This is a genomic window from Neorhizobium galegae bv. orientalis str. HAMBI 540, assembly GCF_000731315.1.
In the GTDB taxonomy this organism is placed as follows: domain Bacteria; phylum Pseudomonadota; class Alphaproteobacteria; order Rhizobiales; family Rhizobiaceae; genus Neorhizobium; species Neorhizobium galegae.
In genome coordinates this window covers 2753301-2810138 of sequence record NZ_HG938353.1, presented here as the reverse complement: position 1 = coordinate 2810138, position 56838 = coordinate 2753301, and the positions used below count along the sequence as shown (strand labels likewise).

56 protein-coding genes and 1 pseudogene (2 of these 57 running past the window's edge) are annotated in these 56838 nt (G+C 61.9%); 33 read left to right on the top strand and 24 right to left on the bottom strand.

Annotated elements, in window-relative coordinates; all coding sequences use genetic code 11:
- Nucleotides 1–896, bottom strand: partial view of a DUF2793 domain-containing protein gene (locus RG540_RS13945; RefSeq protein WP_038588961.1) — the 5' portion only. It extends 136 nt beyond the left edge of the window; only the first 896 of its 1032 coding nucleotides appear in the window; its start codon is at nt 894–896; its stop codon lies off the left edge, out of view.
- Between the two features lie 238 nt (nt 897–1134).
- Between RG540_RS13945 and RG540_RS13940 the strand changes: the two genes are divergently transcribed.
- The 11 genes from RG540_RS13940 (at nt 1135) to RG540_RS13890 (ending at nt 12672) form a co-directional block, all read left to right on the top strand.
- Nucleotides 1135–2385, top strand: coding sequence for a sarcosine oxidase subunit beta family protein (locus tag RG540_RS13940; protein ID WP_038588959.1), 1251 nt, complete (start codon nt 1135–1137; stop codon nt 2383–2385).
- A 12-nt stretch (nt 2386–2397) separates the two neighbouring features.
- Nucleotides 2398–2679: a sarcosine oxidase subunit delta gene (locus RG540_RS13935; RefSeq protein ID WP_038588957.1), complete on the top strand. Its 282-nt coding sequence runs from the start codon at nt 2398–2400 to the stop codon at nt 2677–2679.
- The gene (locus tag RG540_RS13930; protein WP_038588955.1) at nt 2676–5633 is read left to right on the top strand and encodes a sarcosine oxidase subunit alpha family protein; all 2958 of its coding nucleotides are present in this window, start codon (nt 2676–2678) and stop codon (nt 5631–5633) included. Before RG540_RS13935 ends, RG540_RS13930 begins: the two co-directional genes overlap by 4 nt.
- Nucleotides 5634–5643: 10 nt before the next feature.
- Nucleotides 5644–6192, top strand: coding sequence for a sarcosine oxidase subunit gamma (locus RG540_RS13925; RefSeq protein WP_038588953.1), 549 nt, complete (start codon nt 5644–5646; stop codon nt 6190–6192).
- A 297-nt stretch (nt 6193–6489) separates the two neighbouring features.
- Nucleotides 6490–7392 (top strand): branched-chain amino acid ABC transporter permease, encoded by a 903-nt coding sequence (locus tag RG540_RS13920; RefSeq protein ID WP_038544603.1) that lies wholly within the window; start codon nt 6490–6492, stop codon nt 7390–7392.
- 1 nt (nt 7393) lies between these two features.
- A complete protein-coding gene (gene livM, locus RG540_RS13915) occupies nt 7394–8782 on the top strand; it encodes a high-affinity branched-chain amino acid ABC transporter permease LivM (protein WP_038588951.1) in 1389 nt (462 codons plus the stop codon).
- Entirely contained in the window at nt 8782–9648 is an 867-nt protein-coding gene (locus RG540_RS13910; RefSeq protein ID WP_038588949.1) for an ABC transporter ATP-binding protein, read from the top strand. Before livM ends, RG540_RS13910 begins: the two co-directional genes overlap by 1 nt.
- Entirely contained in the window at nt 9648–10376 is a 729-nt protein-coding gene (locus RG540_RS13905) for an ABC transporter ATP-binding protein (protein ID WP_038588946.1), read from the top strand. Before RG540_RS13910 ends, RG540_RS13905 begins: the two co-directional genes overlap by 1 nt.
- 39 nt (nt 10377–10415) lie before the next feature.
- Nucleotides 10416–10769, top strand: a complete 354-nt coding sequence (locus RG540_RS13900) for a DUF6867 family protein (RefSeq protein WP_038588942.1) — start codon at nt 10416–10418, stop codon at nt 10767–10769.
- 139 nt (nt 10770–10908) lie between these two features.
- Complete coding sequence (locus RG540_RS13895; protein WP_038588940.1) at nt 10909–12033, top strand: branched-chain amino acid ABC transporter substrate-binding protein; 1125 nt, start codon at nt 10909–10911, stop codon at nt 12031–12033.
- Nucleotides 12034–12378: 345 nt separating this feature from the next.
- Nucleotides 12379–12672, top strand: a complete 294-nt coding sequence (locus RG540_RS13890; protein WP_038588937.1) for a hypothetical protein — start codon at nt 12379–12381, stop codon at nt 12670–12672.
- A gap of 76 nt (nt 12673–12748) precedes the next feature.
- Here the strand turns inward: RG540_RS13890 and RG540_RS13885 are convergent, their stop codons facing one another.
- From RG540_RS13885 to RG540_RS13865, 5 genes and pseudogenes are all read right to left on the bottom strand, one after another.
- Complete coding sequence (locus tag RG540_RS13885) at nt 12749–13684, bottom strand: response regulator transcription factor (RefSeq protein ID WP_038588934.1); 936 nt, start codon at nt 13682–13684, stop codon at nt 12749–12751.
- A pseudogene (locus tag RG540_RS13880) lies at nt 13677–17062 on the bottom strand (hybrid sensor histidine kinase/response regulator). Before RG540_RS13880 ends, RG540_RS13885 begins: the two are co-directional and overlap by 8 nt.
- A gap of 121 nt (nt 17063–17183) precedes the next feature.
- Nucleotides 17184–17915: an SDR family oxidoreductase gene (locus tag RG540_RS13875; protein WP_038588931.1), complete on the bottom strand. Its 732-nt coding sequence runs from the start codon at nt 17913–17915 to the stop codon at nt 17184–17186.
- 131 nt (nt 17916–18046) lie between these two features.
- Nucleotides 18047–18643: a LysE family translocator gene (locus tag RG540_RS13870; protein WP_038588928.1), complete on the bottom strand. Its 597-nt coding sequence runs from the start codon at nt 18641–18643 to the stop codon at nt 18047–18049.
- Nucleotides 18644–18713: 70 nt separating this feature from the next.
- Nucleotides 18714–19157 (bottom strand): DUF488 domain-containing protein, encoded by a 444-nt coding sequence (locus RG540_RS13865; protein ID WP_456093828.1) that lies wholly within the window; start codon nt 19155–19157, stop codon nt 18714–18716.
- A gap of 115 nt (nt 19158–19272) precedes the next feature.
- Here RG540_RS13865 and RG540_RS13860 point away from each other — a divergent pair, with 115 nt between their 5' ends.
- Nucleotides 19273–20235, top strand: coding sequence for a GlxA family transcriptional regulator (locus RG540_RS13860; RefSeq protein ID WP_038588924.1), 963 nt, complete (start codon nt 19273–19275; stop codon nt 20233–20235).
- Nucleotide 20236: 1 nt separating this feature from the next.
- Here RG540_RS13860 and RG540_RS13855 read toward each other — a convergent pair whose 3' ends face one another.
- The 4 genes from RG540_RS13855 to RG540_RS33030 all read right to left on the bottom strand — a co-directional run bounded on the left by RG540_RS13855 (nt 20237) and on the right by RG540_RS33030 (nt 24567).
- A complete protein-coding gene (locus tag RG540_RS13855; protein ID WP_038593801.1) occupies nt 20237–21898 on the bottom strand; it encodes an alpha-amylase family protein in 1662 nt (553 codons plus the stop codon).
- Between the two features lie 170 nt (nt 21899–22068).
- Nucleotides 22069–22725, bottom strand: coding sequence for a phytochelatin synthase family protein (locus tag RG540_RS13850; RefSeq protein ID WP_038593798.1), 657 nt, complete (start codon nt 22723–22725; stop codon nt 22069–22071).
- A gap of 88 nt (nt 22726–22813) precedes the next feature.
- The gene (locus tag RG540_RS13845; protein WP_038588921.1) at nt 22814–23134 is read right to left on the bottom strand and encodes a putative quinol monooxygenase; all 321 of its coding nucleotides are present in this window, start codon (nt 23132–23134) and stop codon (nt 22814–22816) included.
- 125 nt (nt 23135–23259) lie between these two features.
- Nucleotides 23260–24567: a flagellin N-terminal helical domain-containing protein gene (locus RG540_RS33030; RefSeq protein ID WP_038588918.1), complete on the bottom strand. Its 1308-nt coding sequence runs from the start codon at nt 24565–24567 to the stop codon at nt 23260–23262.
- Between the two features lie 284 nt (nt 24568–24851).
- Here RG540_RS33030 and urtA point away from each other — a divergent pair, with 284 nt between their 5' ends.
- The 18 genes from urtA (at nt 24852) to ureG (ending at nt 38951) form a co-directional block, all read left to right on the top strand.
- The gene (urtA, locus tag RG540_RS13835; protein ID WP_038588915.1) at nt 24852–26156 is read left to right on the top strand and encodes an urea ABC transporter substrate-binding protein; all 1305 of its coding nucleotides are present in this window, start codon (nt 24852–24854) and stop codon (nt 26154–26156) included.
- A 77-nt stretch (nt 26157–26233) separates the two neighbouring features.
- Nucleotides 26234–27865 (top strand): urea ABC transporter permease subunit UrtB, encoded by a 1632-nt coding sequence (gene urtB / locus RG540_RS13830; RefSeq protein ID WP_051909419.1) that lies wholly within the window; start codon nt 26234–26236, stop codon nt 27863–27865.
- Entirely contained in the window at nt 27862–29037 is a 1176-nt protein-coding gene (gene urtC / locus RG540_RS13825; protein ID WP_038588912.1) for an urea ABC transporter permease subunit UrtC, read from the top strand. The genes urtB and urtC overlap by 4 nt, the downstream gene beginning before the upstream one ends.
- 22 nt (nt 29038–29059) lie before the next feature.
- Nucleotides 29060–29815, top strand: a complete 756-nt coding sequence (gene urtD / locus RG540_RS13820; protein WP_038593792.1) for an urea ABC transporter ATP-binding protein UrtD — start codon at nt 29060–29062, stop codon at nt 29813–29815.
- 1 nt (nt 29816) lies between these two features.
- A complete protein-coding gene (gene urtE, locus RG540_RS13815) occupies nt 29817–30512 on the top strand; it encodes an urea ABC transporter ATP-binding subunit UrtE (protein ID WP_038588910.1) in 696 nt (231 codons plus the stop codon).
- A 220-nt stretch (nt 30513–30732) separates the two neighbouring features.
- A complete protein-coding gene (locus RG540_RS13810) occupies nt 30733–31890 on the top strand; it encodes an alpha/beta hydrolase family esterase (protein WP_157884620.1) in 1158 nt (385 codons plus the stop codon).
- The gene (locus RG540_RS13805; RefSeq protein WP_038588907.1) at nt 31827–32672 is read left to right on the top strand and encodes an urease accessory protein UreD; all 846 of its coding nucleotides are present in this window, start codon (nt 31827–31829) and stop codon (nt 32670–32672) included. The genes RG540_RS13810 and RG540_RS13805 overlap by 64 nt, the downstream gene beginning before the upstream one ends.
- Nucleotides 32673–32690: 18 nt before the next feature.
- Entirely contained in the window at nt 32691–32993 is a 303-nt protein-coding gene (locus RG540_RS13800) for an urease subunit gamma (RefSeq protein ID WP_038588904.1), read from the top strand.
- 11 nt (nt 32994–33004) lie between these two features.
- A complete protein-coding gene (locus RG540_RS13795) occupies nt 33005–33256 on the top strand; it encodes a DUF1272 domain-containing protein (protein WP_038588901.1) in 252 nt (83 codons plus the stop codon).
- A gap of 11 nt (nt 33257–33267) precedes the next feature.
- Complete coding sequence (locus tag RG540_RS13790) at nt 33268–33573, top strand: urease subunit beta (protein WP_038588898.1); 306 nt, start codon at nt 33268–33270, stop codon at nt 33571–33573.
- Nucleotides 33574–33602: 29 nt separating this feature from the next.
- Nucleotides 33603–33983, top strand: coding sequence for a lysozyme inhibitor LprI family protein (locus RG540_RS13785; RefSeq protein WP_038593786.1), 381 nt, complete (start codon nt 33603–33605; stop codon nt 33981–33983).
- A gap of 102 nt (nt 33984–34085) precedes the next feature.
- Complete coding sequence (locus tag RG540_RS13780; protein WP_052754704.1) at nt 34086–34325, top strand: AbrB/MazE/SpoVT family DNA-binding domain-containing protein; 240 nt, start codon at nt 34086–34088, stop codon at nt 34323–34325.
- Entirely contained in the window at nt 34322–34729 is a 408-nt protein-coding gene (locus tag RG540_RS13775) for a PIN domain-containing protein (RefSeq protein WP_038588892.1), read from the top strand. Before RG540_RS13780 ends, RG540_RS13775 begins: the two co-directional genes overlap by 4 nt.
- A gap of 3 nt (nt 34730–34732) precedes the next feature.
- A complete protein-coding gene (gene ureC / locus RG540_RS13770) occupies nt 34733–36442 on the top strand; it encodes an urease subunit alpha (RefSeq protein ID WP_038588889.1) in 1710 nt (569 codons plus the stop codon).
- A 25-nt stretch (nt 36443–36467) separates the two neighbouring features.
- On the top strand, nt 36468–37139 hold the full coding sequence (locus RG540_RS13765; protein ID WP_038588886.1) for a TIGR02117 family protein: 672 nt from the start codon (nt 36468–36470) through the stop codon (nt 37137–37139).
- Nucleotides 37140–37153: 14 nt separating this feature from the next.
- Complete coding sequence (gene ureE, locus RG540_RS13760) at nt 37154–37618, top strand: urease accessory protein UreE (protein ID WP_038588883.1); 465 nt, start codon at nt 37154–37156, stop codon at nt 37616–37618.
- 6 nt (nt 37619–37624) lie between these two features.
- Nucleotides 37625–38296 carry an urease accessory protein UreF gene (locus RG540_RS13755; RefSeq protein WP_038588880.1) on the top strand — a complete coding sequence of 224 codons (672 nt, stop codon included), beginning with the start codon at nt 37625–37627 and terminating at the stop codon, nt 38294–38296.
- A 43-nt stretch (nt 38297–38339) separates the two neighbouring features.
- The gene (gene ureG / locus RG540_RS13750) at nt 38340–38951 is read left to right on the top strand and encodes an urease accessory protein UreG (RefSeq protein WP_038588877.1); all 612 of its coding nucleotides are present in this window, start codon (nt 38340–38342) and stop codon (nt 38949–38951) included.
- Nucleotides 38952–39079: 128 nt separating this feature from the next.
- On the opposite strand, the gene RG540_RS13745 is transcribed toward ureG, so the two are convergent.
- The 8 genes from RG540_RS13745 to RG540_RS13710 form a co-directional block, all read right to left on the bottom strand.
- Nucleotides 39080–39763 carry a Crp/Fnr family transcriptional regulator gene (locus RG540_RS13745; RefSeq protein WP_038549526.1) on the bottom strand — a complete coding sequence of 228 codons (684 nt, stop codon included), beginning with the start codon at nt 39761–39763 and terminating at the stop codon, nt 39080–39082.
- 196 nt (nt 39764–39959) lie between these two features.
- Entirely contained in the window at nt 39960–43295 is a 3336-nt protein-coding gene (locus RG540_RS13740; RefSeq protein ID WP_038588874.1) for an efflux RND transporter permease subunit, read from the bottom strand.
- A gap of 11 nt (nt 43296–43306) precedes the next feature.
- Nucleotides 43307–44545, bottom strand: a complete 1239-nt coding sequence (locus RG540_RS13735) for an efflux RND transporter periplasmic adaptor subunit (protein ID WP_051909414.1) — start codon at nt 44543–44545, stop codon at nt 43307–43309.
- 293 nt (nt 44546–44838) lie between these two features.
- Nucleotides 44839–45813: an ABC transporter substrate-binding protein gene (locus RG540_RS13730; RefSeq protein ID WP_038588871.1), complete on the bottom strand. Its 975-nt coding sequence runs from the start codon at nt 45811–45813 to the stop codon at nt 44839–44841.
- A gap of 61 nt (nt 45814–45874) precedes the next feature.
- Entirely contained in the window at nt 45875–47002 is a 1128-nt protein-coding gene (locus RG540_RS13725; protein ID WP_038588868.1) for an ABC transporter permease, read from the bottom strand.
- On the bottom strand, nt 46999–47883 hold the full coding sequence (locus RG540_RS13720; protein ID WP_038588865.1) for an ABC transporter permease: 885 nt from the start codon (nt 47881–47883) through the stop codon (nt 46999–47001). Before RG540_RS13720 ends, RG540_RS13725 begins: the two co-directional genes overlap by 4 nt.
- 231 nt (nt 47884–48114) lie before the next feature.
- The gene (locus RG540_RS13715) at nt 48115–48906 is read right to left on the bottom strand and encodes an ABC transporter ATP-binding protein (protein ID WP_038588862.1); all 792 of its coding nucleotides are present in this window, start codon (nt 48904–48906) and stop codon (nt 48115–48117) included.
- On the bottom strand, nt 48903–49283 hold the full coding sequence (locus tag RG540_RS13710; RefSeq protein WP_038588859.1) for a hypothetical protein: 381 nt from the start codon (nt 49281–49283) through the stop codon (nt 48903–48905). Before RG540_RS13710 ends, RG540_RS13715 begins: the two co-directional genes overlap by 4 nt.
- A 168-nt stretch (nt 49284–49451) precedes the next feature.
- Between RG540_RS13710 and RG540_RS13705 the strand changes: the two genes are divergently transcribed.
- The gene (locus RG540_RS13705) at nt 49452–49862 is read left to right on the top strand and encodes a cupin domain-containing protein (RefSeq protein WP_038588857.1); all 411 of its coding nucleotides are present in this window, start codon (nt 49452–49454) and stop codon (nt 49860–49862) included.
- Between the two features lie 37 nt (nt 49863–49899).
- Here RG540_RS13705 and hydA read toward each other — a convergent pair whose 3' ends face one another.
- From hydA to RG540_RS13685, 4 genes are read right to left on the bottom strand one after another with little or no spacing between them, the layout of a single operon-like run.
- Complete coding sequence (gene hydA / locus RG540_RS13700) at nt 49900–51354, bottom strand: dihydropyrimidinase (protein ID WP_038588854.1); 1455 nt, start codon at nt 51352–51354, stop codon at nt 49900–49902.
- Nucleotides 51351–51707 carry a type II toxin-antitoxin system PemK/MazF family toxin gene (locus RG540_RS13695; protein WP_051909411.1) on the bottom strand — a complete coding sequence of 119 codons (357 nt, stop codon included), beginning with the start codon at nt 51705–51707 and terminating at the stop codon, nt 51351–51353. Before RG540_RS13695 ends, hydA begins: the two co-directional genes overlap by 4 nt.
- 20 nt (nt 51708–51727) lie before the next feature.
- Nucleotides 51728–51940, bottom strand: a complete 213-nt coding sequence (locus RG540_RS13690) for an antitoxin MazE-like protein (protein WP_038588851.1) — start codon at nt 51938–51940, stop codon at nt 51728–51730.
- A 36-nt stretch (nt 51941–51976) separates the two neighbouring features.
- Entirely contained in the window at nt 51977–53230 is a 1254-nt protein-coding gene (locus RG540_RS13685; protein ID WP_038588848.1) for a Zn-dependent hydrolase, read from the bottom strand.
- Nucleotides 53231–53468: 238 nt separating this feature from the next.
- Between RG540_RS13685 and rutR the strand changes: the two genes are divergently transcribed.
- Nucleotides 53469–54110, top strand: a complete 642-nt coding sequence (gene rutR / locus RG540_RS13680; RefSeq protein ID WP_038588845.1) for an HTH-type transcriptional regulator RutR — start codon at nt 53469–53471, stop codon at nt 54108–54110.
- A gap of 79 nt (nt 54111–54189) precedes the next feature.
- Here rutR and RG540_RS13675 read toward each other — a convergent pair whose 3' ends face one another.
- Complete coding sequence (locus tag RG540_RS13675; RefSeq protein WP_038544528.1) at nt 54190–55227, bottom strand: glutamine synthetase beta-grasp domain-containing protein; 1038 nt, start codon at nt 55225–55227, stop codon at nt 54190–54192.
- A gap of 447 nt (nt 55228–55674) precedes the next feature.
- On the opposite strand from RG540_RS13675, the gene RG540_RS13670 reads away from it, so the two are divergent.
- A complete protein-coding gene (locus RG540_RS13670; protein WP_038588842.1) occupies nt 55675–55872 on the top strand; it encodes a DUF2735 domain-containing protein in 198 nt (65 codons plus the stop codon).
- A 65-nt stretch (nt 55873–55937) separates the two neighbouring features.
- Here the strand turns inward: RG540_RS13670 and RG540_RS13665 are convergent, their stop codons facing one another.
- Nucleotides 55938–56838, bottom strand: the 3' portion of a protein-coding gene (locus RG540_RS13665; RefSeq protein WP_080724939.1) for a YeiH family protein. The gene runs 140 nt beyond the window's last position; the window shows 901 of its 1041 coding nt (coding positions 141–1041); its start codon lies beyond the right edge, outside the window — the gene reads right to left on this strand; it ends in the stop codon at nt 55938–55940.

Sequence of the window (56838 nt, the reverse complement as noted above, 5' to 3'; positions counted from 1 at the left end):
CCGGTGATGCCGTTCATCAGAATAAGCGGCTGCGTTGCATTGAGCATCAGGCTGGTCGCATGGCCGGACGACGACAGGACCGCGACATTGAGGGCGACGAGGTACAGGCCGTCTGCTGGCACGACGACCCGGTTGCCGCCGCCGGCAACTGCAGCGCCCAGCGAAAGGCCGCCGTGCGCGAGGGCGAGGGTCGAAAAGCCGCTCTGCTGGCCGGCAATCGGGGTGAAACTGGTGCCGGTGCGGTAGGCACGTGCGGCCGGCTGGTTCGGTTGCGAAACATGGCCGCCGGGCGAGATCGACAGACCCGTTTTCCAGGTTGTCCCGTCGCTGACTTTGACGGAGAACTCGGTGTCGCCAGCCAGGCCCATTTCCGCATAACCCGTCCAGTTCGACTGGAAGAGCAGCGAGGCCGTGTCGGTCGAGGCGGCCTTGTTGACCTTGATCTGGTGACCGTTGCCGGCGTGGTTGAACAGGCTTGCCGGCGAGGCGAGGACGAGCCGGTTGGTGTTATCAGGCGTCGCATTGATGCCGAGTTCGTCGAGGCGGCCGGTCGCGGGCAGGGGGATGTCCTGCCAGAGCGTGCCGGAAAACACTTTCAGTTTTTCGGAAGCGGCGAACCAGGCGCGCCAGCCGACACGTGGCTCTGTAAATGCCCAATAGCCGTCCTGCCAGGAGGCGATGCGTCCCGTCTTGCCGGCCCAGGCGCCGGTCGGTGCGTTCGCGACCAGATAGCAGGCGCCCTCGGCCGGCGCGCCGGGCGGGTTCTCAAGTTCCTCGGTGATCGTCAGCTGCACCAGCGCGTCGAGCCGCAGCAGCGCCTCGTTGTGTGTTACGTGCTTCTGCGCCTGCGAGGGCAGGATGAAAGGCATGTTCAAGTTCGCGGTCGTGTCGGCCATGGCTGTCTCCGTTCGGTCGCCCGGGAGTCTAAGGCCCATGGCGGAGACGGGGAGGCGGAAGCGGACAAGCCTTTGAAAAGCCTGACAGGGGCCTGCGGAAACGTACCCGCTTCGACGCTCCGTGCCTTTGAAGCAACGGATGGGCGTTTCGCCGCATGCAGGCGTCTGGATGTCCTGATTGCGCTTGTCCTTTCTCTCGCATATGCGAATGTGAGCGCGGCGAGAGACAGGGAAAAGCATGCGTTATTCGGCCTATTCGATCTTCAAGGAAGCGCTGTCCGGCAACCGGATGTGGAAGCCCGCCTGGCGCGAACCGCAGCCGAAGCCGCATTACGACGTGATCATCGTCGGCGGCGGTGGGCACGGGCTGGCGACGGCCTATTACCTCGCCAAGGAATTCGGCATCACCAATGTCGCGGTGCTTGAAAAGGGCTATCTCGGCTCCGGCAATGTCGGGCGCAACACGACCATCATCCGCTCCAACTACCTGCTCGAAGGCAACAACCCGTTCTACGAATTCTCGCTGAAGCTCTGGGAAGGGCTGGAGCGGGACTTCAACTACAATGCCATGGTCTCGCAGCGCGGCATGCTCAACCTCTTCCATTCCGACGGCCAGCGGGACGCCTATGCCCGCAAGGGCAACGGCATGCGCATCCATGGCGTCGACGCCGAACTGCTCGACCGCGAACAGGTGCGCCGGAAAGCACCCTATCTCAATTTCGACCATGCCCGTTTCCCGATCATGGGCGCTCTCTACCAGAAGCGCGCCGGCACGGTGCGACATGATGCGGTCGCCTGGGGTTATGGTCGCGGCGCCGATACCCGCGGCGTCGACCTGATCCAACATTGCGAGGTCACGGGCATCCGCCGCGAGAACGGCCTCGTGGTGGGCGTCGAGACGACCAGGGGCTTTATCGGCTGCAACAAGCTGGCGCTGGCGGCTGCCGGCAATACGACCACCGTCGGGCGGATGGCCGATCTCGAACTGCCGATCGAGACGCATGTGCTGCAGGCCTTCGTCTCGGAGGGGCTGAAGCCCGTCGTCGACCATGTGATCACCTATGGCGCCGGCCATTTCTATATATCGCAGTCGGACAAGGGCGGGCTGGTGTTCGGCGCCGAGATCGATTTCTATTCCTCCTACGCGCAGCGCGGCAATCTGCAGACCGTCGAGCATACGATGGAGGAGGGGGTGTCGCTGATCCCCGGCCTGTCGCGCGCCAAGGTCTTGAGAAGCTGGGGCGGTGTCATGGACATGTCGATGGATGGGTCGCCGATCATCGACCGCACGCCGATCGACAATCTCTATCTAAACTGCGGCTGGTGTTACGGCGGCTTCAAGGCGACGCCTGCCTCCGGCTTCTGTTTCGCCCACCTGATCGCCAAAAACGAGACGCATCACGTCTCGCGCTTCATGCGGCTCGACCGGTTCGAGCGCGGTTACACGATCGACGAAGCGGGCCGCGGCCCTCAGCCGAACCTCCACTGAGCAAGATCCCCCATGGCAAGCCTGATCACCTGTCCGCATTGCGGCACCAGACCCAAGGAAGAGTTTTCGATCCGCGGGGCCGCCGCGCCGAAACGCCCTTCACCGATCGCCAAGGACGAGGCCTGGCACGCTTATGTCTATGTGAGGGACAATCCGAAGGGCCGATACCAGGAATATTGGCACCATATCGCCGGCTGCCGCCGTTTTCTGGTGGTCGAGCGCGACAACCTCACCCATGAGGTTTTCGGCGTGACCGACGCTTCGGAATTCAAGTGGGCGGGAGCTGCCGAATGACCTCCTATCGTCTCGGATCGGGCGGCGGGATCAATCGCGGCCAGTCGCTCACCTTCACCTTCGACGGCAGGACCTACAAGGGTTTCGAGGGCGATACGCTCGCCTCGGCGCTGATCGCCAACGACCAGATGCTGATGGCCCGCAGCTTCAAGTACCACCGCCCGCGTGGCGTGGTGACGGCAGGGTCTGCCGAGCCCAACGCACTGATGACGATCGGGTCCGGCGCGCGGGCCGAGCCGAATGCCCGTGCGACGGTAGTTGAACTCTACAATGGTCTCGCTGCCACCAGTCAAAACCGCTGGCCATCGCTGAAACACGATTTTGGCGCCGTGAATGATCTCCTGTCGCCGTTTCTCGGTGCCGGCTTCTACTACAAGACCTTCATGTGGCCGGGCGTGCTCTGGGAAAAGCTCTACGAGCCGCTGATCCGCCGTGCTGCGGGGCTCGGCAAGGTCACGATGCAGGCCGATCCGGACCGCTACGAAAAGTCCTGGGCGCATTGCGACCTGCTGGTGATCGGCGCGGGGCCGACCGGCCTGATGGCGGCGCTTGCTGCCGGCCGGGCCGGGGTGCGGGTCATTCTGGCCGACGAGGGGTTCAGGTTCGGCGGTTCGCTGCTGTCGGAAAGTGCTGCCGTCGGCGGCCAGCCGGCTGCGGAGTTCGCCGCTGAGGTCGTCGAGGAACTGGCCACGCTGCCGAACGTGACGCTGATGCCGCGCACGACCGTGTTCGGCTGGTATGACGACATGGCGTTCGGCGCCGTCGAGCGGGTGCAGAAACACGTGGCCTCGCCATCGCCGGACCTGCCGATGGAGCGGCTGTGGCGCGTCGTCGCGAAGCAGGCGATCCTCGCCACCGGAGCGGAGGAACGGCCGCTCGTCTTCGGCGGCAACGACAAGCCGGGCGTGATGACGGCAGGGGCTGCGCGCACCTATCTCAACCGCTACGGCGTCGCTGTCGGCGGCAAGGTCGCAGTCTTCACCAACGGCGGCTCCGGGTACCGCACGGCTGCCGATCTCCTTGCTCAGGGCGTCGACGTCACCGCGATCATCGATGCGCGGCCGCAATCGGCCGATCCGGTGCCGGATGGCATCCGCATCATCCGCAACGGCTCGGTGATCGCCACGAAGGGCCGACATCGTATCGAGGGGCTGATCGCCGAGCGTTCCGGCTTCGAGGAGGTGATCGGATGCGATGCGCTTGCCGTGTCCGGCGGCTGGTCGCCGGTCGTGCACCTGATGTGCCAGCGCGGTGCCAAGCCCGTGTGGTCGGACGGGAAACAGGCATTCCTGGCGCCTGACGTCGGCGGCGCTTTTGTGGCTGCCGGTTCGGCTGCCGGCCAGACGTCGCTGGGTGATTGCCTGAAGGATGGTTCGGCCAAGGCGCATGCTGCGCTCGACGCGCTGGGCAGGCTGGTGGGGTCCCTCGAAACGCCCGAGGTGGAGGGTGAATACGATCCGTCTTTCGCGCCGCTCTGGTATGTGCCGGGCGCCCGGGACAAGGCTTTCGTCGATTTCCAGAACGACGTGCATGTCGGCGATCTCGGCCTCGCCCAGCGGGAAGGTTTTCGCCATATCGAGCACACCAAGCGTTATACGACCGCCGGCATGGCGACCGACCAGGGCAAGCTCGGCAATGTCAACACGGCCGGCATCGTCGCCGGCATGCGCGGGCTTTCGCCTACCGAGATCGGGACCACCACCTTCCGGCCGTTCTATACGCCGGTCTCCTTCGGTGCTCTTGCAGGCACCGCGCGGGCCGAACATGCCGCCCCGGTGCGTACCTCGCCGCTGCATAGCTGGGCGCGGAAGAACGGCGCGACCTTCGTGGAATCCGGCCTCTGGTACCGTCCCGTCTGGTTCCCCAGGGATGGCGAAAAGACCTGGCGGGAGAGCGTCGATCGCGAGGTGTTCGACGTTCGCGCCAATGCCGGGCTCTGCGATGTCTCCACCCTCGGCAAGATCGAGATCTTCGGGCGAGGTGCTGCGGAATTCCTCGATCGCATCTATTCGAACAGCTTTCTGAAGCTGCCGGTCGGGAGGGCGCGCTACGGGCTGATGTTGCGCGAGGACGGTATCGTCTTCGACGACGGAACGGTGAGCCGGCTCTCCGAAAACCACTATGTGATGACCACGACGACGGCTTTTGCAGCGGAAGTGCTCGCGCATCTGGAATTCTCGGCGCAGACCTTCTGGCCGGAACTCGACGTGCGGTTCGTTTGCTCGACGGATCAATGGGCGCAGATGTCGCTTGCCGGGCCGAAGGCGCGAATCATCATGAGCCGAGTCGTGCAGGACGATATTTCCGATGCGGCCTTCCCGTTCCTCGCCGCCAGGGAGGTCACGCTACGCGGGGGGCTGAAGGCGCGGCTGTTCCGCATCTCCTTCTCAGGCGAGCTCGCCTACGAGCTTGCGGTGCCCGCCGGCTACGGCGAGGCGGTTGCCGACGCGATCATGGATGCGGGGCATGAGGAGGGGATCTGCGCTTATGGCGCCGAGGCGCTCAACGTGCTGCGCATCGAAAAGGGGCATGTCACCCATAGCGAGCTCGACGGCCGCACCACGGCGGACGATGTCGGGCTCGGCCGGATGATGGCGATGCAGAAGCCGGATTTCATCGGCAAGCGGCTCTCCACCCGATTCGGCTTGACCGCCGCCGACCGGCTGCAGCTCGTTGGCTTGAAGCCGGTCGAAGCTGACAAGGAGATCAAGGCCGGTGCGCATCTCCTGAAGGATGGTGCAAAGCCCTCCCTCGCCAACGACCAGGGCTTTGTCTCTTCGGCTTGTTTTTCGCCAACGCTCGGGCATTTCATCGCGCTCGCCATGCTGAAATCCGGGCGCGAGCGGATCGGCGAACGGATCATGGTCTGGGACGGGTTGCGCGGTTCGGAGGTGCTCAGCGAAGTCTGTCCGCCGGTCTTCGTCGATCCCGAAAACAGCAAACTGCATCTCTGAGGGCTGCTTAATGTCGATCAACCTTCTCCACCGGCATGTCCTCGAGGATCATATTTCCGGCTTCGAGACGGATCCCAATCCGAACCACCTCTTGGTCATTCGCCGGCCGATGATCTTCACCGTTCTCGCCCATGAAGGCCAGGGGACAGCCGTCGCCGAGGCCCTGTGGAACGCTCCGGATGTGGCGCCGCGCTTCTGCGGCCCGTCCGAATGGCTTGCCGTGTCGCGGACGGTCGGAGCCGAGACGGTCGCCGGCATGCTGTCCGACATCGCGGGCGCATCCGTGGTCGACCAGAGCGACGGCCAGGTGCTGATGGAAATCTCCGGCCCGAGCGTGCGAAAGATCCTTGGCCGATGCGTGGCGGTCGACCTGCATCCGGAGGTCTTCGAAGAGGGCCGGTCGGCGACGATGTTGTGCTGCCATGTGGCGGCGAATGTCGCCCGCACCGGTGCCGACACGTTCGAGATCGTCGTGCCGCGCTCGTTTGCCGGATCGGTTTTCGAGGAGCTGACGGACATGGGCCGCGAACATGCGCTGACCCGCGGCTTTGCTGACTGAGCGCTGCACTTGCAGGTCGAGGGTTGGATCTGGATTTAACGTTAACCGCGGGACGATCTTTAATTTCGAAAATCGGGCGTCCTGGCTAATTTTTCGACAGAAGCTGCCGGTTTTTTGGAATTTCTGATCTTTGTGTTGCCAGATTGTTGAGAAGTGCTGCGATTTTGTCGGTCTCGCGGCTTTTTGTCTTCACATTCCTTACGAAAACGTTATGGAATGCGCCAAAGAACGTAAGAACCCGCAAGGGGCAAATAAACGAGATGCGACCCTTCCGGGATCGCATCCAGGGGAAAATATATGGAGTATTTTATCCAGCAGCTCATCAACGGGCTGACTCTTGGATCCATCTATGGCCTTGTCGCAATCGGCTATACGATGGTTTATGGCATCATCGGCATGATCAACTTCGCCCATGGCGATATTTTCATGCTTGGCGGTTTTGCCGCTCTCATCGTCTTCCTGATCGCAACCTCCTTCTTTGCCGGCATTCCGGTGGCGTTGCTTCTGCTGCTGATGTTGCTCGTCGGCATGCTGATGACGGGATTGTGGAACTGGACGATCGAGCGGGTCGCCTACCGGCCGTTGCGCGGTTCATTCCGGCTTGCGCCGCTGATTACCGCGATCGGCATGTCGATCGTGCTGTCCAACTTCATCCAGGTGACGCAGGGGCCGCGCAACAAGCCGATCCCGCCGATGGTGACCGACGTCTTCCATATCGGCGGCATCACCATCTCGCTGAAGCAGGTGCTCATCGTCATCATTACGGCGGTGCTGCTGTTCGCCTTCTGGTACATCGTCAACAAGACGCCGCTCGGCCGCGCCCAGCGGGCGACCGAACAGGACCGCAAGATGGCGGCGCTGCTCGGCGTCGACGTCGACCGGACGATCTCGATCACCTTCATCATGGGTGCAGCGCTCGCCGCGGTCGCCGGCGGCATGTATCTGATGTATTATGGCGTCGCCTCGTTCAACGACGGCTTCATCCCGGGCGTCAAGGCGTTCACGGCAGCGGTTCTCGGCGGCATCGGGTCACTGCCGGGTGCTGTTCTCGGCGGGCTTCTGATCGGCCTCATCGAGTCGCTGTGGTCTGCCTATTTCTCCATCGCATACAAGGACGTCGCCACGTTTGCGATCCTCGCTTTCGTGCTGATCTTCAAGCCGACCGGCATTCTCGGCCGGCCGGAAGTGGAGAAGGTGTAACATGACAGCTTCCACCGAAACCGGTCACCCGAACGTGCTTGCCAAGGCGGTACGGGAAGGACTGTTTGCCGGCGTCATAGCCTTTTTCATGTTCTTGCTGTTCGTCGGCATCGAGACCTATCAGGACATCAACAACGCGCTCGTCTGGCGCACCCGCTGGGGTCTGCTGGCGATCTTCGTGGCTGTTGCGGCGGTCGGCCGCTTCCTGACGGTCGGCTTCATCAAGCCGCATGTCGACCGTCGCAAGCTCGCCAAGGCAAAGAGCGGGGTTCTCGAGATTTCCGAGAACAAGAGCTTCTTCCACCGGCATTTCCTCAAGATCGCTCTGGTTTTCCTGCTGGTCTATCCCTTCCTGTCGCTGCTGATCGTCGGCAAGCAGGGCTCGCTGAAATATGTCGACAATTTCGGCATCCAGATCCTCATCTACGTGATGCTCGCCTGGGGCCTGAACATCGTCGTCGGCCTCGCGGGACTGCTTGACCTCGGTTATGTCGCCTTCTATGCGGTCGGCGCCTATTCCTATGCGCTGCTGTCCTCCTATTTCGGCCTGTCCTTCTGGCTGCTCCTGCCGATGTCGGGTATTCTTGCGGCACTCTGGGGGATCATCCTCGGCTTCCCGGTTCTGAGGCTGAGGGGTGACTATCTCGCAATCGTGACGCTCGCCTTCGGGGAAATCATCCGCCTGGTGCTGATCAACTGGACCGATGTGACCAAGGGAACCTTCGGGATTTCGGGTATCGCCAAGGCCTCGTTCTTCGGCATCTGGTCATTCGATACCGGCAGCGCGAACAGTTTCGTCAAGGCCTGGGGCCTGTCGGCTTCCTCGGTCTATTACAAGATATTCCTGTTCTACATCATCCTGGCGCTCTGCATGCTCACCGCCTACGTCACCATCCGGCTGAGGCGCATGCCGATCGGCCGGGCCTGGGAAGCGTTACGCGAAGACGAGATCGCCTGCCGTTCGCTCGGCATCAATACCGTCACAACCAAGCTGACCGCCTTTGCGACCGGCGCGATGTTCGGAGGAATCGCGGGCTCCTTCTTCGCCACCCGCCAGGGTTTCGTGTCGCCGGAGAGCTTCGTCTTCCTGGAATCGGCCGTGATCCTGGCAATCGTCGTTCTCGGCGGCATGGGCTCGCTGACCGGCATTGCCATCGCCGCGGTGGTGATGGTGGGCGGTACCGAAGTGCTGCGCGAAATGTCCTTCCTCAAGGCCGTGTTCGGACCGGACTTCACCCCTGAACTCTACCGCATGCTGCTCTTCGGTCTGGCGATGATCATCGTCATGCTGTTCAAGCCGCGCGGCTTCGTCGGATCGCGAGAACCGACGGCCTTCCTCAAGGAGCGCAGGGCGGTTTCAGGAAGCTTTACCAAGGAGGGCCACGGCTGATGGCTCTCGGAACGACGACAATGACGAACGATACGATCCTCAAGGTAGAGCATCTGTCGATGAAGTTCGGCGGCCTGATGGCCATCAACGACCTGTCGCTGGAAGTGCGGCGCGGCGAGATCACCGCGCTGATCGGCCCGAACGGCGCCGGCAAGACGACGGTGTTCAACTGCATCACCGGCTTCTACAAACCGACCATGGGCATGCTCACTCTGCAGCGCAGGGACGGCAAGGAATACCTGCTGGAACGCCTGCGCGATTTCGAGATCCCCAAGCTGGCCGGCGTCGCCCGCACGTTCCAGAACATCCGCCTGTTCTCGGGCCTGACGGTTCTGGAAAACCTGCTGGTCGCGCAGCATAATGCTTTGATGAAGGCATCGGGCTACACAATCCTCGGGCTTCTCGGCCTGCCGACCTATAGCAGGGCCGTCGATGCCTCGATCGAGAAGGCGAAGTACTGGCTCGACAAGGCCGATCTGACCGATCGCGCCGACGATCCCGCCGGCGATCTTCCCTATGGCGCCCAACGTCGCCTGGAAATCGCTCGCGCGATGTGCACCAATCCGGAACTGCTGTGCCTCGACGAGCCGGCGGCCGGCCTCAACCCGCGCGAATCGGCGGCTCTCAACACGCTCCTGCATCAGATCCGCGACGAGGGTGCGTCGATCCTGCTGATCGAGCACGACATGTCGGTGGTCATGGAGATTTCCGACCATGTCGTGGTGCTGGAATACGGCCAGAAGATTTCCGACGGCTCGCCGGACCATGTGAAGAACGACCCACGAGTGATCGCCGCATATCTCGGCGTCGAGGATGACGAGGTGGAAGAGGTGATTGCGGTAGAACTCGAGGGGGGCAATCACTGATGGCGGCCGAGAACCTTCTGAAAGTCGAGGCTGTCGAGACTTATTACGGCAATATCCGTGCACTCGCAGGCGTCGATGTCGAAGTCAACAAGGGCGAGATCGTCAGCCTGATCGGCGCCAATGGCGCCGGCAAGTCGACGCTGATGATGACCATCTGCGGCAGCCCGCAGGCCCGAACCGGCTCGATCATCTTCGATGGCGAGGACATCACCAAGCTGCCGACGCATCTGATCGCGCGGCGCCGCATCGCCCAATCTCCCGAAGGCCGGCGCATCTTTCCGCGCATGACCGTCTACGAGAACCTGCAGATGGGGGCCGGCCTCGACAACCTCAAATATTTCAACGAGGACGTCGAGAAGATCTTCACGCTCTTTCCGCGCCTCAAGGAGCGCCAGAGCCAGCGCGGCGGCACCCTTTCGGGCGGCGAACAGCAGATGCTATCGATCGGGCGCGCGCTGATGGCCCGGCCGAAGCTGCTCCTGCTCGACGAACCTTCGCTGGGCTTGGCGCCGCTGATCGTCAAGGGCATTTTCGAGGCGATCAGGAAGCTGAACAAGGAAGAGGGCCTGACCGTCTTCCTCGTCGAGCAGAACGCGTTCGCGGCTCTGAAGCTCTCCGACCGTGGCTATGTGATGGTCAACGGCAAGGTGACGATGAGCGGTTCCGGAAAAGAACTTCTCGCCAATCCGGAAGTGCGCGCCGCTTACCTTGAAGGTGGACGGCATTGATCGCAAGGGTTGTACTTTTGGCGGCCGGAGGAATTTAGGATGCAGGGACTGTTTTTCGAAAGCGACAGCGGCGTGCGTTACCTCTTGCGTTTCCTCGTGCTGATCATCGGTTTCTGGACTGCCTGGCGCTCGGGCAAGGCCGCCGCCGAGGGCTGGAACGGCTATCCGACGGTGGTGGTCTATACACTGCTACTCGGCGTGGCGATGCGTTTTCTGCACTATGCGCTGTTCCAGGGGCCGTTCATCAGCCCGTTTTACTACGTCCTCGACGTGATCGTCCTGCTCGTCTTTTCGAGTGCCGGATTCCGCATTCGCCGGACACGCCAGATGGTGCAGAATTACTATTGGCTCTACGAGCCGACTTCGGCTTTCTCCTTCAAGAAGAAAGATTGACAGCCGCACTTTTCTGTTCTCAGATTAGCTCGGGTTGAAATCATAAGTAACCTAGAGTGGAACATTTCCGGCGCAGTGATGGTGGGTATTGCGTCCGGTCTCGAAAAATCAGCTCACCTAAAAAATTGGGAGTAACTCGATGAAGAAGTCTCTTCTTTCCGCGGTTGCGCTGACGGCCATGGTCGCCTTCAGCGGTAGCGCATGGGCCGACATCGTTATTGGCGTCGGCGGTCCGCTCACGGGTCCGAACGCCGCCTTCGGTGCGCAGCTCCAGAAGGGTGCCGAACAGGCAGCAGCCGACATCAATGCCGCCGGCGGCATCAACGGCGAAAAGATCAAGATCGTCCTCGGCGACGACGTATCGGATCCCAAGCAGGGCATCTCGGTTGCCAACAAGTTTGCATCCGACGGCGTCAAGTACGTGGTTGGCCACTTCAACTCGGGCGTGTCCATTCCGGCTTCCAAGGAAGTCTATGCCGAAAACGGCATGCTGGAAATCACCCCGGCTGCGACCAACCCGGTCTTCACCGAGCGTGGCCTGTGGAACGTCTTCCGTACCTGCGGTCGTGACGACCAGCAGGGCGGCGTTGCCGGCGCTTACCTCGCCGACAAGTTCAAGACCGCGAAGATCGCCATCATCGACGACAAGACGCCTTACGGTCAGGGCCTTGCCGAAGAGACCAAGAAGGCAATGAACGCCAAGGGCCTCAAGGAAGTCATCCGCGAAGGCGTCAACGTCGGCGACAAGGACTTCTCGGCTCTCATTTCCAAGATGAAGGAAGCCGGCGTCACGATCATCTACTGGGGCGGTCTCCACACCGAAGCCGGCCTGATCATCCGCCAGGCCAAGGACCAGGGCCTCAAGGCAACGCTCGTTTCGGGTGACGGTATCGTCTCCAACGAACTGGCTTCGATCGCCGGCGACGCCGTCGCAGGCACGCTCAACACCTTCGGCCCCGACCCGACGCTGAACCCGGCCAACAAGGACCTGGTTGCCAAGTTCAAGGCAGCCGGCTTCAACCCGGAAGCCTACACGCTGTATTCCTACGCAGCCGTGCAGGTCATCGCTGCCGGCATCAAGGCAGTTGGCAAGGCCGACGACGCCGAAGCCGTTGCCAAGACGCTGCATGAAAAGGGTCCGTTCAAGACCGTTCTCGGCGACATCGCCTTCGACGCAAAGGGCGACCCGAAGATCCCGGGCTATATCATGTACGAATGGAAGAAGGGTCCGGACGGCAAGTACAGCTACTTCCCGCAGGGCTGAGCCGTTATCGGCAACCGTATCTTAAAAGGGAAGCCCGGTCAAAAGCCGGGCTTCTTTGCGTTTTGGAGCACTTATAGGCGGCACACCGGAATTCCACTAAACCGGCAGCTGAATTCCAGACTTGGAAATCTCCACTATCTGGCATATCAAGGGTCAGGGCCTGTTAATTCAGCCGAACCCGAAGGACGAGACGGGTTTCGCGCCTGGACTGCGTCGGGAAGATTTGAGAATGTGCGAGCATTTCCTGCATCTTCCCTCCTAGCCGGGCACGAAATTCGTCACTTAGATTGGATGAATTCAACAGGTCCTGAGCCTGGATAATCCAATTTGAGGAGAGGTAATGTTATGGATCTGAGTGCCATTATTGCCCAGGTCATCGGCGGCGCCGTCGGCGGGACCGCGGGTGGGAAAATCCTGAAGGACGCCGATCTCGGCCAGATCGGAAATATCATAGCCGGCGCGGTCGGAGGAGTTGGCGGTGGTTCAATCCTCGGCTCGCTTCTTGGAGCCGGCGGCGCGGCGGCCGGAGGCGTCGATTTTGCGGCGCTCGCCGGTCAGCTCGTCGGGGGCGGTATTTCCGGGCTTGTTGTTCAGATCGTCGTTGGTCTGGTCATCAACAAGTTTTTCAAGAAAGCCTGACTGTAGCGAAGTGTCTGTCGTCGCCGCGCAGAGAAGCTTGTTCGTCGCTCGAAACGGTTCGCCGGATCGTTCTCGGCTACGCTGACCGTTCCTCGCCATGCAGAACGTGCGCGGCCTTAACGGCGGCCGAGGCACGGTTTTCAACGCCGAGCTTCACATAGATCTGTTCCAGATGTTTGTTTACCGTGCGCGCCGAGAGGCCGAGTATGTCGCCGATGTCGCGGTTCGACTTGCCCTTGGCGATCCACAGCAGCACTTCGGATTCACGCTGGGTCACCGGGAAATGCTGACGCAACACTTCGTCGTCGGGGCGTTTGTTGGCGGCCGTCAGGCGGAAGAGATGTTCGTCGGCGCCGATCGCCCCGAGGAAGGAGAACTGCAGGCTCGCCTGGCCGTTCTGGACGAGGGCGAAGGCGGCGTCGCGGGCAAAGCCCGGCTTGTCGCGCTCGGCCATCCAGACGGAAATCCGGCGGGAAACGATGTCGAGCCCATCGTCGCTGTTGGTGGCCGCGTTGATCAGCCGTGTCGCCTGTGGCGTCGACCAGTGGATGGCGCCACTCGCCTTGACCGCCAGCAGGTGGCGGCCTGCGGCGTCGAGCGCCACGCGGGCGCTCTGGGCCGAACGGGCATTGGAAAGATGCACCCGGATGCGGGCTCGCAGTTCGTCGATGTTGATCGGTTTGGTCAGATAATCGACGCCGCCGGAATCGAGCGCGTTGACGACATGTTCGGTCTCGGTGAGGCCGGTCATGAAGATGACCGGCACTTGCGCGACGGCGCCATTGGTCTTCAGCTTGCGACAGGTCTCGAAACCGTCCATGCCGGGCATCACCGCGTCGAGGAGGATGAGGTCCGGGGTGATGCGCTCGACGATGTTGAGCGCCGACTGGCCGGCGGTGGCGATCAGCACCGAAAAGCCGGATTTTTCGAGCGCTTCGGTCAGGAAGCCGAGCGTTTCGGGGCTGTCGTCCACGAGAAGGACGATATCGCGCGGCAGAGCAGTTTCAGCCATCACTCGTCCTTTCTGCCTCAAGGCGGCTCAGGAATTTCATATAACCGGCAAGGTCGAAGGCCTGCACGTAGGTGCCGAGTTCTTCCGTGAAGGGGCGGTGTTCCTCCTCCCGGGCGAGATCGGCGAGTTTCGCTTCGATACCGCGGACGTAGCCGATTTCGCCGAGCCGCAAAAGGTCCTGGACATGGTTCGTCCCCGGACTTTTGATCGGCTTTTTTGGGCCGACGACCGCCGGGATAACCGTTTCGTTCTCGTAGACCCAGACGAGGCCGAGATGGGCGGCGAGCTTGTCGGCAAGCCTGCGGATATCGACCGGCTTGGCGATCGCGTCACTATGGCCTTCGTCGCCAGAATGTGTCGCGATACCGTCGCCGATATTGGCCGAGAGCATGACGATCGGCGCCACCTGGCCGATCTCGCGCAGCCGCGAAACGAGCTGCCAGCCGCTCATGCCGGGCATGGAAATGTCGACGAGGAAGAGGTCCGGCGTCACGCCCTCGATCAGCGTCAGGCAGTCCGGCCCGCTATTGGCGGTCAGCACGACGAAATCCATCGGTACCAACACTTCGCGCATCAGGTCGCGGTGGTCCTCGTTGTCGTCGACGATGACGATTGTGCGGCGCGGGCCGGTATAGGAGACGATCTTCTTTTCCGCCGCCGGTGTCGTGTTGGGCCGCTCGATGGCGGACAGCATCAACCGAACCTTGAAGATCGAGCCTTCGCCCTTGGTGCTGGCGACCGCGATCTCACCGCCGAGCGTGTTCGTCAAAAGCTGTGTGATGGTGAGGCCGAGACCGAGGCCGGGCATCGGCCTGATGCTTTCCGCCTCGCCGCGCTGGAAGGGTTCGTAGATGCGGCCGAGATCCTTTTCCGCAATGCCCCGGCCGGTATCGGAGACGGTGAAAGTAGCGACCTGGCTGCGATAGGCGATGTCGAATTTCACCCTGCCTTCGTCGGTAAACTTGATCGCGTTCGAGAGAAGATTGACGAGGATCTGGCGCAGCCGCTTTTCGTCGGTGCGGACATATTGCGGCAGGGAGCGGGCGCGCTCGTGCTCGAAGGTGAGGCCCTTGGCCTGTGCCTGAAGGCCGAACATCTCGACGATCTGGTCGAGGAAATCCTGGATGTTGATCTCATTGGAATAGACCTGCAGCCGGCCCGCCTCGATCTTGGAAATGTCGAGCAGCCCGTCGATCAGACCGGACAGATGGTCGGCTGAGCGCTTGATGACCTTGATCGCCGACTGGCGCGGCGCTGGAATGGTCTCGTCGCGCTCGAGGATCTGGGCGTAACCGAGCACGGCGTTGAGCGGCGTGCGCAATTCGTGGGAGAGGCCGACGACGTAGCGGCTCTTGGCGCGGTTGGCGGCCTCGGCAGTCTCCTTGGCGTCCTGGAGCGCTGCGTCGGTCTTCTTGTGGGCGGCGATTTCCTTGAGCAGCAGGGTGTTCTGACGGGAGGATTCCTCCTCAGCCACCACCCGACTGTCATGGGCGAGCACATAGAACCAGGAAACGATGCCGGCGATGATCGCAAAGACGAAAAAGACGATCAGCACCGTGCCGTAGATGACTTCGGCGTTGACGGGGGTCGCGTGGCTGACCTGGTAGGCGATCATGCCGAGGATCGCGCCAATCATCGAGATCGAAATACCGCCGTCGTGGCATAACGCCCGAGGCGCGTCGTCAGCCGGGTGATGACGCTCTCCGGCAGGAAGGAGCGGGCGACCGCGCCAACCTGGGTGTTCAGCCGCGCATGCGGCTTGCACATGTCGTGGCAGCGGCTGTCGAGCGAGCAGCAGAGCGAGCAGATCGGCGCGGCATAGGCCGGGCACCAGGCCATGTCCTCATGCTCGAACGGATGTTCGCAGATCGAACAGGTGATCGAGCCCAGGGTCTTCCAGCTCTGGCGCGGTTTGCGGGCGAGGTAGAACTTGCCCTTGGTGGCAAAGGCGAGCGCCGGAGAGATCAGGAAGGCGATCAGCGTCACATAGGTGGCGAGCGAGGCCATCAACGGCCCGAACAGGCCGAAATGGGCGGCGAGCGCGATCGCCGCCGAGCCGAACATCGAACCCAGCCCGACCGGGTTGATGTCGTAGAGATGGGCGCGCTTGAACTCGATGCCTTCGGGCGACAGGCCCAGCGGCTTGTTGATCATCAGATCGGCCGAGATGGTGCAGAGCCAGGCCATGGCGACGATCGAGAAGATGCCGAGCGTCGCTTCGAGCAGCCGGTAGATGCCGAGCTCCATCAAAAGCAGTGCGATCACCACGTTGAAGACCAGCCAGACGACGCGGCCGGGATGGCTGTGGGTGAGGCGGGAGAAGAAGTTGGACCAGGCGAGCGAGCCCGCATAGGCGTTCATCACGTTGATCTTCAACTGCGAGACGACCACGAAGGCTGCCATCAGCAGCAGGGCGGCCGTATCGTTGGGGATCATGTAGCCGAAGGCCGCGAAATACATGTGCGCCGGATCGGCCGCCTCGCGGATCGGCACGGCGGTGGAGAGCGTCAGCACTGCCAGGAACGAACCTGCCAGCAGCTTCGGCACGCCGACCACCACCCAGCCGGGGCCGGCGAGGAAGACGGCGAACCGATGGCGCCATTTGCGGAGGCCCTCCGGCGGCAGGAAGCGCAGGAAGTCGACCTGTTCGCCGATCTGCGGCATCAATGCCAGGATAACTGCGGAGGCCGCGCCGAACTCGACCAAATTGAACGGGGCTGGTCCACCGACCTGGGCGTTCGAATGATCGATGCCGGCAAAGGCGCGCCAGAGATCGAATTTCTGCCAGTCCATGAAGGCGATGAACACGAAGGGCAGGATGTTGAGGATGATCCAGAATGGCTGAGTGATCAGCTGGAAGCGAGAGATGAGCTGCACGCCGTAAATGACTAGCGGGATCACCACCACGGCGCTGATGATGTAGCCGATCCAAGGTGGAATGCCGAAGGCGAGATCCAGCGCGCCGGTCATGATCGAGGCCTCGATCGCAAACAGCATGAAGGTGAAGCTCGCATAGATCAGCGAGGTGATGGTCGAGCCGATATAACCGAAGCTGGCGCCGCGGGTGAGCAGGTCGATATCGACGCCGTGGCGGATCGCATACCGGCTGATGGGCCAGCCGATCGCCAGCATGGCTATAGCGGCCGCGACGATCGCGAAAATTGCGTTGGTGGTGCCGTAGGAGAGGGTGATCGTGCCGCCGATGGCCTCCAGCGCCAGGAAGGAGATGGCGCCGATGGCGGTCTGGGAGATGCGGCTGGAGGAAAACCGGCGGGCGCTCTTGGCGGTGAAACGAAGCGCGTAGTCCTCCAGCGTCTGGTTGGCAACCCAACGATTGTATTCACGCCGGACTGGAATGATGCGTTGCCGCGCTGCCATGCCTAATTTCTAGCACCTTTTGAGGAGAGACCGTCAATTGTGCACTTTCGGCTGTGGCGCGGCGTTTTGCAAGCGGAGTATGATGCGGTGCGGTAAATCCCCACCGCACCTTATGACCCGATTACAGGGTGCGGGTCGGGCGCACGACGATCTCGTTGGTATCCACGTCTTCAGGCTGGTCGATGACATGCAGGATGGCGCGGCCGATCGCATCGGGCGTCAGGGCGACGCTGCGATAGGTCTTCATCGCATCCGCCGCGACCGGGTCGGTGATCGTGCCGGCGAGCTCGGATTCCACCACGCCCGGATAGACGCAGGTGACGCGGATTTTGTCGTTCTCCTGGCGCAGCCCGTCGGAGATCGCCCGCACCGCGTATTTGGTGGCGCAATAGACCGCCGCGGTCGGCACCACGCCGAGGCCGCCGACGGACGAGATGTTGATGATCTGGCCAAAGCCCTGACCGTTCATGACCGGCAGGATGGCGGCGATGCCGTAGAGCACGCCGCGGATGTTGACGTCGATCATCCGGTCCCATTCCTCGACCTTCAGCGACGACATCAGCGACAGCGGCATCAGGCCGGCATTGTTGACGAGGACGTCGATGCGGCCGAATTCGGAGAGAGCGAATTCCGCGAAGGCCTGAAAGTCGTGGCGGTCGGTGACGTCGAGCCCGCGGATGCGGACGGTGCCGCCATTGGCGGCTATCTCGTCGGCCAGCGCTTCCAGCCGGTCGGTGCGGCGGGCGCCGAGCACGACCTTGGCACCGGCAGCGGCGAGAGTGCGCGCCGTGCCTTCGCCGATACCGCTGCTGGCGCCGGTGATAAGAACCACTTTTTCAGTGATTTGAGTCATGTTGCTGATCCTCTGTGCGAGGCAGCGGCGGCATGCCGCTGCAGGCACGGGATCTATGCGCCGGATGCGCGGCCGACCGGTATCAAGGTCCTCCGCAGTTCTTGCACGATCGTCCGAGCCTGCATCTGCGGCTATTTCAAAAGCGGCCAGAGCGTCGCGACCAGCAGCAGCGCCATGACGATGTTGAACCATTTCAGCCGCACCGGATCGGACAGGAACTGCCGCAGCGCCACGCCGAAGCCGGCCCAGACGGCGACGCTCGGCAGGTTGACGACGGCGACGACGAGCGTGATCAGCACCACCGAGACGAACGGGTTCTCGGCGCTGGCATAGGCCGCCATGGCGGTCAGCGCGCCGACCCAGGCCTTCGGGTTGACCCATTGGAAAGCGGCGGATTCGAGGAAGGTGAGGGGGCGGGCGGCGCTCGCGCTATCGCTGGAAACGGAGCGGGACATGGCAATCCGCCAGGCGAGGGTGAGCAGGTAGGCGCCGCCGGCGATCTTCAGCGCCAATCCAAGCGGCGGATAGGCCGTCAGAAGCGCGCCGAGACCGAAGCCGACCGCCAGCAGCACCGACGAAAAACCGATGGTGATGCCGAGGATCTGCGGCACGGTGCGCCGGAAGCCGAAATTGGTGCCCGAGGCGAGCAGCATGAAATTGCTCGGTCCCGGCGAGACCGATCCGACAAGCGAGAAGAGGGCGATTGCAAGAATGGTTTCGTAGGCCATGGCAAAAGGTCTCCCACGCGGGGAGGTGGCTCCCTGCGGCGTTAGGGTGTCTGGTTGTTCAGTCGAGATGCTAGAGGTGGCGGACGCTGAGCTTGCCGCCCCATTTGCCGTTCAGGTAGTCGCAGACGAGCCGGCGGTGGCAATGATGCGGCGTGTCTTCGGAGCAGAGCAGGCAGGACCCGTCGAAGGCTTCCGGCTTCAGGTGACTTTCCACCTGACGGTCCGCCATCAGGCCCATGAAATTGTTCTGGAAAATCGTCCAGTCGCCCTTCTGCTTCTTGAAGGCGGTCATGATCTCCTCGGTCGGCGCCAGCAGCGGTTCGTGCACATAGCCGGCACCGCAGATCGTCTTCAGGAAGAAGGCGAGGTCGTCGGATTTGGCAAAACCGGCGAGCTGCGAGGTGTTGTGGAGGCGCACGTCCAGGACCCGTTTGACGCGGGCCGCCTTGATGCGGCCGAAGAAATCCTCGGCGGTCGTCTTGGTGAAGCCGATCGTGGTGACATCCATGTTCATGCGTCTCTTCTTACCGCAACGGTGTCGCTCGGGCGACGTTTTTCGGGGGTGATATTCCCCCACGCAGGTCCGCTTGCCTATTGTCAATATTGACATTGTTGATAGTGTTCTTGCCATGAAGCTGCAAGTCCTCGTCCTCGATCCCGTCTTCGATACCGGTCTCTCCACGATGCTCGACGTGTTCTCGATGGCGAACGCGCTGTCGGTTATGCTGTCGCTCGAGGTGCCGACCTTCGACGTTTCGGTCATCGGTGTGCGCAAAAAGGTGAAGACAGCGCACGGGCTTGCGGTGCCGATCTCGGGAAGCTTCGATCCGAAGGCCGGCGGCTGGCTGGTCGTCCCGGCGATCGCCTGCCAGATGCCGGACGTGCTGGTGCCGGCGCTTGACCGTCCCGAGATCCGCGATGCCGGGGCGGTGCTGCGCGAGGCGAAGGCGGCTGGAATGAACATCGCCGCGGCTTGCGTCGGCACGTTCGTTCTCGCCGAATCCGGTCTTCTCGACGGGGAGAAATCGACGACGAGCTGGTGGCTCGCACCGCTCTTCCGCCAGCGTTATCCCTCCGTGCAGCTCGAGGACGGGCGCATGCTGGTGAAATCCGGCGCGCTGGTGACGGCGGGTGCCGCACTCGGCCACATGGACATGGCGCTCTGGCTGGTGCGGCAGGTGAGCCCGGAGCTTGCCGGCCTCGTGGCGCGCTACCTCATCGTCGACAACCGGCCGTCCCAGTCCGCTTACGTGATCACCGACCATCTTTCGCATGCCGACCCGCTGGTGCAGCGTTTCGAGCGCTGGGCCCGCGGCAGGCTTTCCGAAGGGTTTTCGCTCGACGACGCTGCTGATGTGGTCGGCGCCAGCAAGCGGACGCTGGCGCGGCGCATGCAGCAGGTACTCGGCAAGACGCCGCTCTCCTATTTCCAGGATCTGCGGGTCGAGCGCGCCGTGCATCTCCTGAAGACCAGCGACAAGAGCCCGGACGAGATCGCCGCGCTCGTCGGTTATGCCGACGGCGTCACGCTTCGGGCCTTGCTGCGGCAGAAGACCGGGCGGGGCGTGCGCGAGGTGAGGGCGGGGGGATAGGTCAGACTTCCTTGCGCTTCAGAAGATAATCCAGGCCGCCGACCCGGAACCAGCGATAGGCATAGGCATCGAGCAGGAGCGTATGCTTGCCGTTTTTCTCGGCCTTGCTGTTGCCGCCATCGGCGATGTCGATCAGTTTTTCGCCATGGTCGCCGAGACCCACCGAGAACTCCACCTCGACCGGTGTCGAATGCAGGTTGTGGACGACCAGCACGGAATTGTTGCGCCAGTCGTAGCGCAGCGCCAGCACGCCCTGGTCGCTGGTCTCCAGCGTCACGCATTCGCCCCAGCCGATTTCCGGCGCTTCCTTGCGCATGCGGATCAGGCGTTCCATCCAGTTCAGCATCGAGTTCGGATCGCGCCGCTGGTGGGCGACGTTCAGGTGCTCGAAACCGAACGGTCCGCCACTGATGACCGGCAGGATCGGTTTGTCGTTCTTGGTGAAGCCGCCATGCGGCTCAGTCGACCATTGCATCGGCGTGCGGGCGCAGTTGCGCTCCGGCAGTGACAGGTCGTCGCCCATGCCGATCTCGTCGCCATAGCGGATGACCGGCGTGCCGGGCAGCGAGAACATCAGGCTGTAGGCTAGCTCCAGCCGGCGGCGGTCGCCCTGCAGCATCGGCGCCAGCCGCCTACGGATGCCGCGGTCGTAAAGCTGCATGTGCTTGTCCGGCCCGAATTCCGAAAACACCTTCTGGCGCTGCTTCTCGGTCAGCCGGCCGAGATCGAGTTCGTCGTGATTGCGCAGGAACAGGCCCCATTGGCCGGTGGCGGGACGCTCATAGGTGTCGTTGATCGCCTTTGCGAGCGGCCGGCTATCGGCCGAGGCGAGCGCATAGAATAGCGCCTGGTTGACATGGAAGTTGAACATCATCTGCATGCGGTCGCCGTCCTCGCCGAAATAGGCGAGGTTCTCCTTGGGTACGACGTTGGCTTCGGCAAGGATGATGCTGTCGCCGAGCCGCCATTGCAGGAATTCGCGAAACGTCCGGAGCATGTCGAACTGCTCCTTCGGCTTTTTCACCTCGGCGCCCTTTTCGGAGATCACGAAGGGTACCGCATCCATGCGGAAACCGGACACGCCGAGCTGGATCCAGAACCCCATGATCTTCAGGATCTCCGCCTGCACATGCGGGTTGGAGGTGTTGAGGTCCGGCTGGAACTCGTAGAAGCGGTGAAAGTAATATTGCTTGGCCTTCTCGTCATGGGTCCAAGTGGTCTTCTGGACGCCCGGAAACACCATGCCCTCGTTGGCATTCGCGGGTTTCTTGTCGGACCAGACATACCAGTCGCGATAGGGGGATTTCGGATCGCTGCGGGCGTCCTGGAACCAGGGATGTTCGTTGGACGTGTGGTTGACCACAAGGTCGATCAACACCCTTATGCCGCGCTGCTTGGCGCCATGGGTGAATTCGACGAAATCACCGAGCGTGCCGTAGCGGGGATCGACATTGTAATAGTCGGAGACATCGTAACCATCGTCGCGGCCGGGCGAGGTCTGGAACGGCATCAGCCAGATGGCGCTGACGCCGAGGCCGGAGAGATAATCCAGCCGCCGCTGCAGGCCCTGGAAATCCCCGATCCCGTCGCCATTGGCATCCATGAAGGTCTCGACGGAGAGGCAATAGACGACGGCGTTCTTGTACCAGAGGTCGTTGATCACGGGCTTGAGCTCCTCGGGCGGTTGGCGGGTCCGGGTGGCCAAGCGCGCGAGGCGCGGAAATGTTCCCTCCGGGGAACGAATTCAAGACAGCTGAACAGTCACGACCCGAAGGAGGCAGTGCGGCTTGATGCGTGATCGGCGGCTCGCCGTAAGGCGCGGGGGTGACGCGGTCATTCGATCAGAAGCAGGCCGCGCTTCTTGTCTCCATCGAGCGTGTCCATTGCCGAGAACAACCGTTCCCGCTCGACAAGCCAGGGCTTGTAGTTCTCGTTGACATCGAGGACGAGCACCAGGTCCTCGGCTTCCAGATATCCTCCAATCGGAGAATGGTGACCGGCGCCTGCTCCAAAGATCTTTTCACGCGTGAAATTGACGATGTAGCGGCGACCCGGGTCATTGGTGTGCTTCATATGCTCGCGGAATTCGTCGGCGGTCAGGTTGCGGAGAACCGAAACCTTCCGCTCGGTTTTCATTCGGGCGAGGTCGGCAAGTTCATCCAGCGTCAGGCCGATGATGCAGAACCCGGTCCAGCACATCCCGGTTCCATCCAGAACCTCGGCCTCGGTCGTTTCCTCCTCGCCAACGGAGCGAAACGCATTGGCAATGCTTGCGGGACCGCATCGCGAGCCATTCGATTGCCAGGTCACGTTCCGGCCAAAGGTTGCCGCCACTGGCAGTGTCCAGGCCCGGTTCATCAGTTCGGGAGAGCGGATGACGGACGACTGGATCGCTTCCGGCGGGACTTTTGTCTGGCCGACCACGACAAATGCCGCTCCGGCGAGCAGGCCGGCGGCGACGATGATGCCGAAAAATGGGCCGCGCTTCATTTCCAGATCCTCGAAGCCAAGGATGATCCGAAGAATGACCCAAAGGGGCAAGGACATCAATCCTGCAGACAGCCGCGACGGTTCCCCGTCAGGAGCGAGATTGTGCCGAACAGTCGCTGCGGATCGGATGCCAGATCGAAATGTCCCGAGGCCCGGCGAGGAGATCGGCAAGGCTCGCGTGCCATGCCTCCCGATAGGGGCGCTGCAACTGCACGTCCAAGACGTCCTGATGATCCTCCCATGTCTCGTAGAGCATCATGTGGTTTTCGTTCTCTGGATCGGCATGCAGCACCGCCTGGTGGAACATCGGCTCGTGCCGCATGGCATCGAGCACGCCGTTCAGAAGAGCGATGAAGCGGTCGCGCTGGCCTGGGAGGATATCGAAACGAATGACGTAGGTGACGGGCATGGGGCTGATCCTTTCACGCTGCAAAGCTGGATCCTGGGATAGATGCCATTGGTCGCCGGGTCGATTACCTCGGAGGTCATATATCGCACGCGCAATGCGTGCCTGCCGCCAAGGACGACGGCCTCTTACCGGAAGAGAGACAGGATGTTCTGCGCGTCCGAATTGGCAATGGAAAGCGACTGGGTCGCGAGTTGCTGCTGGACTTGCAGTGCCTTGAGCCTGCTCGACGCCTCGCTCATATTCGCATCGACGAGGCGTCCGATGCCTCTGTCCAGACTGTCGGCGAGACTGTTGCCAAATGCTTCTTGCATCGCGATCCTCGACCTGAGCGAGCCAAGGTAGGCGCCGGCCGATATGACCTTCTGCTGCATCTCGTCGAGAACCAAGGTAATCGTCGGAAAATCGATGTCGGGATCGGTGACGTCGATATCGAGAATATCGATACCCTCCGGAGGCAGCGTCCGGGTGTGGACAGGCGGCTGAACGGTGATCAGCTCTGCGGCGAGAGGAATGGTGGCGCGAAAGAAGATATTCGGCGCTCCGCCCTGAGCCGCAAACAGGATGTCTGGGGGCGCCTTGTTGAGAAACGTTGCCTGCAGGAGGACTTTCGCCCAATCGGCCGTGCTTTCGATATCTCCGTCGAAGCCGTATCCTATCTGGCCTCCGAGCGCCTGGTCGACGACATTCTTGGTGATGACGAACGTATCGTTGGACGCGCCCACCGAAAAGGCGACCGTGACGACGTCGAATTTCGTAATCGTGAAAGGCTGGTCGAATACCGGGCCTGGCACGTCGCCATAACCCGATGTCGAGAATCCCAGCAATCCACCGATCGTGCCGAGGCCATAACCCAGATCCGGATCAGGTTCTTTCTGCAGAATCCCGCCGCCGCCATTCTTGAACAGTGCGAGTTTCGACAGGTCGACATCGATGGTCCCGACGGAGACGGTTCCATCCTCGCTGCGATTGAACGATGATACGACAGAAGTCTTCGCGCCTGCCTCGCTGGCCTGACCCTGCATGTCCGACCTCAACCAGTTCTGGCCGGCGAAGCTTGCGGAGTTGGATATCGAGACGATCTGCTGCTTCAACTGCTCCAGTTCTTCCTGGATCTTCTTCTTGTCTATTCCGTCCTGTTGGGCGGAAACGACCTTGGCCATGAACTCCGCCAGGGTATCGGTCGTCGCAGCCATGCCTTCATAGGCCGTATCGACTTTTGCGGCTCCGAGGCCGAGGGCGTCCTGCACAGCCGAGAGGGCCCCATTGTCCGATCGCATGGTGGTGGCGATCGACCAGTAAGCGGGATTGTCGGAAGCCTGTTCGATGCGCAAGCCGGTCGCGACCTGCCGCTGCGTGCCAGACATCTGGCTGTTGAGTGAGCGAAGCATTTGGAGCGCAGAAGCAGCTCCAGCATTCGTGAGGATGCTACTCATGGGATCTACACCGAACCAACTCCCCCGCCCTACATGAGCGTTGGATTATAAAATCCAAATATGGTTAATATATCAATAAGTACGCTCGATGGTGGCCACGCCGACTCTGCTTAGCTGAAGATGCCAGTGGGGCGTAGGATTTCTATCCCCGGCATCCCTCTTCCCCCTTCTCCCCCACCGGTACGTCATTCGACGTATACGGTTTTGCGATGCAGCAACCGATAGTCGCTTAAGCAACGGTTAAGTTCTTCGTTGCGGACGAACGAGAAGAGGGGTTCGAACCAATGACATTCAAGTCCAAATCGGGCAAATCCAAACTGGGTGGCGCGCTGCTCGCTGCCGTAATGTCAGCGACGGCGCTGCAGGGTGCTTTCGCCGCTGACGACACCATCAAGATCGGTGTTCTGCACTCGCTTTCGGGTACCATGGCCATCTCTGAGACCACCCTCAAGGATGTCATGCTGATGCTCGTCGCCGAGCAGAACAAGAAGGGCGGCGTTCTCGGCAAGAAGCTCGAAGCCGTCGTCGTCGACCCGGCTTCCGACTGGCCGCTGTTTGCCGAAAAGGCCCGCCAGCTGATTTCGCAGGACAAGGTTGCTGCTGTTTTCGGTTGCTGGACCTCCTCTTCGCGCAAGTCGGTCCTGCCGGTCTTCGAAGAGCTGAACTCGATCCTGTTCTACCCGGTCCAGTACGAGGGTGAAGAATCCTCGCGCAACATCTTCTACACAGGCGCTGCCCCGAACCAGCAGGCCATTCCGGCCGTCGATTATCTGGCGAAGAAAGAAGGCGTCAAGCGCTGGGTTCTCGCCGGTACCGACTACGTCTATCCGCAGACGACCAACAAGATCCTCAAGGCCTATCTGATGTCGAAGGGCGTTGCCGAATCCGACATCATGGTCAACTACACGCCGTTCGGTCATTCCGACTGGCAGACGATCGTCTCGGACATCAAGAAGTTCGGCTCGGCCGGCAAGAAGACCGCCGTCGTCTCGACCATCAACGGCGATGCCAACGTGCCGTTCTACAAGGAACTCGGCAACCAGGGCATCAAGGCTGAAGACATCCCGGTCGTCGCCTTCTCGGTCGGCGAAGAAGAGCTTGCCGGTCTCGACACCAAGCCGCTGGTCGGACATCTCGCCGCCTGGAACTATTTCCAGTCCGTCGACTCTGACGTCAATGCCGAATTCATCAAGGAATGGCATGCGTTCACCAAGAACGACAAGCGTGTCACCAACGACCCGATGGAAGCCGCTTATATCGGCTTCAACGCCTGGGTGAAGGCCGTCGAAGCCGCCGGCACCACCAATACCGACGCCGTGCTGGACAGCATCATCGGCGTCTCCGTTCCGAACCTGTCGGGTGGCACGTCCACCGTCATGCCGAACCACCACATCACCAAGCCGGTGCTGATCGGTGAAATCCAGGCTGACGGCCAGTTCGACATCGTTCAGGAAACTGCGCCTGTCGTCGGCGACGAGTGGTCCGATTACCTGCCGGACAGCAAGAACCTGATCTCCGATTGGCGCAAGCCGATGTCTTGCGGCAACTTCAACGTTGCAGCCGGCAAGTGCGGCGGCAAAGGCAGCTGATCCGATTGCCTTCTAGATGTTCATCGACATCATCGCGGGCGGCGTTCAGTCGCCCGCGATTTCGCAAGGGGGTTCCAATGACGAGCAAAGTTCTTTTCCGCGTTCTGCAGAGCCTTGGTCTTCTGCTCTGCCTGATCTTTTCTCTCGCTGCGCCGTCGTTCGCGCAGCAGACCGATCCCAAGCCGCTGATCGACGCGCTCTCCAAGGCGGATTTCGGCGAAGCTGAAAAGCTGATCGGCCAGCTCGCCGCCACCGGCGATGCGCGGCTTGTGCCAGCGCTGAACGCCTTTTCCGAGGGCGAACTCTATTTCCGCAAGTCAGACAACCTGGTGTTCATCGGCAAGGCGGCTGGCTCCAGCTACGAGCTGATCGACCCTGTGACCGGCGCCTCTGCCGGCCAGGCCGCCAAGAACGCCGTCACCAAGATCAAGATCAACAACAGTCTTCGCCGTGTCATCCGCTCGGCCATGGGCGGCCTGACGCTGATGAGCCCGGATCGCGGGGTCCGGCTGCAGGCGGCCGATGCGGTGCTCCGCTCGCCGAGCGCCGAAAACCTCGAACTCCTCGAAACCGCAATCTCCAAGGAGACGGACGGCGAGGTCAAGGCCCGCATGGTAGAGGCGCGCGCGGTGTCGCTGCTCTCTTCCGACCGCTCCATCGATGAAAAGCGGGCCGCGATCCAGACGATCAAGAACTATGGCGGTCGCAACGCGATTGGCATCCTGATGGGCGCGTCCGCCGGGCTCGATCCGAGCCTCAAGGGCGATGTTGATGCGGCGATCGCCAGCATCGAAAGCGGCCAGAGGCTCTGGGATATCGGCCAGAACGTCTGGTACGGCGTTTCGCTCGGCTCAGTCCTGCTTCTGGCGGCGATCGGGCTTGCGATCACCTTCGGCGTCATGGGTATCATCAACATGGCGCATGGCGAAATGGTCATGCTTGGCGCCTATTCCACCTTCGTGGTGCAGCAGCTCATCCGCGACCATGCGCCGGGCCTGTTCGACTGGTCGCTGGCAATCGCACTTCCCGTCGCCTTCCTCGTCACCGGCGCCGTCGGCCTGGTTGTCGAGCGCGGCGTCATCCGCTTCCTCTATGGCCGACCGCTCGAAACGCTGCTCGCCACCTGGGGCGTCTCGCTGATCCTGCAGCAGACGATCCGCTCGATCTTCGGCCCCACCAACCAGGAAGTCGGCAATCCGTCCTGGATGTCCGGCTCGTTCCCGGTCGGCGGCATGACGATCACCTGGAACCGCATGTGGATCATCGCCTTCTCGCTGTCGATCTTCGTAGCGCTGCTGGTGGTGATGAAAAAATCCTCCTTCGGCCTCAACATGCGCGCCGTCACCCAGAACCGCCGCATGGCGTCGTCGATGGGCATCAAGACGCCCTGGGTCGATGCCTTCACCTTCGCGCTCGGCTCCGGCATTGCCGGCATTGCGGGTGTCGCGCTTTCCCAGATCGACAACGTCTCGCCGAACCTCGGCCAGAGCTACATCATCGACAGTTTCATGGTCGTGGTGTTCGGCGGCGTCGGCAATCTGTGGGGCACGCTGGTCGGCGCGCTGTCGCTCGGGGTGCTCAACAAGTTCCTCGAACCCTCGGTCGGCGCCGTGCTCGGCAAGATCCTGGTCCTGGTGCTGATCATCCTGTTCATCCAGAAACGGCCGCGCGGTCTCTTCGCGCTCAAGGGAAGGGCGGTGGAAGCATGATTTCCGGCTTTGTCTTCCGCGCCCTCGAAGGCCGCATCGTCGCTGCCGTCGGCATCCTTCTCGGCATCGGCATCCTGGTGCCGGCACTCAACCTGCTGACCTCGCCCGACAGCGCCCTGCACATCCCAACCTATGCGATGTCGCTGTTCGGCAAGTATCTCTGCTATGCGCTGCTGGCGCTGGCGCTCGATCTCGTCTGGGGTTACTGCGGCATCCTCTCGCTCGGCCACGGCGCCTTCTTCGCGCTCGGCGGTTATGCGATGGGCATGTATCTGATGCGCCAGATCGGCCCGCGCGGCGTCTATGGCAACCCGATCCTGCCGGACTTCATGGTGTTCCTGAACTACAAGGAACTGCCGTGGTTCTGGCATGGCTTCGACTGGTTCATCTTCGCCATGGCGATGGTGATCCTCGTGCCCGGCCTGCTCGCCTTCATCTTCGGCTGGTTCGCCTTCCGCTCCCGCGTCAACGGCGTTTATCTGTCGATCATCACCCAGGCGATGACCTACGCGCTGCTGCTCGCCTTCTTCCGCAACGACATGGGGTTCGGCGGCAATAACGGCCTTACCGACTTCAAGGACATCCTCGGCTTCTCCGTCCAGGCGGACGGCACGCGTGCGGTTCTGTTCTTCATGTCGGCGCTGATGCTGTCGCTCTGCCTGATCCTTGCCTCCGCCATCGTTCGCTCAAAATTCGGCAAGGTGCTGGTCGGGGTGCGTGATGCGGAAAGCCGGGTGCGCTTCCTCGGCTTCCGGGTCGAGAACATCAAGCTCTTCACCTTCGTCGTCTCCGCCATGATGGCGGGGATTGCCGGCGCGCTGTTCGTGCCGCAGGTCGGCATCATCAATCCGGGCGAATTCGCGCCGGCCAACTCGATCGAAGTGGTCGTCTGGACGGCCGTCGGCGGCCGCGGCACGCTGATCGGCCCGATCATCGGCGCGATCCTCGTCAATGGCGGCAAGAGCTTCTTCACCGGCGCCTTCCCGGAGATCTGGCTGTTTGCGCTGGGCGGCCTGTTCATCGCGGTGACGCTCTTCCTGCCGAGGGGCATCGTCGGGACGATCCAGCACGGCTTGAAGGCTCGGCATGCGCTGAAGGCAGCGGCGGATGCGGAAAAGGGCAGGGGCGACGCTGCGGCGGTGACCCAGGCTCAGGCCCAGGCGGCGGAATAGGCGGGGGTACGAAACCATGAACATGATTTCCGAAACACGGCAGAAAAGCCTGCTCTATCTCGAAAACGTCTCGGTCTCCTTCGACGGCTTCAAGGCGCTGAACTCGCTGTCCTTCGTCGTCGAGCCCGGGGAACTCAGGGCGATCATCGGCCCGAACGGCGCCGGCAAGACGACGATGATGGACATCATCACCGGCAAGACACGGCCCGATACCGGCACGGTCCTGTTCGAGGATACGATCGACCTCACCAAAAAGGACGAGGCTGATATCGCCCAGCTCGGCATCGGCCGCAAATTCCAGAAGCCCACCGTGTTCGAAAGCCACACCGTCTGGGACAACCTGGAACTGGCGCTTAACCGGTCGCGCGGCGTGTTCGCTACCTTGTTCTACACGCTGTCGCCAGAGGACAAGGCTCGTATCGAGGAGATCCTCGAGACGATCCGCATGACCCACCGCAGACAAGAATATGCCGCCAATCTCAGCCACGGCCAGAAACAATGGCTGGAGATCGGCATGCTGCTCGCTCAGGAACCGAAGCTGCTTCTGGTCGACGAACCCGTCGCCGGCATGACGGATGCGGAGACAGCCGAGACCGCGGTGCTCCTGAAGGAAATCGCCAAGACCCGTTCGGTCGTGGTCGTCGAACATGACATGGGCTTCATCCGCGAACTCGGCGTCAAGGTGACCTGCCTTGCGGAAGGTTCGGTACTTGCCGAAGGCTCGATCGATTTCGTTTCGAACGATCCGAAGGTGATCGAGAATTATCTGGGGCGCTAAGATGCTGACAGTCAACAACGTCAATCTTCATTACGGCGCCGCGCAGGCGTTGCGCGGCGTCTCGATCCAGGCGGATATGGGCAAGATCACTTGCGTGCTGGGGCGGAACGGCGTGGGGAAGAGTTCTCTTCTCCGCGCCGTGACCGGCCAGCATCCGGTCAGCGCCGGCACGATCAGCTTCCAAGGAGAGATCCTGAACGGTCTCGCGCCTTATAACCGCGCCAAGCACGGCATCGGCTACGTGCCGCAGGGCCGCGAGATCTTTTCGTTGCTCACCGTCCAGGAGAACCTCGAAAGCGGCTACGCACCACTTGCCCGCAAGGACAAGTTCATTCCCGACGAGATATTTTCGCTGTTTCCAGTGCTGAAATCGATGCTCGGCCGGCGCGGCGGCGACCTTTCCGGCGGTCAGCAGCAGCAGCTTGCGATCGGTCGCGCCATGGTGACGCGTCCAAAGATCCTCGTCCTCGACGAGCCGACCGAAGGCATCCAGCCGTCTATCATCAAGGATATCGGCCGGGCGATCCGCTACCTGCGGGATTCAACCGGTATGGCCATTCTGCTTGTGGAACAGTATCTCGACTTCTGCCGGGAGCTTGCCGACCAGGTCTACATCATGGATCGTGGCGAGATTGTGCACGAAGGGGCGGCAGAGACTCTGGATACGGCAGAAGCAAGGCGTCATCTGACCGTCTGAGACTAGTATTATTACTGGTGAATGTTTGTATCGTTTCGCAGCACTTCGTGCGTTTCAAAGGCCGCTAATATATGTTAACAACACTGCGTTTTCAGGGCAGTCCGTATAATTGTTGACAACCCCCGCACCCCATGATGAGGCGCTGATGGTCTTTGCACGCGTTGCCGGTTTCTTTTCTCGTTCCGCTCTTACACGCATGGTTACGGTAGGAGCGGTTTTTTTGGGCGCCACGACCTTCCTGGGGTCAATGACCGGCAGCGCTCTTGCCGCAGGCTGCGGCCAGCCGATGGAAGCGGGTCGCCACCCCATCACTATCGAAACCGACGGTGTTGCCCGTTCGGCAGTCTATTTCATTCCCTCGTCCTATACCGGCAAGGACAAGGTTCCGCTGGTTTTCGATCTCCATGGCAGCCACAGCAATCCTCAAGGGCAGCTGAACAGAAGCTCCTGGGACAAGGTCGCCGAGAAAAACGGCTTCATCGTTTTGGCGCTGCAGGGCAGCCTGCCCGGAAGCTCCGCGGGAACCTATGCCTGGAATGTGCCGTTCGTCACCGTGCAGCAGGGCGGCTTCGACGAGATCGCCTATATCCGGCAGGCAATCGCGACCGCCAAGCAGCAATTCTGTGTCGATCCGGCCCGCATCTATGCCTCGGGTTATTCGGGTGGCGGCCGCATGCTGTCGGCCTATCTCTGCTCGGGGCATGACGATTTCGCAGCCGCTGGCTTCGTGCATTCGCTGCGCGCTGGACGCCCGGTCGAGGCCGATGGCAAATGGGGCCCGGATACGCAGGGCTGCAATCCGGCCAGGCCCATCTCGATCATGGCCTTTGCCGGCGTCAAGGATGCGGCCAACCCTTACGCGGGCGGCGGCAGTGCCTATTGGCAATACGGCTTCAAGACCGCGATCCAGCGCTGGACTGAACTCGACGGCTGCAAGGGCAACGGCGACGTAAAGACCGTCGACGGCGTGACCTTCAGCCTCTACGGTACCTGCAAGAACGGTGCACGCGTCGCGTCCTACGTCTTCGCCAACGGCACGCATGACTGGCCTAAGCCGGTTGCCGCCACGGAAGCCGTGATCGCTGCCGCCAAGGACGGGGCTGCGAGCGTCACCAAGGTGGCTGCGGTGACCGTCTCCAAGCCGGCATTCGACGCCAATGTTGATCCGGCTTCGCGGATGTGGGAGTTCTTCGGTAAGGCCGACAGCACCGACGTCATCGCCACCGCAGCACCCGCCAAGATCGGTTCTGCGGCCAAGTCTGGCACGGGCGTTGCATCGCGCTGCGGAACCGAAGCCGATCTTCAGGGGACGACGTGCAACAGCAACCAGCCGATCGATATGCGCCGCAACGGGCAAGGGGTGCAGGACGCCTTGTAACCAAGGCTTTCGGCGGGCGGACACGGCTCGCCGAATTCTACCAGGAAGGCTGCGCAAAAATTCGCCTTCCGGAAACATTTTCGCCTGAAATGGAGGCGATTTTAATCAATACGTCGGGGGGACTGACGGGCGGCGACGTGATCGAATGGTCCGTCGCCGCTGCCGCTTCCACAAGGCTGTCGGTCACCACCCAGGCGAACGAGAAGATCTACAAGGCCTCGTCCGGCACGGCCTCCGTCTCCACCCATGTCACCGTCGGCGAAGACGCCTCGGTCCACTGGCTTCCGCAGGAAACCATCCTTTTCGACCAGTCCTCACTGACCCGCCGGCTCGACGTCGATCTCTCCGAGAGGTCCGAATTCCTGGCCGTCGAGGCGGTGTTGCTCGGCCGCAAGGCGATGGGCGAGGCGGTGGCGAACGGTTTCTTCCGCGACCGCTGGCGGGTGCGCCGTGGCGGCCAGTTGATCCATGCAGAAGAGATGAAATTCGAGGGCGAGATCGAGCAGCTTTCCCAGGCTGCCGCGGTGCTCTCCGGTCAGGTCGCCTTCGCGACGCTGTTTTACACCGGCCCGCTCGCCGAAATGCTCTTCCCGAAACTCCGCCAGATTCTCGACCGCACGCCTGGCGGAGCCAGCCTGTGGACAGGCGGAGCTAGCCACTGGAACGGCAAGCTGATCGCCCGGTTGGTGGCGCCGACCGGCTTCGACTTGAGAAAAATCCTGACACCGGCAATTTCCGTATTGCGTAACGGCGCGCCAGTGCCGAAAGTCTGGAACATCTGATCTTACAGCGGGATTCCCATGAACCTGACGCCCAGAGAAAAAGACAAACTGCTGATTTCCATGGCGGCGATCGTCGCCCGACGCCGGTTGGATCGCGGGGTCAAGCTCAACTATCCGGAAGCGATCGCCCTGATTACCGATTACGTGGTGGAAGGTGCGCGCGACGGACGCTCGGTCGCCGACCTGATGGAGGCCGGCGCCCATGTCGTCACCCGCGACCAGGTTATGGAAGGCATTGCCGAGATGATCCACGACGTTCAGGTGGAGGCGACTTTCCCGGACGGCACCAAGCTCGTCACCGTCCACGAACCGATCCGCTGAGGAGGAGGTCCATGCTGGAACTGCGCCCCAATTGCGAGTGCTGCGACAAGGACCTTGCACCGGACAGCCGGGAGGCGATGATCTGCACCTTCGAGTGCACGTTCTGCGCTACCTGCGCCTCCGACGTGCTGAAGGGCATCTGCCCGAATTGCGCCGGGGAACTGGTCCGCCGGCCCGTGCGTCCGGCGGCCGCACTCGCCCGCCATCCGGCTTCCACCAAACGCGTACTGAAGGCCGAGGGCTGCGCGCCCAAGGCGGCTTGAAGGAGAATGCCATGATCCCCGGTGAAGTGATTGCCGCAGAAGGCGAAATCGAGCTCAATGCAGGTCTTCCGACGGTGACCATAAAGGTCTCCAACACCGGCGACCGGCCGGTGCAGGTGGGCAGCCACTACCATTTCTTCGAGACCAATAACGGGCTCTCCTTCGACCGGGACAAGGCGCGCGGCATGCGTCTCGATATCCCGGCCGGCACGGCTGTCCGTTTCGAACCCGGCCAGATGCGGGAAGTGACGCTGATCCCGCTTTCGGGCAAGCGCGAGGTCTATGGTTTCCAGCAGAAGATCATGGGTGCGCTGTGAAGCCCGCATTCGCGTTTTCCGCCGCGTTCATGGCGCTTTTTGCCCTGCCGGCGGTGGCGCAGGAGCCGAAGGCAAATTGTAAGAACCCGCAGACGCAGATGGAGATGAACATCTGCTCGCAACGCGACTACGAGACCGCCGACAAGGCTCTTAACGCCCAGTACCAGACAACCCGCAAGGCGATGAGGAAATGGGATGCGGATAGTTCCGCGGACCTCAAGGGTGCCGAGGATGCGCTGGTCAAGGCGCAACGCGCGTGGGTCGTTTATCGCGACGCGCAATGCATCTCCTCCGGCTTCCAGGCCCATGGCGGCTCGATGGAGCCGATGCTGATTTCCGGATGCCAGGCAGACCTGACGCGCAAGCGTATTGCGGAGCTCAAAGAACTGACCGAGGCGATGGGGAACTGAGGTCGGTATGGAAATTGATGTGGTAGGGAATTTTTGATAGGTAGGGAGAGATAAGAAAGTTAGGGAGCGATGACGATGGGTAGATTTGAGGCGAAAACATCCATGAAGGGACAAGCCACAATTCCTGTCGAGGTCAGGAGAGCGCTCGGCTTGCCTCCGGGCGGTTTGGTGCAATTCATCGTCGACGACAACGGCAAGGTTTCGGTCGTGGCGAAGAAGAGTGGGCTTTCGCACATCAAGGGAATTTTCGGAAAGGCGGATGGCCCTATCGACATCGACGAGGCTATCTACGAGACTGTGAGGCGCCGCACGGCCATCGACCGGCAGGAGGATGATCCTTGATCGGTATCGATACCAATGTCCTGGTGCGTTACGCCCTTGACGATGATCCACACTGGTCGCCGATCGTCACACGGTTCCTCGATACGCAGCTATCCCCGCAACGGCCCGGTTACATTAATCCCATCACCCTTGTCGAACTTGTCTGGACACTGCGGCGCAAGCCCGAATACGACCGCTCCAAACTTGCCGATCTCATCGAAAGCCTTCTCGCATCGGACAGTCTCGTGCTTGGCGAGGCTGAGGCGGTCGAGCGCGCAGTTATAGCTTTCAGACAAGGGGGAGCGGGCTTTGCCGATTATCTGATTGCCGAGCTCAATGAAGCCGCCGGTGCTTCGCCAACCGTCACCATCGATCGCGGCGCGGCCAAGAAGGCGCCTTTTGTCCCACTTTCCGAGAAGGTCTGAACCATGCCCCACAAGATGTCCCGCGCCTCCTATGCCAGCATGTTCGGTCCGACCACGGGCGACAGGGTGCGGCTTGCCGATACCGAACTCTTCGTCGAGGTGGAGAAGGATTTCACCATCTATGGCGAAGAGGTGAAGTTCGGCGGCGGCAAGGTCATTCGCGACGGCATGGGCCAGAGCCAGGCGACGCGTGCCGAAGGGGCGGTCGATACGGTCATTACCAACGCGCTGATCGTCGATCATTCGGGCATCTACAAGGCTGACGTCGGTTTGAAGAACGGTCGCATCCACGCGATCGGCAAGGCCGGCAACCCGGATACCCAGCCGGGCGTGACGATCATCGTCGGTCCGTCCACCGAGGCGATAGCCGGCGAGGGCAAGATCCTGACGGCCGGCGCCATGGATGCGCATATCCATTTCATCTGCCCGCAGCAGATCGAGGAGGCGCTGATGAGCGGCGTCACGACCATGCTCGGCGGGGGCTCCGGCCCGGCCCATGGCACGCTTGCCACCACTTGCACCGGCGCCTGGCATATCGAGCGGATGATCGAGAGTTTTGACGCCTTCCCGATGAACCTCGCGCTCGCCGGCAAGGGCAACGCTTCGCTTCCGGCACCGTTGGAGGAAATGATCCTCGCCGGTGCCTCGTCGCTCAAGCTGCACGAGGACTGGGGTACGACGCCGGCTGCGATCGACAACTGCCTGACGGTCGCCGACGCCTTCGACGTGCAGGTGATGATCCACACCGATACGCTGAACGAAAGCGGTTTTGTCGAGGATACGGTCGCGGCTATCAAGGGACGCACCATCCACGCCTTCCATACGGAAGGTGCCGGCGGCGGCCACGCGCCCGACATCATCAAGATCTGCGGCAACCCGAACGTCATCCCGTCGTCGACCAACCCGACCCGGCCCTACACGATCAATACGCTTGCCGAACATCTCGACATGCTGATGGTCTGCCATCACCTGTCGCCGTCGATCCCGGAAGACATCGCCTTTGCGGAAAGCCGCATCCGCAAGGAAACCATCGCTGCCGAAGACATCCTCCACGATCTCGGCGCCTTCTCGATCATCTCCTCCGACAGCCAGGCCATGGGCCGCGTCGGGGAAGTGGCGATCCGCACCTGGCAGACCGCCGACAAGATGAAGCGCCAGCGCGGCAGCCTGAAGGAAGAGACCGGCAACAACGACAACTTCCGCGTCAAGCGCTACATCGCCAAATACACGATCAACCCGGCGATTGCGCACGGCGTTTCCCATGAGATCGGTTCGGTCGAGGTCGGCAAGCGGGCGGATCTCGTGCTCTGGAGCCCGGCCTTCTTCGGCGTGAAGCCGGAAATGGTGCTGCTCGGCGGTTCGATCGCGGCCGCCCCTATGGGCGATCCGAACGCCTCGATCCCGACGCCGCAGCCGATGCATTATCGCCCGATGTTTGCGGCCTACGGCAAGCTGCGTACCAACTCCTCCGTCACCTTCGTCAGCCAGGCTTCGCTCGATGGCGGTCTTGCCCAGCGCCTCGGCGTTGCCAAGAAGCTGCTGGCGGTCAAAAACACCCGCGGCGGCATCTCCAAGGCCTCGATGATCCACAATTCGCTGACGCCGCATGTGGAGGTCAACCCGGAGACCTACGAGGTGCGAGCTGACGGCGAGCTGTTGACCTGCGAGCCCGCAACCGTGCTGCCGATGGCGCAGCGTTATTTCCTGTTCTGAGGCGCTGGCACCTCGGAGCCCCTGAATGAGGAAGGTTTTTCGCTGGCTCATCGCCGCGGTGCTGCTTGTGGTCCTCGCCGTGGCCGTCGGAACATTGGTTCCGCGGCCGCTGTTCAGCCCGAGCCGGGCGGCGGAACCGACAGCACAGAGGCGCATCCTGCTCCTGTCCAACCCGATCCACACGGATATCGCCATTCCGCTTTCCGAAGACACCCGCGCGGCCTTCGCATTCCTGGGCGGTTCCGGCGTTCCGGTAACAGATCCGGGAGCGGAATGGCTGGTGATCGGCTGGGGCGGGCGCGCCTTCTATCTGGAAACTCCGACCTGGGCGGACCTGAAACCGCTGCCGGTGTTCCGCGCGCTGACGATCGACAGTTCGGTCATGCATGTGGATATCGCCGGCGGGATCGACGAAAGCCACCCGACGGTGACGCCGTTCGACTTGGGGCTCATGGAATTTCAGCGGCTTTCGGATTTCATCCAGGCGAGTTTCACGCGCCAGGCGGGTGAGGTAGCCGCGGTGCGGGATGCGGGTTATGGCGACTACGACCGGTTCTTCGAGGCGAACGGCTATTTCAACGCGTTTGTCGGCTGCAATACCTGGACCTCCGCGGCACTTCGCGCAGCCGGATTGCGCACCGGCCTCTGGAATCCGTTGCCGCAGACGCTTACGCTCTCACTCAAGTTTTTCAATTGATCCCGGGGTACCCAATGCAGCACGTTCATTCCTATCACCCGGCCGGCGTGGTCACCGATCCGCCGGTCGATATCGTTACGCTGCCGCATGATCTGCGGCATCTGCGTCGCAAGCTCCTGCATCTCTCCAATGGCGAGATGGTAATGCTCGACCTCAAGGAGGCGGTGCTCTTCCATCATGGTGACCGGCTGGTGCTCGACAACGGCGACACGATCGAGGTGCAGGCCGCTTCTGAAAAGCTCTTCGAGATCAAGGCACGCGATACCCTCCACCTGATCGAACTCGCCTGGCATCTCGGCAACCGGCATCTGCCGGCGCAGATCGAGGAGGGGCGTATCCTCATCCTGCGCGATCACGTCATCCGCGCCATGCTGGAAGGGCTTGGCGCCAAGGTTGCCGAGGTCGAGGAAGGGTTCCAGCCGGCCCGCGGCGCCTATCATGCGCATGGCTCCCACGGCCATGATCATCACGGACACTGAGCCTCGGTGAGCGAAAACGTCGATACGAAAGCGCTTCTGAAGCTGATGGCCTGGCTCTCGCCGGCCTTTCCGATCGGCGGTTTCGCCTATTCGGGCGGGCTGGAGCGGGCCGTGCACGATGGCCTCGTCAAGGACGCGGCCGGCCTGAGTGCCTGGCTGACAAGCCTGCTGCGGCACGGTTCCTTGTGGAACGATGCCGTGCTGTTCTGCGAAGCCTCGCGGCGGTTCGAGGACGAGGTCGCATTGAAGGAGACGGCGGAGCTGGGGCTGGCGCTTGCCGGCTCCGCAGAGCGCCACGCGGAAACATTGTCGCTCGGCAAAGCATTCGCCTCGGCCGCCTCCGCATGGCGGCATCCTGTCCTCGATCGCCTGCCGCCGGCCGTGCCCTTCCCGGTCGCAGTCGGCGCGGTTGCGGCGGCGCATGGCGTTCCGGTAGCCCAGGCGCTTGCCGCCTATCTGCATGCGGCCGTCTCGCAATCGGTGTCTGCCGGTATCAGGCTTGGGGTTTCCGGGCAGGTGGAAGGGGTGGCCGTGCTCGCGGACATCGAGGACCTGATCAGCCAGATTGCGGAGAAGGCGAGCCTTGCCACTCTCGACGATCTCGGCGGCGCGGCAGTGCAGGCGGAAATCGCTTCGCTTCGGCATGAAACACAACATTCGCGGCTTTTCCGCTCCTGAAAGCGGGCCTAAGCTGAAGTCTGGAAGAATGAAAGGACGACACATGAAATCGGCGAACGGACCCTTGCGCGTCGGTATCGGCGGGCCTGTCGGCTCAGGCAAGACGGCACTGACCGAAAAGCTCTGCAAGGCGATGCGGGAGGATTATTCCGTCGCGGTCGTCACCAACGATATCTATACCAAGGAGGATGCCGAAGCGCTGGTGCGCTGCCAAGCGTTGTCCTCGGACCGCATCGTCGGCGTCGAGACCGGCGGTTGCCCGCATACCGCCATCCGCGAGGACGCGACTATCAATCTGCAGGCGATCGCGGGACTCAACGAGCGTTTCCCGGATCTCGACGTGGTGTTCATCGAATCGGGGGGCGACAATCTCGCGGCGACCTTTTCTCCCGATCTTGCCGACATCACCATCTATGTGATCTCCACTTGCCAGGGCGAAGAAATCCCGCGCAAGGGCGGTCCGGGGATTACCCGCTCCGACCTTCTGATCATCAACAAGAAGGATCTGGCTCCCTATGTCGACGTCGATCTCGACGTGATGGACCGCGACGCGTATCGCATGCGCGAGGCCAAGCCGCATCTGTTCACCGATCTGAAGCGGGGCGACGGCGTGGACCATGTGGTCCGCTTCCTGAAGGAGCAGGGGGGGCTTTAAAAAGATCGAGGCCGGTGGCTCCCTCGAAAGCCGCCGGCCTTATCTGCATGCTGCGGTCCCGCCGCCAGTATCGCTGCATGCATCCAAAGAGAGCCCGGGCCCGCCCGCCCGATCTCGCTTCTTGAACTTCAGATTTCGCGTAGGGCCTGCACGTCGACGACCTGGATCACTCGCCCGCGCACCGTCACTCCGGTCCGCCGAAGAGTAGAGAATGCGCGGGAGAGCGCCTCGGGAGCCAATCCCAACATGCCCGCGAGCAGGTTCTTCTGGAAAGGCAACCGAATAGAGGCTGGGCCGCCATCGACGGGGCATCTTTTCAGTATGTAGTCGGCGACCCGCTGCGGTGCCGTATGCAACCTGTCGTTGGCGACGCAGTCCATCGTGGTGATGAGGTGTTTCGACAGCGAAGTGATCACCGCCTTGGCGATATCCCGCTCCTGTTCGGCCAAATCCCGCACCGCCTGCATGTCGAAACGAGCAAGCGTCGTGGCTTCGGCCGTCTGGGCGTGGTAGCGGTATTTCGTGCCGCCATAAAGAAGACATTCAGCGAACGTATCGCCCGGGCTGCAGATTCGGATGTCCGCCTCGCGGCCGTCACGATTGAGCTGGTAAAGTCGCACATAGCCGCTGAGAACGCAGAAAAAAGCGTCAGCATTCTCGCCTTCGCGGAAGATCGATTTGCGGTTCGTCAGGCTGACGACACTCATCGCCGACATCATCCGGACGAGTGAATTGCCGCTCAGGCTGGTCAGGAAAGGCGTCTTCATGAGGACGGCCCGGTCCCTGTTGTTGAGCTTCAAATTGCTGTTCATCATATCCGTCGTCTCTTCCATAACCCGAACCGCCGCGCATTCCCGATGTTGCTAAAATAACAGGTTCATGAAATCTGATTTTGACATCGATCAAATCCGTGCAATTTTTCTGCAATCTCCGCGAGCCGGTTATTTCCAACGAAAAACGCCGGGCCAACAGGCCCGGCGTCGCCGAAATATAGTCTGGAGATGATGCTTATTCCGCGGCCAGAGGCGGCAGGCGTAGTACCTTGCTGCTGGCTTGAGCGCCGGGAGAACGATCGTCGTTGGCGCTCGTCTGCCGTTCCATCTGGTTGAGGCGTTCTTCCAGGGCCGCGATCGACTGAGCGTATTTGCGCGCCTCCTGGCTGAGTTCCTCGTTGGTAAGACCGAAGTCCTCCTGTTCCTTCTTGCCGACCATGCGGCCGAAGATCTTGCCGAGCAGGCGCGACAGGTCGTCCATGATCAGGAAGAAGGACGGCACGACGAGAAGCGAGAGCACCGTCGAGACGATGATGCCCCCCATCACGGCGATTGCCATGGGTGCACGGAAGGAGCCGCCTTCGCCGACGCCGAGCGCCGAGGGCAGCATGCCTGCCGACATGGCAATCGAGGTCATGATGATCGGACGGGCGCGCTTGCGGCCGGCTTCCACCATGGCATGAACCCGTTCGAGGCCTTGGCGCTTCATCTCGATCGCGAAGTCCACCAGAAGGATGGCGTTCTTGGTGACGATACCCATCAGCATCAGGATACCGATCAGGACCGGCATCGACAGCGCGTTCTGGGTGATGATCAGCGCCACCGCCACGCCACCGATCGCCAGCGGCAGCGAGAACAGGATGGTGAAGGGCTGGATGACATCCTTGAAGAGCAGGATCAGCACCACGAGCACCAGCATCAGGCCCATCAGCATGGCATTGCCGAAGCTCTGCTGCATTTCTGCCTGCACCTTGGCGTCGCCGCTTTCGGCCAGACGAACTGTCTTCGGCAACTCGGTCTCGCCGACGATGCGTTTGAACTCGGCCGATGCGGTATCGAGCGCCGTGCCGAAGGGCACGTCGGAGCCGATCGCCACGACCCGGTTGCGGTCGTTGCGCTTGATCGAGCTCGGACCTTCCGAATAGTCGATGTCGGCGACGCTGTAGAGCGGCACGCTGGCACCGGCCGCGGTCTTGATCTTCAAGGCGCGGATGGAAGCCAGATCGCGGCGGACGTCAAGCGAGGCCTGGACGCGGATCGGGATCTGCCGGTCGTCGAGCGAGATCTTGGCAAGGTTGGCATCGACATCGCCGATCGTCGCGACGCGGACGGTCTGGGCGATCTGCTGCGGAGTGATGCCGAGGCGCGAAGCCTCCGCCATGCGCGGCCGGATCTGCAGTTCCGGACGGGGCAGGGCGCCTTCCGACGAGACGTTGGCGAGGACCGGCGATGCGCGCAGCTTCGATTCCAGCATGCTGACGGCGTCGGTCAGGTCGGTCTCGCTGGTGGAGAGGAAGTTGAACGAAAGATCACGCTCTGCGCGGTCGTTGACCTTGGAGATCCGCACGTCCGGAATGGAGTGGAGGGCCGCAAAGATATCCTTTTCGACATCCCATTGCGGACGCGTGCGGCCATTTTCCTTTATCCTCGGCACAAAGTCGCGGATTACCGGGATCGAGCCAAGGCCCTTGTTGACCAGGGTCTTTACCAGCGAATGGTCGATGTTCTGCAGGATGACGCGCACAGTTGCGCGGCGCAGTTCGAGGTCGCCCTTCGGCGAAGCGCCGCCGAGAATGAAGACGCTCTCGACGCCGTCGATATGGCGCACCGCATCATAGATGACGTCGGTGCTCGAAGCCGTCTCGTCGAGCGTCGCATTCGGCGGCAGTTCGACCGACAGCACGACGCGCGAGTTGTCGTCCGGCGGCAGGAAGCTGCCGGGGACCTGGGAGAGCAGCATCACCGAGCCGATCAGGAAGCCGATTGCGGCGAGCATCGTCGTATACCGCCAATACCAGCGGCGGGTCGTGCCGGTGACGAGGCGCGTATAGGCCTTCATGATCCAGCCGTCGTTGTCGTGATGGTCTTCCATCCCGTCTTCGGGGCTCATCAGATAGGCGGCCATCAGCGGCGTGATCAGTCGCGCCACCGCAAGCGAGAAGAACACCGAGAACGCGACGGTCAGGCCGAACTGGATAAAGTATTGGCCCGGGACGCCCGGCATGAACGATACAGGCACGAACACCGCAATGATCGTGAAGCTGGTGGCGATGACGGCGAGACCGATTTCGTCCGCCGCCTCGAGCGCCGCCTTGTAGGGCGATTTGCCCATCTTGATATGGCGCGCGATGTTCTCGATCTCGACGATCGCGTCGTCGACGAGAATACCGGTCGCAAGCGTCAGCGCCAAGAAGCTCACGAGGTTCAGCGAGAACCCCATGAGGTCCATGATCCAGAAGGTCGGGATCGCCGACAGCGGCAGGGCGACCGCCGCGATCAGCGTCGCGCGCCAGTTCCGCAGGAACAGGAACACCACGATGACGGCGAGGACCGAGCCTTCCACCAGCGTATGGAGGGCAGCTTCGTAATTGCCGTAGGTGAAGTAGACGGAATCGTCGACCATTTCGATCGCGACGTTCGGATTGACCTTGCGCACTCCGTCGAGGCTGGTGGCGACGGTTTCGGCGACCGAGACCTCGCTTGCACCCTTGGCCCGGAACACGGCAAAAGTGACGGATGGCGTGCCGTTGAAGCGCGAGAAGGATTTCGGCTCCTCGTAGGTGTCGGTGACGGTGCCGAGCTCGGTCAGCTTGACGAACCGGCCGTTGGGCAGCGTGATCGTCGTGTCGGCAAGCTGGGCGACGCTGCGGGCATCGCCGAGCGTGCGGATCGTCTGTTCGTTGCCGGCCACCTGGCCGCGGCCGGAGCCGAGATCGACATTGGTGCCGCGCATCTGGGTGCTGACATCGGCAGCGGTAATGCCATAAGCGTCGAGCTTGGCAGGGTTCAGCGACACCCGGACTTCACGGTCGGAGCCGCCGTAACGGTCGATACGGCCGACGCCGGGCTGGCCCTGCAGGGCGCGTTTGACCGTGTCGTCGACGAACCAGGAGAGTTCTTCGAGCGTCATGTTCGGGGAGGAGACGGCGAATGTCTGGATCGCCTGGCCTTCGACGTCGACCTTGGTGACGACAGGCTCCTCGATGCCGGCGGGAAGGTCGCTGCGGATCTTGTCGATCGCGTCCTTGGTGTCCTGCACGGCTTCGGCCGTCGGCTTTTCGATGCGGAAGACGACGACCGTCTGCGACTGGCCGTCGGTCACCGTCGACTGGATTTCATCGATGCCGCTGATCGAGGCGACGGCGTCTTCGATTTCCTTCGTCACCTGCATTTCGAGTTCGGCAGGGGCGGCGCCGCTCTGGGTGACGGTGATCGACACGACCGGAACGTCGATATTCGGGAAACGGGTGATCGGCAGCGCGTAAAACGACTGAATGCCGACAATAAGCAGCAGGGCAAAACCGAGCATCGGCGCTATCGGATTGCGGATCGACCAAGCAGAGAAGTTCATGCGGCTCAACCTCAGTTCGCAATAGCGGCGGGTTCGGCAGGGACCGGAGCGATCTTGTCGCCGTCCCGGACGAAGGCGCCGGCCTTCGCAACGACAATGTCACCGGCCGTAAGACCGCTGACGACCTGCACGAAACCGCCATCCTGGATGCCGGTTTCAATCTTCACCTGCTTGACCACATTGTCCTCGACCTTGCGGGCGGTGGAACCGTTCCGCCCGGTGGTGACGGCCGAGAGCGGCAGGGCCAGGGCATTGGTCTCGGCGATGACGATCTCGGCGCTGCCATACATGCCCGAGCGCGCGCCGGTTTCATCGTCGATGACGATATGCACCGCGCCGAGGCGGGTGACCGCATCGACCGTCGGGGAGACGAGCCGAACCTTGCCCTCGATCTTCACCTTGCCGCCGGCGACCGTGACGATCGCCCTCTGGCCGGCCTTGATCTTCTGGATGTCGGTCTCGGACAAGTCGGCGACGAGTTCGATTGCGCCGTCCTTGATGATCGTGAAGAGCGGATTTCCGGTGCCGCTGGCGATCGCTCCGACCTTGGCGGTGCGGGCGGAAATGACGCCGGCCACCGGTGCCTTCACGCCCGTGCGGGCGAGCTTCAGGTTGATATCCTCGATCTGGGCGTCCACTACCTTGGTCTCGGATTCGCCGACGGCCACCGCCTGCTTGGCAGCATTCAGCCGCGCCTGGGCGACCTCGACGGCGGCGGATGCCTGTTCGAGCTGCGACACCGTGCCGGTGCCGCTCTGGCTGAGCTTCTGGAGGCGGTCGCGCTGGCGCGTCGTGTCGGCGACGTTGGCCTGGGCCTCGATAACCTGCGCCTGATACTGCGCAACCGCAGCCTGCGCCTTCGCCTTGTTGGCCTGGAGCTGGCTCTTCTGGAGAAGCAGCGCGTCGTCGTTCAGCATCGCAAGCACGCTGTCGGCCTTCACTTCGTCGCCGACATCGGCATTCAGCGTCTTGATCGACAGGGCGTCGACGAGCGGCTGGACATAGACTTCCTCGACGGGCCTGACCGTACCGGTGGCGACGACGCGGTCGACCAGCGGCTTCTCGATCGCCTCGGTTACGACGATGGAAGGCAGCTTGATTTCCGTCTGCGCCGGGGTGGGCTTGGCCGCCGCTTCCTGCGCAAACGCGGAACTGGAATTCAGTGTGAAGCTTGCGCCAAGGGCGATGCTTGCGCCGAGGGCAAGCTTGAGGGCCGGGTTACCGGCAGACCGGGTGAACTTGCGAAACATGCGATTACTTTCAAATTGAAGGTAAGGGGCAAATATTCCGCTGGGAACCGCTCCGGATACCTTACGCCCCCTCAGCGCTCGGCAACCCGGATCAAGGTGGTAACCGCATAAAACAGTTACAAGACCGGCAGCGAAAGATTCATCAGCGCCCCACTTTTACGTGTTTGCGTTGCACAAATCAATCCGCTGCCGTTATGCGACGAATGAGTTTTAGTTATGATTTGAGTGAGAAAAATTTAGAAAACGCGCAACCGTTAGCCGCGCGTTCTCTCTCAGCGAGCGCCTGACGATTATTATTTCAATGCCGCGTCGGTGATCTCGCTCGTATAGGCGCCCTCCGGCTTCTTGGTGATGATCTTCTGGTCGAGCAGCGCCTTGACCGTGCGGTCGTAGGTGGCGGTGTCGAGCTTGCCGGTACCGGTGCCGATCAGCTTTGCCACTTCGCCCATCATCCGTTTCTGGTGGTTCTCGTCCTGGCCGCCATTGTCCATGACGATCCCGGCCGCTTCACCCGGATTGGCAATGGCGTATTTCCAGCCCTTCATCGACGCACGGACGAACTTCACCATGGTCTCCTTGAACTTCGGATCCTTGAGCTTGGTGTCCATCACGTAGAGGCCGTCCTCGAGCAGGTCGTTGCCCATAGCGGAGAAGTTGAAGACGACGAGCTGGTCGGGCTTGAAGCCGGCATCGATCGCCTGCCAATATTCGTTATAGGTCATGACCGAGATGCAGTCCGCCTGCTTCTGGATGAGCGGCTGCACGTCAAAGCTCTGCTTGAGCACCGTGACACCGTCCTTGCCACCGTCGGTCTTGAGGCCGAGCTTGTTCATCCAGGCGAAGAAAGGATATTCGTTGCCGAAGAACCAGACGCCGAGCGTGTGGCCCTTGAAGTCGGCTTCGGTCTTGATCGGGCCGTCCTTCGGGCAGATCATCTGCAGGCCGGATTTCTGATAGGGCTGGGCGATGTTGGTAAGCGGCACGCCCTTTTCACGAGCGACCAGCGCTCCGCCCATCCAGTCGACGATCACGTCTGCGCCGCCGCCGGCGATCACCTGTTCGGGGGCGATATCCGGGCCGCCCGGCTTGATCGTGACGTCGAGGCCTTCTTCCTTGTAGAAGCCCTTGTCCTTGGCGACGTAGTAACCGCCAAACTGGCCTTGAGCGACCCATTTCAACTGCAGGGTCACCTTGTCGGCGGCCATCGCCGCCTGGGCTGCTGCGAGCGACATGGCGCCCGCCATCAGCGCAACGAGAATTTTTCTCATGTTTTTTATCCTTCCCTCTGAGGTTTGCCGGTTCCGCCGAAACGGGCCGGATTTTAAGCGCCTAACCACCGCGGTTAGACGGATGCCAGAACGTCGTCGCTCTTTCGCCAAGCGCCACGACGCCATAAAAAACCGAACCGATGAGCGCTGCAACAGCGATTTCGGCCCAGACCATGTCGACATTCATGCGGCCGATCTCGGTCGAGATCCGGAAGCCCATGCCGACGATCGGAGTGCCGAAGAATTCCGCGACGATCGCGCCGATCAGCGCCAGCGTCGAGTTGATCTTCAGCGCATTGAAGATGAACGGCATGGCGGCCGGCAGGCGCAGCTTCATCAGCGTCTGCCAGTAATCGGAAGCGTAGGAGCGCATCAGGTCGCGCTCCATGACGCCCGAAGCCCCAAGCCCTGCCACAGTGTTCACCAGCATTGGGAAGAAGGTCATGATGATCACAACGGCAGCCTTCGACTGCCAGTCGAAACCGAACCACATGACCATGATCGGCGCGACGCCGATGATCGGCAGCGCCGAGACCATGTTGCCGATCGGCAGCAGCCCGCGGCGCAGGAAGGCGATGCGGTCGGCCAGGATGGCGACGACGAAGCCGGAGGCGCAGCCGACCACATACCCGAACAGCACCGCCTTGAAGATCGTCTGCTGCACGTCGGCCCACAGGATCGGCACCGAGCTTGCGAGCCTTGCGCCGATCGAGGATGGCGGCGGCAGGATGATGAAGGGAATGCCGGCGCCGCGTGTCGCCACCTCCCAGAGGATCAGGATCCAGGCGCCGAAGATCGCGGGGATCAAAAGGCGCAGGAACGTATCTCCGGTCTTGGATTTGGCGCGGATGCCGGACAGGACGGTGACGCAGCGCCAGGCAATCAGCCAGCAGGCCGCGACCATCAGGAAGAAGGCAAACGTCGCCTTGCCCTCGTTGCCTGCTATGCCTGCGAGCAGCAGCCAGACGGCGAGATGGGGGGCGACGAACAGGGTCGTTGCAAGGAGAGGCGGAGAGAGCCTGGTGAACGAGGCGAGCGCCGCACCGATGACGAGGAGGAGGATTACGGCGACGCTGCCGGTGCCGAACGGCGAGGGGGCGTCGGGCGCCATCAGCGGCAGCGAGGTGAGGACGGCGAGACAGAGGAGCAGGGCAAAGGTGCCCTGCCAGGAACGAAGAACCGCGGTCATGCCGGCCTCCCGCCCATGGAGCGATCGACGATCTTGGCGATAATCCCGACGATGGCAACGAGAAACGCCGCCAGTACCGAGCCGGCAATCAGTGCCGCCCAGATGTCGATCGTCTGGCTGTAATAGGCCCCGGCCAGCAGTTTCGAGCCGATGCCGGCGACGGCACCGGTCGGAAGTTCGCCGACGATCGCGCCAACCAGGCTCGCGGCGATCGCCACCTTCATCGAGGTAAACAGGAAGGGGATGGACGCGGGTACCCGGAGTTTCCAGAAGGTCTGGGCGCCGCTGGCATAATAGGTGCGCATCAGGTCGAGCTGGATGATTTCGGGCGAACGCAGACCCTTCACCATGCCGACCGCTACGGGGAAGAAGGAGAGGTATGTCGAGATCAGCGCCTTGGGGAGAAGACCGGTGATGTTGATGGCGCCGAGCACGACGATCACCATCGGCGCGACAGCCAGGATCGGCACGGTCTGCGAGGCGATGATCCACGGCATCAGGCTACGGTCGAGTGCCTTCAGATGCACGATGCCGACCGCAATCAGGATGCCGGTCAGCGTGCCCATGGTGAAGCCGAGAACCGTTGAGGAGAGCGTCACCCAGGAATGGTAGACGAGGCTGCGGTTCGACGTGACGCTGCGCAGAAACGTGTTCTCGAAGACGTTGCTCACCACCTGATGCGGCGCCGGCAGAATAGGCTTCGGCTGCGCCATGGTCTTGCCGATGAACTCCATCGTCGTGGAGGTGACGTTGGCGCGCCGATCGAGATCCCGCTGGAACGGCGCGTTCATGAAATAGGCGGCGACGTACCAGACGGCGAGGATCACCACGAGGATGGTGAGGACGGGGATGATGCGGGATTTGAGGGAGTCGGGTTTCATGCGAACACCTTCGCATGCTTCGGGGCGTGGCCACCCCCCTCTGTCCTGCCGGACATCTCCCCCTCAAGGGGGGAGATCGAATAGTAGCTCTGCCTTGCCCTCAATTCGGATTTGAATTTGCCGCGCCGGTGGCGTTCGATGCTTTGCGAAGCCGGCACGCCCAGCCGATCTCCCCCCTTGAGGGGGAGATGTCCGGCAGGACAGAGGGGGGTAACCGCGGAATGGGAAGCTCTATTCCTCATAACTATGCCCTGCCCTCAGCCCCTCGCGCACCCGATGCGCAATCTCCAGGAACTCCGGCGTCTCGCGGATTTCGAGCGGGCGTTCCTTGGGCAAGGTCGATTCGATGATATCGGTCACCCGGCCCGGACGCGGCGACATGACGACGATGCGGGTCGAGAGGTAGACCGCCTCCGGGATAGAGTGGGTGACGAAACAGATGGTCTTTTCGGTGCGCGCCCACAGCTTCAGCAGCTGTTCGTTCAGGTGATCGCGGACGATCTCGTCGAGCGCGCCGAAGGGTTCGTCCATCAATAGCAGATCGGCGTCAAAGGCGAGTGCGCGGGCGATCGAGGCGCGCTGCTGCATGCCGCCGGAAAGCTGCCAGGGGTATTTCTTGCCGAAGCCCGCAAGGTTGACGAGATCGAGGGTGCGCTCGATGCGGGCTTTGCGGTCCGCTGACGAATAGCCCATGATCTCCAACGGCAAAGCGATGTTCTTCTCGATCGTCCGCCAGGGATAAAGCGCCGGCGCCTGAAAGACGTAACCGTAGGAGCGCGACTTGCGTGCCTCTTCCGGCGTCATGCCGTTGACGGTGATCTCGCCTGCGGTCGCCTTTTCGAGGTCGGCGATGACGCGCAGGAACGTTGTCTTGCCGCAGCCGGACGGGCCGATGAAGGAAACGAAATCGCCCTTGTTCACCGTGAGATCGACATTCGACAGCGCGTGAACCGGGCCGTCGCCGGTCTCGAAGGTGAGGCCGAGCTTGCTCGCCGAGACAACGGAGGATGGAGTATTGTTCATCGGCATTTCGGCATCGGTCCCAGCTTGGTGCCGTCGCGGAAACTGACGGTGTAGCCTTTGGCGGATTTGGTGAGCGTCGCAGTGTCTTCCGGCCCCTTTTCCCCTTCGGCATCGCATTGTGCCTTGATGGTAAAACCGTTTGCCGTCTTCTTGGGAACACCCTTGAATTCGCAGGCAGAAACGGATGTCGTCACGCCTTCGTCGTTGAGCAGCAGGAAATCGTCGGCGCCGGACGATTCGCCGGTCTCGGCATAAGTGCAGCCTTCCTTGCTGCCATAGGCGCCGTCAAGGAAGGTCACGGCCCCGGCGGGAACGGCAACCGAGATTGCGGCAAGCATCGCGGATGCGATGGTGAAGCGGATGTTATTCAATGACATGTCTCGAAAGGCCCCCATTCAAATCCGTCTGCGAAGCGTACAGTATAGACGTCACCGTTGCGCAGGATATCGATCATTGCGGTGTGCTGATCTTCTTTTCGTTGGCTCCCGCTCCCGAACCGTCATGATATGCTCGCGGCAGATCCCGTTCGACAGAGGAAACTGGCAATGGACAATGCATCAAAACCCACCTGCCGTGTCGTCAAACCCGGTGCGGCCTACGATGGCAAGCAGGGCTTGAGCTATTTCGAGGGGATCGCGGCGGAAACGGTCGGATCCAAAGGCATTTGCATGCACCTCCTCACCATTCCGCCGGGCGCACGGGCGAAGGCCCATCTGCATGAAACCCACGAGACCGCCATCTACGTACTCTCCGGCTCGGCCGTCACCTGGTATGGCGACCGGTTGGAGGAATGTGCCGAACTCTCGGCCGGCGAGATGATGTATATCCCCGCCGGCGTGCCGCACCTGCCGGCGAACATTTCCGACGCGCCCTGTTCGGCGGTGATCGCCCGCACCGACCCGAACGAACAGGAAAGCGTCGTGCTGCTGCCGGAGCTTGACGGGCTGGTGGCTTGAGATTGCGCCATTCTGCGGAAAGGACATCGTTTCCCGTTCAAACCCCGCTGGCCGGAATGCCTGACCGTTCCACCTTGCGGGGCGAGGTCAGTTCCTTCCAGGTCGACAGCGCCTTGTTGACCGCCGGATAAGGCTCGCGCTTGACGAACTGGCCGTGACCTTCCTGCGTCCTGATCGCCCCGTCCTCGATCGCGACGACGCCGCGGGTCAGTGTATAACGGGGCAGGCCGGTTACTTCCTTGCCTTCGAAGACGTTGTAGTCGATCGCCGACTGCTGGCTCTTGGCCGAGATCGTCTTCGATCTGTTCGGATCGAGAACGACGATATCCGCGTCGGCTCCGACCAGGATCGCGCCCTTCCTCGGATAGATGTTGAGGATCTTTGCGATATTGGTGGAGGTCACTGCCACGAACTCGTTCATGGTGATGCGGCCGGTTGCGACGCCATGCATCCACAGCATCGGCAGCCGGTCTTCGAGGCCGCCGGTTCCATTCGGGATCTTTCTGAAATCGCCGAGACCGGTGCGCTTCTGGTCGGTCGTGAACGCGCAGTGGTCGGTCGCTACCACCTGCAGCGAACCGGAGGCGAGGCCCGCCCACAGGCTGTCCTGATGCTGCTTGCTGCGGAATGGCGGCGACATTACCCGGCGGGCCGAATGGTCCCAGTCCTTGTTGAAATATTCGCTCTCGTCCAGCGTCAGGTGCTGGATCAGCGGCTCGCCATAAACGCGCATGCCGTTCTGGCGGGCGCGGCGGATCGCTTCATGGGCCTGCTCGCAGGATGTGTGGACGACATAGAGGGGTACGCCGGCCATATCGGCGATGATGATGGCGCGGTTGGTCGCCTCGCCCTCGACGGAGGCAGGGCGGGAATAGGCATGCGCCTCGGGGCCGTTATTGCCCTCGTCCATCAGCTTGGTCTGCATGGCGGCGACGACGTCGCCGTTTTCGGCATGCACCAGCGGCAGGGCGCCAAGCTCGGCGCAACGCGAAAACGAGGCGAACATCTCGTCGTCGTTCACCATCAGCGCGCCTTTGTAGGCCATGAAATGCTTGAAGGTGTTGATGCCGTGATGCGCGACGACCGCCTTCATCTCGTTGAAGACCTGCTCGCCCCACCAGGTGACCGACATATGGAAGGAATAGTCGCAATTGGCGCGGGTCGCCTTGTTGTCCCAGCGCTTCAGCGCGTCGAGCAGCGACTGGCCGGGCTCGGGCAGGCAGAAATCGACCACCATGGTCGTGCCGCCGGCGAGCGCCGCCCGCGTGCCGCTCTCGAAGTCGTCGGCGGAATAGGTGCCCATGAACGGCATTTCGAGATGCACATGCGGATCGATGCCCCCCGGCATGACATAACAGCCCGTCGCATCCAGCGTGGTATCGCCCACAAGGTTCGGGCCGATCTCGATGATTTTGCCGCCGTCGATCTTCACGTCCGCCTTGTAGGTCAGGTCGGCCGTGACGATGGTTCCACCCTTGATGACTGTGGTCATTGTTGTTCCCCTGTTCGTTTTGGATCCCTTTCGGGGGCGATGGTATGCGTCAATCCGGTGACGTGGACGAGGGCGATTTCAATTCGGCTCATGTCGCTATCGGCCAGACGGCCGACCTGCTGGCCGATGACCTCTTTTCTGACCGGCGTGATCTTCTCGACCATGACCTGAGACAGATGTTGGAGCCCGTTCTGAGCACTGGGCTCGATGATCGGCCGAAGAAGCGGTGCTTCAAGCAGATGCGTCGTCAAAGGGCAGGCTAGAGCTGTCGTGTAGGTCACGAGAAACTCGTCAGCCTGAAGAATAACGGCGGGCCGAGGTTTGCCAAGTTCACCAGGAAAGACCGCGATCACGACGTCTCCTCGGCTCAACTTCACGGCTTGTCCCAATCGGCTGGGCCAACGGCTTCGATCCAGTCCTCAATGTCTTCTTTCGCATCCGCTTCTGCGATCCGGCGCATTTCTTCCTCCGCCTGTCGGCGGAAAGCTTCGTGGGTGAGGTCCGGTACCCAGATCTCAATCGGCCGATATCCCTGGCGGATCAGTTCGGCTCGTTCTTCGGGTGATATTTCCCTTGGTCGTCCCATTGTCCGTTTCCTGTCTCAAGGTTGGCGGTTGCAATGCTACTCCACAATCTCCGCCGTCTCCAGCACGGCATGGAACAGCACATCCGCCCCCGCCGCCGCCCATTCCTTGGAAATCTCTTCCGCTTCGTTGTGCGAAAGCCCGCCGACGCAGGGGCACATGATCATCGTCGAGGGGGCCACCTTGGCGGCCCAGCAGGCGTCGTGGCCGGCGCCGGAGATGATGTTCATATGGCTGTAGCCGAGCTTTTCTGCCGCTTCTCGGACACGGCCGACTAGGACCGGATCGAAGGTCACCGGATCGAAATGGCCGACCGCCTCGACAGAACAGCCGACGCCGAGCGGCTCGCAGATTTCGGCCGCCTGTTTCTCGATCGTCGCCCGCATGCGGTCCAGCTTTTCCTGGGAGGGCGTGCGGATGTCGACGGTGAAGACCACTTTGCCCGGCAAAACGTTGCGGGAGTTCGGCGAGAAGAACACCTGGCCGACGCCGCCGACGGCGCCCGGCTGTTCGGACATCGCCCCCGCCTGCACCATTTCGAGGATGCGGCCGAAGGCGAGTCCGGCATTGACGCGCAGGTTCATCGGCGTCGAGCCGGTATGCGCCTCGCGCCCGATCAGGGTGAATTCCAGCCACCAGAGGCCCTGACAGTGGGTGACGACGCCGATCTGCTTGTTCTCGGCCTCGAGGATCGGCCCCTGTTCGATATGGTATTCGAAATAGGCGTGCATTTTTCGCGCGCCGACCTCCTCGTCGCCGAGCCAGCCGATGCGCTTCAGCTCGTCGCCATAGGTCTTGCCGTCCGGATCCTTGCGGCCATAGGCATAGTCGATCGAATGCACGCCGGCGAACACGCCCGATGCCAGCATGGCCGGCGCAAACCGCGCGCCTTCCTCGTTCGCCCAGTTGGTGACGACGATCGGGTGCTTGGTCTTGATGCCGAGGTCGTTCATGGTGCGCACCACTTCCAGCGCGCCGAGCACGCCGAGAACGCCGTCATATTTGCCGCCGGTCGGCTGGGTGTCGAGATGGCTGCCGACATAGACTGGCAGCGCATCTGGATCGGTGCCGGCGCGGGTGGCAAACATGGTGCCCATCCTGTCGACGCCGACCGTCATCCCCTCGGCCTCGCACCACCGCTTGAAGAGATGGCGGCCTTCGCCGTCCGCATCCGTTAGCGTCTGGCGATTGTTGCCGCCGGCAATGCCGGGGCCGATCTTCGCCATGTCCATGAGCATGTCCCAGAGACGATCGCCGTTGATGCGCAAGTTCTCGCCGGGTGCTGCCACCATTTTTTAGTCCTCGCCTGTTTTACGTCCACCCGGAGCGGGCGGCATGCTTTTCGTTCCCGTCGGTCCTTCGCGCGCCACAGCACTTGAAGATCGGCATTGCGTTTATTCCGCTTGTCGCCGATAATTTGACCGCTTGGTAAAACATTACTATTTCCGCCGCGCCACTCAAGACGAAAATCAAGAAAAATCCACGGAATTTCTAAAGCGCAAACGGACGCGGAAGAGGGCAGGGACACGCATGGCCATCCCGAGGGCGGCGAAAACGCAGAGACGCACCCGCATCCAGGAAGAGAAGGAGGAGCGTATCCTCGAAGCGGCGCTCGACGTATTTTCCCAGAACGGTTTCCGCGGCGCCACGATCGATCAGATCGCCGAGGCCGCCGGCATGTCGAAACCCAATCTGCTTTATTATTTCCGCACCAAGGAAGCCATCCACCGTCACCTGATCGACCGGGTCCTGTTCACCTGGCTGGAGCCGCTGCGCGCTTTCGATGCAGAAGGCAATCCGGAATCCGAGATTCGTTCGTATATCCGCCGCAAGCTCGAAATGGCCCGCGATTTCCCGCGCGAGAGCCGGCTCTTCGCCAACGAGGTGCTGCAGGGCGCGCCGCATATCGAGGACGAGCTGAAAGGCCCTTTGAAGGCGCTGGTCGATGAAAAAGCGGAGGTGATCCGGGCCTGGGCGCGGTCCGGCAAGATTGCCAAATGCGATCCCTACCACCTGATCTTCTCGATCTGGTCGACGACCCAGCATTATGCCGACTTCGACGTGCAGGTGCGCGCCGTGCTCGGTCAGAATTATGCGGGCGAGGGGCGTTTCGAGGATGCGGCTCGGTTCTTGGAACAGCTCTTCATCGACGGGCTGCGGGCGCGCGCCTGAGCCTCTTCCCAAATCCGAAAGCGAAAAACGCCGGCGCTGAGGCCGGCGTCTTCTTATTTACCAATTGCCGAGCCTGGTATCAGGCGGCGGCGGAAGCCCGGTTGGTCGGGACTTCGGCGATCGTCTTCAGAACCTGGGAAGCGATCTGGTAGGGGTCGCCCTGGGAGTTCGGACGGCGGTCTTCCAGGTAGCCCTTGTAGTCGTTCTTGACGAACGAGTGGGGCACGCGGATCGAAGCGCCGCGGTCGGCAACACCGTAGGAGAACTTGTTCCACGGAGCCGTTTCGTGCTTGCCGGTCAGGCGCTTGTCGTTGTCCGGACCGTAGACGGCGATGTGGTCCATCAGGTTCTTGTCGAAAGCAGCCATCAGCGCTTCGAAATAGTCCTTGCCGCCGACTTCGCGCATGTACTTGGTCGAGAAGTTGCAATGCATGCCCGAGCCGTTCCAGTCGGTGTCGCCGAGCGGCTTGCAGTGGTATTCGATGTCGATGCCGTACTTTTCAGTCAGGCGCTGCAGCAGGTAGCGTGCCATCCAGATCTGGTCGGCGGCCTTCTTGGAGCCCTTGCCGAAAACCTGGAATTCCCACTGGCCCTTGGCCACTTCGGCATTGATGCCTTCGTGGTTGATGCCGGCTTCCAGGCAGAGGTCGAGATGTTCTTCGACGATTTCGCGGGCGACGTCACCAACGTTCGAGTAACCGACGCCGGTGTAATACGGACCCTGCGGAGCCGGGTAACCCTGTTCCGGGAAACCGAGCGGGCGGCCGTTCTGGTAGAAGAAGTATTCCTGCTCGAAGCCGAACCAGGCATCCTCGTCGTCGAGAATGGTTGCGCGGGCATTGGTCGCATGCGGCGTGACGCCGTCCGGCATCATGACTTCGCACATGACGAGCGCGCCGTTGGTGCGGGCCGGATCGGGATAAAGCGCAACCGGCTTCAACACGCAATCGGACGAGCGGCCTTCGGCCTGCATGGTCGACGAACCGTCGAAGCCCCACAGCGGCAGCTGTTCGAGCGTCGGGAAGGTGTCGAATTCCTTGATCTGCGTCTTGCCACGCAGGTTCGGTACCGGGGTGTACCCGTCGAGCCAGATGTACTCGAGCTTATACTTGGTCATATTTTATCTCTCAGGCCGTGACGTTCATGGTTGAGCCATCCTGAGGAAGCGGCATCGCGACGATACCGCGCCTCCGGGGTAACCAGAAGAACGCATTTCCCGTGCCAGTTTGCATCGGAGCGACGGTTTTGGATTAAAAAAGTGTGAACGAAAGGTCGCAGGCGGAGCGCTGAGAGGGACTAAAGGTCCGGTAGATCAGCACGGTCTCATGAAATCTCCGAGTTTTAAAGGTTCTATCAAGATTGCCCGGAACCGGGGTCGGTTGGCACACGTTTCCCCGCTGGAGGTTCCTGCGAGCAAAATAGATCGCCGGAACCGCGCTGCCGCTAAATTAGCGCCTAGCGCGAGTCGGAAAAATGATATAAAATCATGCAATAAGCACAAAAAATGTGCAGATTTGTGCTCTGTGCGTGTTTGGATGCACTTTTAAAGTTAGGAGACGATAGGATGGCAATTCACATCCATCGTGAGTCAGCAACGATCTATCAGTTTCCGGTCCGCCCAAGACGGCGGCTGGAGGATGGCCGGACCGCGCCGACCGGGATCCATGAGGTTGCGTTGAGTGTTGTCGATACCAATTGCTGGTATCACGACGAAGCAGTGCGGGATTCCGAGCCGAAGAACGACCAGCCGAAGCCCTGCTGACCCATAGACGACGAAAAGGCCGCGCCATTGGATGACGCGGCCCCATCCCTTCGATCTGATTTTCCTTAGAACGCGAACAGCTTCAGCATCGCGTAGCCGAAAACCGCGATGAACAGCCAGCCGAACGCGCCGAGCGCGAGCGGCCGCCAGCCTTCCGCCTTCAGCTTGCGGATATCGGTCTGCAGTCCCATGGCCGCAAGCGCCATCGACAGCAGGAAGCTGGTCGCGGTTACGAGCGTCTGGCTCACCTCTGCCGGAATGGCGACCGCGCTGTTGACCAGCATCATCCCGATAAAGCCGAGAACGAACCACGGCATGGGCGCCGAGGCCTTCGATGTACCGTCCGCGCCGGAGCGCATGGCGAGCGCCAGCGTCATGATCAGCGGCGCCAGCATGACGACCCGGGCGAGCTTGGAGATGGTGCCGAACTGGCCGGCGACATCGCCGCCCTGGAAGGCGGCGGCCACCACCTGCGCGACTTCGTGGATGGTCGAGCCGGTCCACAGGCCATAACCGCGGGCGTCGAGCCCGAGCGGGGCGGCGAGCAGCGGATAGGCAAGCATCGACAGCGACCCGAACAATGTCACGCAGGCGACCGCATAGGCGACATGCTCCTGCTTGCCGCGCACCACCGTATTGGCGGCGATGACGGCCGAGGCGCCGCAGACCGAAGTCCCAGCGGCGATCAGATCGGTCAGCGACCTGTCGACGCCCATGGCTCGCCCAACCAGCCGGATCGCCACGAAGGTGGTCACGAGCGTCAGCGCTACCATGGCAAGGCCGGTGCCGCCGAGCGAGAGGATCTGGCCTGCCGTGACCTGCAGGCCGAGCAGCACGATGCCGAAGCGCAGGATACGCTTCAGCGAAAAGCCGATGCCGGGTTCGACGGCTGCCGGAACCGGCGCCAGATTGCGGATCAGCATGCCGAAAACGATCGACAGGATGAGCGGGCTCAGCGTCATCCAT

Coding starts and splice junctions, on each gene's coding strand:
- RG540_RS13940 (WP_038588959.1), top strand. CDS start 1,135: ATGCGTTATTCGGCCTATTCGATCTTCAAGGAAGCGCTGTCCGGCAAC.
- RG540_RS13935 (WP_038588957.1), top strand. CDS start 2,398: ATGGCAAGCCTGATCACCTGTCCGCATTGCGGCACCAGACCCAAGGAA.
- RG540_RS13930 (WP_038588955.1), top strand. CDS start 2,676: ATGACCTCCTATCGTCTCGGATCGGGCGGCGGGATCAATCGCGGCCAG.
- RG540_RS13925 (WP_038588953.1), top strand. CDS start 5,644: ATGTCGATCAACCTTCTCCACCGGCATGTCCTCGAGGATCATATTTCC.
- RG540_RS13920 (WP_038544603.1), top strand. CDS start 6,490: ATGGAGTATTTTATCCAGCAGCTCATCAACGGGCTGACTCTTGGATCC.
- livM (WP_038588951.1), top strand. CDS start 7,394: ATGACAGCTTCCACCGAAACCGGTCACCCGAACGTGCTTGCCAAGGCG.
- RG540_RS13910 (WP_038588949.1), top strand. CDS start 8,782: ATGGCTCTCGGAACGACGACAATGACGAACGATACGATCCTCAAGGTA.
- RG540_RS13905 (WP_038588946.1), top strand. CDS start 9,648: ATGGCGGCCGAGAACCTTCTGAAAGTCGAGGCTGTCGAGACTTATTAC.
- RG540_RS13900 (WP_038588942.1), top strand. CDS start 10,416: ATGCAGGGACTGTTTTTCGAAAGCGACAGCGGCGTGCGTTACCTCTTG.
- RG540_RS13895 (WP_038588940.1), top strand. CDS start 10,909: ATGAAGAAGTCTCTTCTTTCCGCGGTTGCGCTGACGGCCATGGTCGCC.
- RG540_RS13890 (WP_038588937.1), top strand. CDS start 12,379: ATGGATCTGAGTGCCATTATTGCCCAGGTCATCGGCGGCGCCGTCGGC.
- RG540_RS13885 (WP_038588934.1), bottom strand. CDS start 13,684: ATGGCTGAAACTGCTCTGCCGCGCGATATCGTCCTTCTCGTGGACGAC.
- RG540_RS13875 (WP_038588931.1), bottom strand. CDS start 17,915: ATGACTCAAATCACTGAAAAAGTGGTTCTTATCACCGGCGCCAGCAGC.
- RG540_RS13870 (WP_038588928.1), bottom strand. CDS start 18,643: ATGGCCTACGAAACCATTCTTGCAATCGCCCTCTTCTCGCTTGTCGGA.
- RG540_RS13865 (WP_456093828.1), bottom strand. CDS start 19,157: ATGAACATGGATGTCACCACGATCGGCTTCACCAAGACGACCGCCGAG.
- RG540_RS13860 (WP_038588924.1), top strand. CDS start 19,273: ATGAAGCTGCAAGTCCTCGTCCTCGATCCCGTCTTCGATACCGGTCTC.
- RG540_RS13850 (WP_038593798.1), bottom strand. CDS start 22,725: ATGAAGCGCGGCCCATTTTTCGGCATCATCGTCGCCGCCGGCCTGCTC.
- RG540_RS13845 (WP_038588921.1), bottom strand. CDS start 23,134: ATGCCCGTCACCTACGTCATTCGTTTCGATATCCTCCCAGGCCAGCGC.
- RG540_RS33030 (WP_038588918.1), bottom strand. CDS start 24,567: ATGAGTAGCATCCTCACGAATGCTGGAGCTGCTTCTGCGCTCCAAATG.
- urtA (WP_038588915.1), top strand. CDS start 24,852: ATGACATTCAAGTCCAAATCGGGCAAATCCAAACTGGGTGGCGCGCTG.
- urtB (WP_051909419.1), top strand. CDS start 26,234: ATGACGAGCAAAGTTCTTTTCCGCGTTCTGCAGAGCCTTGGTCTTCTG.
- urtC (WP_038588912.1), top strand. CDS start 27,862: ATGATTTCCGGCTTTGTCTTCCGCGCCCTCGAAGGCCGCATCGTCGCT.
- urtD (WP_038593792.1), top strand. CDS start 29,060: ATGATTTCCGAAACACGGCAGAAAAGCCTGCTCTATCTCGAAAACGTC.
- urtE (WP_038588910.1), top strand. CDS start 29,817: ATGCTGACAGTCAACAACGTCAATCTTCATTACGGCGCCGCGCAGGCG.
- RG540_RS13800 (WP_038588904.1), top strand. CDS start 32,691: ATGAACCTGACGCCCAGAGAAAAAGACAAACTGCTGATTTCCATGGCG.
- RG540_RS13795 (WP_038588901.1), top strand. CDS start 33,005: ATGCTGGAACTGCGCCCCAATTGCGAGTGCTGCGACAAGGACCTTGCA.
- RG540_RS13790 (WP_038588898.1), top strand. CDS start 33,268: ATGATCCCCGGTGAAGTGATTGCCGCAGAAGGCGAAATCGAGCTCAAT.
- RG540_RS13785 (WP_038593786.1), top strand. CDS start 33,603: ATGGCGCTTTTTGCCCTGCCGGCGGTGGCGCAGGAGCCGAAGGCAAAT.
- RG540_RS13780 (WP_052754704.1), top strand. CDS start 34,086: ATGAAGGGACAAGCCACAATTCCTGTCGAGGTCAGGAGAGCGCTCGGC.
- ureC (WP_038588889.1), top strand. CDS start 34,733: ATGCCCCACAAGATGTCCCGCGCCTCCTATGCCAGCATGTTCGGTCCG.
- RG540_RS13765 (WP_038588886.1), top strand. CDS start 36,468: ATGAGGAAGGTTTTTCGCTGGCTCATCGCCGCGGTGCTGCTTGTGGTC.
- ureE (WP_038588883.1), top strand. CDS start 37,154: ATGCAGCACGTTCATTCCTATCACCCGGCCGGCGTGGTCACCGATCCG.
- ureG (WP_038588877.1), top strand. CDS start 38,340: ATGAAATCGGCGAACGGACCCTTGCGCGTCGGTATCGGCGGGCCTGTC.
- RG540_RS13745 (WP_038549526.1), bottom strand. CDS start 39,763: ATGAACAGCAATTTGAAGCTCAACAACAGGGACCGGGCCGTCCTCATG.
- RG540_RS13740 (WP_038588874.1), bottom strand. CDS start 43,295: ATGAACTTCTCTGCTTGGTCGATCCGCAATCCGATAGCGCCGATGCTC.
- RG540_RS13735 (WP_051909414.1), bottom strand. CDS start 44,545: ATGTTTCGCAAGTTCACCCGGTCTGCCGGTAACCCGGCCCTCAAGCTT.
- RG540_RS13730 (WP_038588871.1), bottom strand. CDS start 45,813: ATGAGAAAAATTCTCGTTGCGCTGATGGCGGGCGCCATGTCGCTCGCA.
- RG540_RS13725 (WP_038588868.1), bottom strand. CDS start 47,002: ATGACCGCGGTTCTTCGTTCCTGGCAGGGCACCTTTGCCCTGCTCCTC.
- RG540_RS13720 (WP_038588865.1), bottom strand. CDS start 47,883: ATGAAACCCGACTCCCTCAAATCCCGCATCATCCCCGTCCTCACCATC.
- RG540_RS13715 (WP_038588862.1), bottom strand. CDS start 48,906: ATGAACAATACTCCATCCTCCGTTGTCTCGGCGAGCAAGCTCGGCCTC.
- RG540_RS13710 (WP_038588859.1), bottom strand. CDS start 49,283: ATGTCATTGAATAACATCCGCTTCACCATCGCATCCGCGATGCTTGCC.
- RG540_RS13705 (WP_038588857.1), top strand. CDS start 49,452: ATGGACAATGCATCAAAACCCACCTGCCGTGTCGTCAAACCCGGTGCG.
- hydA (WP_038588854.1), bottom strand. CDS start 51,354: ATGACCACAGTCATCAAGGGTGGAACCATCGTCACGGCCGACCTGACC.
- RG540_RS13690 (WP_038588851.1), bottom strand. CDS start 51,940: ATGGGACGACCAAGGGAAATATCACCCGAAGAACGAGCCGAACTGATC.
- RG540_RS13685 (WP_038588848.1), bottom strand. CDS start 53,230: ATGGTGGCAGCACCCGGCGAGAACTTGCGCATCAACGGCGATCGTCTC.
- rutR (WP_038588845.1), top strand. CDS start 53,469: ATGGCCATCCCGAGGGCGGCGAAAACGCAGAGACGCACCCGCATCCAG.
- RG540_RS13675 (WP_038544528.1), bottom strand. CDS start 55,227: ATGACCAAGTATAAGCTCGAGTACATCTGGCTCGACGGGTACACCCCG.
- RG540_RS13670 (WP_038588842.1), top strand. CDS start 55,675: ATGGCAATTCACATCCATCGTGAGTCAGCAACGATCTATCAGTTTCCG.